Source organism: Pseudomonas sp. MD330_10 (assembly GCF_042610415.1).
Taxonomy (GTDB): Bacteria; Pseudomonadota; Gammaproteobacteria; order Pseudomonadales; family Pseudomonadaceae; genus Aquipseudomonas; species Aquipseudomonas rhodesiae.
In genome coordinates, this window is sequence record NZ_JBHGZU010000008.1 from 169,802 (window position 1) to 227,188 (window position 57,387).

Genomic DNA, 57,387 nt, shown 5'->3' on the forward strand with positions numbered 1-57,387 from the left:
AATAGGCCAATGCGCCCAGTACCAGGCCCAATACCACCGAACCCAGCAAAAACGGTTGCCACAAGGTGCTCAACTGGCCGCTGATCCATTCCCAGGTGAGGTCGTCGGGGAGGCTGCGCGCAGGGACGTTCATCAGCCAGGCGCCGGTCAGGTACGTGCAAATGAACACCACCGGCATAGTGATCGGGTTGGTCAGCCATACCAGGCTTATGGCGATCGGCATGTTGCCGCGCACCGTGATCGCGAGGATCGCCGCCAGCAGCATCTGCAACGGAATCGGAATGAACGCCGCAAACAGACCCACCGCCATCGCTCGAGCCACCGAGTGCCGATTCAGGTGCCAGAGGTTCGGGTCATGCAACAACGTACCGAGAAACTGTAATGACTTGTGTTCCCTGATACTGGTGGGGTCGGGCATGTACCGTTTGAATAAGCGCCGAGGCATAAGGGGTCCAGGTCGATTCGAGGGGCAAGTATGCCCGCATTCTATAAACAGGAAATTCAGACTTTGTGACAAAACATCATAGGCCGCGCCGAATGCACGGCTAAGACTGAATGGATCTCTCAAAAGGATGATCCATGAAGACAGGGATGTTCGCGCTTGCATCAGGGCTGCTTGCTCTGGTTTTTCTACCGGCACTGCCCGCAACGGGCTGGCTGATCGCCATGCTGCTGCTGGCGTTGATGGCGTTGCCATTTCGCACGTACCCGCTGGCGTTTTTTCTGATGGGGTTGAGTTGGGCGTGTTTCAGCGCGCAGTGGGCCTTGAATGATCGGCTGTCGCTGAAGCTGGATGGGCAGACGCGTTGGGTCGAGGGCTGGGTGGCCGGGTTACCGCAACAGACCGATGATGGCGTGCGCTTCGACCTGATCGACGGGCGGTCGCGTAAAGCCCGATTACCCCAGCGCATCCGCGTGTCCTGGCGCGGAGGTCCGCCCGTGCGCAGCGGTGAACGCTGGCGCCTGGCAATCAGCCTCAAACGACCGTCCGGATTACTGAATTTTCACGGCTTTGACCGCGAAGCCTGGCTGCTGGCCCAGCGCATCGGTGCAACCGGCTCGGTAAAGGACGGTGAGCGCCTGGTCCCAGCGCGCAATGCGTGGCGCGATGGCCTGCGTCAACGGTTGCTGGCCGTGGATGCCCAAGGCCGCGAGGCGAGCCTGGCCGCCCTGGTGCTGGGGGATGGCTCCGGTCTGTCCGCTACGGATTGGCAGATTCTGCAGGACACCGGCACCGTGCATCTGCTGGTGATTTCCGGGCAGCACATCGGCCTGTTGGCGGGGTTGATCTACTGGCTGATTGCCGGGTTGGCTCGTTACGGAGTTTGGCCGCGAGGTTGGCCATGGCTACCCTGGGCGTGCGGCCTGGCCTTTGCCGCTGCGCTCAGTTACGGCTTGCTGGCCGGGTTCGGTGTGCCGGTGCAGCGCGCGTGCGTGATGGTGGGGTTGGTCCTGCTCTGGCGTTTGCGCTTTCGCCATCTGGGCGTGTGGTGGCCGTTGCTGCTGGCCTTCAATGGGGTGCTGATCCTGGAACCCCTGGCCAGTCTGCAGGCGGGTTTCTGGCTATCATTTGCGGCAGTGGCGGTGCTGATCCTGGCGTTCAGCGGCCGCTTAGGACCGTGGAGCCCTTGGCAGGTGTGGACCCGTCCGCAATGCGTGATCGCCATCGGGCTGTTTCCGGTGTTGTTGGTGCTGGGGTTGCCCATCAGTATGAGTGCGCCGCTGGCCAATCTGGTGGCGGTGCCGTGGATCAGCCTGGTGGTGCTGCCACTGGCGCTGCTGGGCACTGCGCTGTTGGCGGTGCCCTTCGTGGGGGAGGGTTTGTTGTGGCTGGCGGGTGGCGCGCTGCAGGGGTTATTCGTCGGCTTGGGTTGGCTCGCCGAATACGCGCCCGCTTGGGTACCGGCGCAGGTGCCCTGGGCGGCCTGGCTGATCAGCCTGCTCGGCGCGGTGTTGCTGTTATTGCCCAAAGGCGTGCCGCTGCGCCTGCTGGGTTGGCCGATGCTGTTGCTGGCCGTGTTCCCTCCTCGAGAACCGGTGCCCTATGGGCAGGTCGAGGTGCTGCAGTTGGATGTCGGTCAAGGGCAATCGCTGATTCTGCGCACACGCAATCACACCCTGGTTTACGATGCTGGCCCACGTTCGGGAGCGCTCGACCTCGGCGCGCGCGTGGTGCTGCCGTCGTTGAAAAAACTCGGCGTGGGCAGCTTGGACCTGCTATTGCTCAGCCATGCCGATGCCGATCACGCGGGGGGCGCGGCCGCATTGGCCCGAGGCATGCCGATCAGGCGCGTGGTAGGCGGCGAAACCGAGGGCTTGCCGGCGTTTTTGGGCACCCAGCCTTGTGTCAGTGGCGAGCAGTGGCAATGGGACGGGGTCATGTTTGAAATGTGGCAGTGGCCTGATGCTATTGGCGGTAACGCGAAATCCTGCGTCTTGCAGGTGCAAGCCAACGGTGAGCGTCTGCTGCTGACCGGCGATATCGATCGCGACGCTGAACGGGCGCTGCTCAACTCGCCGCTGGCGGTGCCCACCGACTGGCTGCAAGCGCCGCATCATGGCAGTCGAAGTTCGTCCTCCAGGCCTTTCTTGCAACGGCTGGCACCCCGGTCTGTGCTTATTTCACGCGGGCGCGGCAACGCCTTCGGTCATCCCCATCCGCAGGTCATGGAGCGCTATCGGGCACTGGGCAGTCGGGTCTATGACAGCGCCGAACAAGGCGCTGTACGCGTGCAATTAGGGGCGTTTGCCGAACCGGTCGTTGCCCGTGGTCAACGGCGTTTCTGGCGCGAACGGTTACCCTGACGGTGTAAGCGCGAAGGTCGTCGGCGGTGCCACGCTCGACGAACCCCGCTGCGGAACCTATATGGTAAAGTGGCGCACTTTTTTGAGGGGACATTCACTGTGTGGGAATTGGTCAAATCCGGCGGCTGGATGATGTTGCCGATCATCTTGAGTTCCATCGCCGCGCTCGGCATCGTTGCCGAACGTCTGTGGACCCTGCGTGCCAGTCGTGTCACCCCTGAGCATCTGCTGGGGCAGGTCTGGTCCTGGATCAAGAACAAACAACTGGACAAGGAAAAGCTCAAGGCCCTGCGCGCCGATTCGCCGCTGGGTGAGATTCTGGCCGCGGGCCTGGCCAACTCCAAGCACGGTCGTGAGATCATGAAGGAGTGCATCGAAGAGGCCGCCGCGCGGGTGATCCACGAACTGGAGCGCTATATCAACGCCCTCGGCACCATCGCCGCCATGGCGCCGCTGCTCGGTTTGCTGGGTACGGTGCTGGGCATGATCGATATTTTCAGTTCGTTCATGGGCACCGGCATGAGCGCTAACGCGGCCGTGCTGGCCGGCGGTATTTCCAAGGCGCTGATTACCACGGCGGCGGGCTTGATGGTGGGGATTCCATCGGTGTTCTTCCACCGGTTCCTGCAACGGCGCGTCGATGAGCTGGTGGTAGGCATGGAGCAGGAAGCCATCAAGCTGGTCGAGGTGGTGCAGGGGGATCGCGACGTGGATCTGGTTGGGGACAAAGCGTGAAATTTCGCCGCAAGCAACGGGAAAATGTCGATATCAACCTCGCGTCACTGATCGACGTGGTGTTTATCCTGCTGCTGTTTTTTGTCGTCACCACCACCTTCACCCGGCAGACCGAGCTGCGTGTCGACTTGCCGGAAGCGGTGAGCGGTTCGCCGGCCGAAGATCAGGAGGTCAAGCAACTGGATATCGCCATCAGCGCCGAGGGCGTGTTTTCGGTGAATAACCAGGTGCTGGAGAAAAACGATCTCAACAGTCTGATGGACGCTTTGCAGAAGGAGTCCGGTGGCGATACCAAGATGCCGCTATCCATCAGCGCCGATGGAAAGACCCAGCACCAGGCCGTCATCACCGCAATGGACGCCGCCGGCAAACTTGGCTTCAGCCATTTGCGCATGAGCACCGTCGAGGCGGCGAGCCAACCCTGATGGCCATGTCCGATCGATTGCTTAAAGGCTGGTACGAAGGTCATCCGGCGCTGCTGCTGTTGCGGCCGCTGGAGGCGATGTATCGCCGCGTGGTTGAGCGCAAGCGCGCGCGATTCCTGGCGGGAGAGGGCCAGATTTACCGAGCGCCGGTGCCGGTGGTGGTGGTCGGCAATATCACCGTGGGTGGCACCGGCAAGACGCCATTGATCCTGTGGCTGATCGAGCACTGCCGACGTAGCGGCCTGCGCGTGGGCGTGGTCAGCCGAGGCTATGGCGCCAAGCCGCCGCACTTGCCGTGGCGGGTCGAGCCCGGCCATAGCGCCGAGACGGCGGGGGACGAACCCTTGCTGATCGTGCAGCGCTGCGGTGTGCCCTTGATGATCGATCCGGACCGCAGTCGTGCGGTCGAGGCATTACTGGCCAGCGAACCGTTGGACCTGATCCTCTCCGACGATGGCTTGCAGCACTACCGTCTGGCCCGTGACCTGGAGCTGGTGCTGATCGATGCCGCCCGTGGCTTGGGCAACCGCCGTTGCCTGCCCGCCGGGCCTTTGCGCGAACCGGTGGAGCGACTGCAGAGTGTCGATGCGTTGCTGTACAACGGCGCCCCCCGTGACCGCGACGACGGGTTTGCCTTCAGTCTGCAACCCACCGCTCTGGTTAATCTACAGACCGGTGAGCGCCGGCCGGTGGATCATTTTGCCAAGGGCCAAGCGGTGCATGCGGTCGCCGGCATCGGTAACCCGCAACGTTTCTTCAATACCCTTGAAACGCTACACTGGCGGCCGATACCCCATGCTTTTGCCGACCATGCACCTTACAGCGCCGAGGTCTTGAATTTTACCCCGTCATTGCCGCTGGTCATGACCGAGAAAGACGCGGTGAAGTGCCGCGCCTTTGCCCAGCCCGACTGGTGGTACCTTGCGGTGGATGCGCTGCCGTCGCCGGCGTTCGTCGCCTGGTTCGATGCGCAACTCTTACGCCTGTTGCCCACCCGTCACTTGCCTTAAACGCTGCCTACCAGGACATATTCATGGACACCAAACTGCTCGATATCCTCGCTTGCCCGATCTGCAAAGGCCCGCTCAAGCTCAGTGCCGACAAAACCGAGCTGATCAGCAAAGGCGCCGGTCTGGCGTATCCGATTCGTGATGGCATCCCGGTGATGCTGGAGAGCGAAGCCCGCACCCTGACCACCGAAGAGCGTCTGGATAAATGACCACCGCCTTTACCGTTGTCATCCCCTCGCGTTATGCATCGACCCGACTGCCCGGCAAACCGCTGCAGTTGATCGGCAGCAAGCCGATGATCCAGCTGGTATGGGAACAGGCTTGTAAAAGCAGCGCCGAGCGGGTGGTGGTCGCCACCGACGACCCGCGCATCATCGACGTTTGCAAAGGCTTTGGCGCCGAAGCAGTGCTGACGCGTGAAGATCACAATTCCGGTACGGATCGTCTGGCCGAAGTGGCCACGCAACTGGGTCTGGCGCCAGACGCTATCGTGGTCAATGTGCAAGGCGACGAGCCGCTGATCCCGCCCAGTGTGATCGATCAGGTCGCCGCCAACCTGGCTGCCCATGGTGAAGCGCGCATGGCGACCCTGGCCGAGCCGATTGAAGATATCGAAACTCTGTTCAACCCTAACGTGGTCAAGGTGGTCAGCGATATCAATGGCCTTGCCCTGACTTTCAGCCGTTCCACCTTGCCGTGGGCGCGCGATGCGGTTGCCAAGCGCCCAGACGCGTTGCCCGAAGGTGTGCCCTATCGCCGCCATATCGGTATCTATGCCTACCGCGCCGGCTTCCTGCATGACTTTGTCAGCTGGGGACCGTGCTGGTTGGAAAATACCGAATCCCTAGAGCAACTGCGGGCTTTGTGGCATGGCGTGCGCATTCATGTGGGCGACGCCTTGGAAGCACCGCCGGCCGGTGTCGATACTCAGGAAGACCTTGAGCGCGTCCGTCGTTTGCTGGGGGCTTGATGGAAGTTTTGTTCGTGTGCCTGGGCAATATCTGTCGTTCGCCGACTGCCGAAGGGGTTCTGCGCCATAAATTGCGTGAGGCGGGCCTGGCGGGTCAAATCGAGGTCGCATCGGCCGGTACCGGCGACTGGCATGTCGGCAACCCGCCCGACCAGCGCAGCCAGCGGGCGGCGCTGGTGCGCGGTTATGACTTGTCGGCCCAGCGCGCCCAGCAGGTCTCGCGCGCCGATTTTGCTCGTTACGACCTGATCCTGGCCATGGACCATAGCAACTTGCGCAACCTCAAGGCGCTCCAATCCACTCAGGGCAAGGCGGAACTCGACCTGTTTTTGCGCCGTTACGAAGGGGAAGTGGATGAAGTGCCAGACCCGTACTATGAGGGCGAACAAGGCTTCGAACGGGTCCTGGACCTGATCGAGCGGGCCTGTGATTTATTGGTGATTGAATTGAAGGGGCGGTTATGACTCTGCATGTGCGCCCGCAAACATCGCTCAAGCCATTCAACAGCTTTGGCATCGATGTGCGTGCTCAACTGTTTGCCGAGGCTCACAGCGATGAAGATGTGCGAGAAGCGCTGGCCTATGCTGCGACGCGGTCGTTGCCACTGTTGGTGATTGGCGGCGGTAGCAACTTGCTGCTGACCCAGGATATTCCAGCGCTGGTGCTGCGCATGGCTACCCAAGGCATCCGGATATTGCAGGATGACGGCATGCAGGTAGTGGTCGAAGCCGAGGCAGGGGAGGCTTGGCATCCCTTTGTGCTGTGGACCCTCGCGCAGGGCTTATGTGGGTTGGAAAACCTCAGCCTGATCCCAGGCACCGTCGGCGCGGCCCCCATGCAGAACATCGGCGCCTATGGCGTAGAGATCAAGGACGTGTTTGCAGGCTTGACCGCTCTGGATCGCCACACTGGGGAATTGCGCGACTTCAGCCTGGAAGACTGCGGCTTCGCCTATCGCGACAGTGTGTTTAAGCATGAGACCGGTCGTTGGCTGATCCTGCGTGTGCGCTTTGCCCTCAGCCGTGCCAATCACCTCAAGCTTGATTACGGCCCGGTACAGCAACGATTGGCCGGGCAGGGCATTACCGAGGCCACGCCGAGTGATGTGAGCCGGGCAATTTGCAGTATCCGCCAGGAAAAGCTGCCGGACCCGGCCGTGCTGGGCAACGCCGGCAGCTTCTTCAAAAATCCGCTGGTGTCCAAGGCGTTGGCCGAGGAGCTCAAGGCGCTGTATCCGGATCTGGTGGCCTATCCCCAGGCCGACGGGCAGATGAAACTCGCCGCCGGCTGGCTGATCGACAAGGCCGGCTGGAAGGGCTTCCGGGAGGGCGACGCAGGCGTGCACGCGCTGCAAGCGTTGGTTCTGGTCAATTATGGCGGCGCCTCAGGACACGACATCGCCCATCTGGCCCAGCGCATCCAGCGCGATATTGCCGAGCGCTTCAAGGTTGAGCTGGAAATGGAACCCAACCAGTATTGATCCCGCGAAAATAAAAATGCCCCGCATCTTTCGATGCGGGGCATTTTTTATACCGCAGTGAATCAGTCGTCACGGCTCATGATGCCGAAGATCTGCAACAGGCTGATGAACAGGTTGTAGATCGATACATACAGGCTCACGGTCGCCATGATGTAGTTGCGCTCACCGCCGTGGATGATGGCGCTGGTCTGGAACAGGATGCACACCGAGGAAAACAGCACGAAGCCGGCGCTGATCGCCAGTTGCAGGCCACTGATCTGGAAGAACATGCCCGCAACCACGGCCGCCAGCAACACGAAGAAACCTGCGGTGATGAAGCCGCCCAGGAAGCTCATGTCTTTACGGGTGACCAGCACATAAGCCGACAGACCACCGAACACCAGCGCGGTCATGGCAAAAGCCGAACTGACCACTTCCGCGCCGCCAGCCATTCCAAGGTAACGGTTAAGGATCGGGCCGAGGATAAAACCCATGAAACCGGTCAAGGCAAACGCCGACACCAGGCCCCAGGCCGAGTCGCGAAGTTTGTTGGTGAGGAAGAACAGGCCGTAGAAACCGATCAGCACCACGAAGATATTCGGGTAGCCGACACGCATCTGCTGCGCCACGAACGCCATCACGCCACTGAAGGCGAGAGTCAGGGCGAGCAGGCCATAGGTGTTGCGCAACACGCGGCTGACTTCGAGCTGCTCAGCCTGCACGTTGCCATTCACTGCGTAATTCTGTTCGCGCATGGCGACACTCCTTGGGTTTTGAAACGTTCAGTCGCAAAGATCATAACAGACGCTCTGTAACAAGCGATGGCGAGAGTTTGACAGTGTGTTTCATTCGGGTATTATGGCGCCCGCTGAGACGGGATGGGCTATTATCCTCCTGTATCACACAAGGGAAATTGGCAGAGTGGTTGAATGCACCGGTCTTGAAAACCGGCGGACGTTAATAGCGTCTCCAGGGTTCGAATCCCTGGTTTCCCGCCAAATAGCTTCACAAATCCCGCGAGCTACAAGCTCTGCGGGATTTTTTTTGCCTTGGATTTGCCTATGTATCCCATTTGTGGCGAAATCTCTGGAGCTGGCCTTGGGCTGCGCAACGCTACTAGAGAGTGAAAACGGGGGCGAGGCCAATCACTCCACACTACAAATCCACCGATGGTTGCGCCGATAAGGCGCGCGGATGAAGTGCACGTCTGAAACCAGATTAAGGCCATGTTTCTGTAGTGCTTTGGTCAATTGTACGAGTGTCTCTGCCTGGATAGTCATTGCTGTTACCTCATCAGATGAACTGCGCTCATAGTTCTTGACCTGATGGACAACCTGCTAATTCAAATTTTCTACAGCGGTGATTTAAGGCAGCGTTTGCAAAAGTTCGACAAGAGTGGCATTCCCTGACGCCTGTCGATTAACTCAACCAATAAACGCGTTGCCATATTGATTTTCTGGCGAGGTTTTTTGCGCTCAACAGCGCGCCGCCGAATATCCTGGCAGTGGTTTGCAGCCCTTTTCCGATCAACAGAAAAGTTGAGCCACCGACATCAGGCAAATTATTTGCACAACCATTTGAGCGCGAATTGGGTGTCTCATTGTGCTGACCCTCACTAAACGTGCCGGTTAAACGAGTCGCCGATGTCATTAGTATAGATCGTGCAACAAGTTGTTCACGGGTAATACGTGTTCCCCGTCACGACTATCTGCGCAAGTGTGTCGCACTTTTTTTGATTTCTCAGCTCTATCAGTGTCTTAACCTCGCCGAATTTCAGTGTGAAGGGAACGATCAGACCGGATGCCGATGGATCGCAGCTTACTTATTTCGATGATTCGTCGGACGCGATGGCCATTGCTGTTGGCGGCTGTTTTTGTGTTCCTGACCGCCGGCTGCACGCAGCAGCAAGGCCGCGATATCGCCAAGCAGTTCAGCAATGGCAAGCCCGATGAATTCTTTCAGACCAGCGTCGACCGTATGGCCACCCTGGGCATGCGTGACAACCTGCGAAGCTTGTATTTGCTGATGAGCAAGCTGTATCTGCGCAACCCCAACCAGTGGCGGCAGTCGGGACATCCGGATGCGGTAAGCGCGCAGCGGGAGATTCGCCAAGCCATTGAGCAGCGCCGGCCGCTGGCGGCTCTGGGTGAACGTCGGGACCTGGCGGCGTTGAGTTATTCGTTGAGCCCAGAGTTCAAGGGCGACCGCGTCGGTGCGTTTATCTACGCAATCGGCAGTATGATCGTGACCGCTCATGGCGGGCGTACCGAGTTCTACTTGACCGATTCGATCAACCCGCAGTTCGTCAGCAACGCGGCGCGCAATATCGAGAAAGCCACCTGGCTGCTCAGCCAGCGCCAGGATGCGAACGGTGTGCTACTGCTGTTTTCCAACGAAATATCGGAGGAGGGCAGCAACCTCAGTTTTGCGGTCGAGTTCGGCAAAATAGTGGCGCGCTTGGACCTGCTCACGCAAATGCTCGATGAGCGCTATCGGCGCATCGGCCTGAATTATGCGCAAAGTCTGCTGCTGATGAATTTTCTACCGGTGCAGTGATCGCCGTTTTCGTCCCGGCGGGTGCGTTGCTTCCCTTTCCTCCGTAGGAAACAGCCTATCTTGCATGGCGGTGCTTGAAACACTCCTGCCTCGGCAATAGCCTCGGACTTTTCTGAAAAAACGAGGCCCTACCTTGGGTAAGCGAAAAACGGTCTGGCCTACTGATCGCGAAATACGCCTGCGCTTTATGCTCTTCGCTGTGATCAATGCCGCAACGGTCCAGGATGTCGGCGCTGAAGTGCTGTTGCCGGCGCATAAGTTACTGAGTGAGTCGCCTAACGAAACGCAATTGCTGGCAGCCCTTGGGGAAATACTGGCGACCGAGGAAATGGAGGGCTTCAGGTTTACTCCAGGTTCCGAGGCCGATGAATTGATGCAGACGCTGCAAATACCCATCCCCTGAAACGCTCATACCACAGGCCGCAAGACGGCCTGGCGCGTCTTCAACCGAGAGCTATCATGACAGTTCGTCGACCGGTGTTTAAGCATTGGACGACTTAGCCGATGCAGTGATGACAACCCTCAGTGGACGCCAACATGTTTAATCGACGCTTGAAGAAGGACCTTCTGGACCAGGACGACGAACTCTTCCTGCTCCGTCAACTCGTCGCTCAGTGTGATCGAGGCATGATCTCCATTCGCTTGGATGCCGACTTTCGCATCACAGCCGTCAATGAGGGTTTCGCGCGGGCCTTGGGCTATTCCCGTGAGCAAATAGAGGGGCGCTTGCTAGAGGAAATCGTCCCTCCTTACGTCAAGGACCTGCCGTGCTTTCGAAATTTCAGTGCGTCGGTCGCGCGCGTTGAGCCGGTCAGGGATGATTACCGATTTCTGCGCAACGATGGCAACCTGGCCTGGTTCAATTTGACCTGGCTCCCGATCAATGGCCGTGATGGTCGGCTGTTACAGGTTCAGGGTTACGGCGCAGAAGTCACTCGCGCCATCGAAACCGGCAAGGAAAACGAAGCGTTTATCAACGCGTTGTTGCGCTCGACGGCGGTCATCCAGTTCAAGCTGGATGGCACCGTAGTCACCGCCAATAAACAATTTCTCGATGCCATGGGTTATACGCTCGACCAGATCGTGGGCAAGAAACACAGCATGTTCTGCACCGCGCAGGAAGCGGCGTCGCCGGCGTACAGCCATTTCTGGCAGACGCTCAACCGCGGGGAATACGTGGCCAGCCGTTTCAAACGCTTGGACAGTCGTGGCCATGAAGTGTGGCTCGAAGCGACCTACAACCCTGTGCACGATGCCGAAGGTAACCTGTGCAAAGTGGTCAAGTTTGCCAGTGTGGTAACCGACCAGGTCTTGAGAGAGTCGGAGGTCAAGGAAGCTGCCGGCGTAGCCTATGAAGTGTCACAGCAAACCGATGTGACCGCCGAGCGCGGCGCGGCGGTGGTGCAAAATACCGTGCAGACCATGCAGAACATCGCCACGCAAATGCAGTCGGCCACCGGCAGCATCGAGGCGCTGGGCAAGCAATCGTTGTTGATCAGTGCGATTGTGCAGACCATCGGTGGTATCGCCGCGCAAACCAACCTGTTGGCGCTCAATGCGGCCATTGAGGCCGCGCGGGCGGGTGAACAGGGCAGAGGATTCGCAGTGGTCGCCGATGAGGTCCGGCAGCTGGCCAGTCGTACCAGTGCCGCGACGGAGGAGATTGTCAGCGTGGTTCAACAGAACCAGAGGCTGGCCGATGAAGCCATCGCCGAAATGTTCAGCAGCCGCGAACAGGCCGAGCAAGGCCTGACATTGGCCAACCAGGCCGGTGCGGTCATCACCGAAATCCAAGGCGGCGCCAAGCAAGTGGTCAGTGCAGTAGGGCGCTTTGCCAACGAGCTGCAATAGCGCCTGACGCGCTCGATCAGGCGACTAACGGGCTAAGTGCGTTCAGTCATCCAGGCTGAACGTCAGCCAGTGGGCGTTATCTGTTTGCCGATTGATCTCCACGATCACCCCCTTTATTTCCCGCCCCTGGGGCAATGTCACCGTGACATGGTTGGCGTGCCCCGGCCATTGCAGCGGACCATCCGCCTCCAGGCGCACGATGGTCGGCGTGCCATTTTCCGACAGACGAATATTGACCGATGGGTTCGGGCATTCCTCCGGCTCGGCGCCGAGGTGGCGTGAGGCCAGGAGTACATGGGCGGTACCTTCGTGGGTCAGCGACATAGTGGTTTCCTTTTGAATGCGCGCGGTGAGTTGAGCAGTGGACCTCACGCAGGTCCTGGAGGTTTCGTCGGGTTGCGACGCGCTGTTCTGCCTTTATCCGGTTCTGATGCTGCCGTGGAAAGTTCGATGTGCTAATCGGGCGTGACTTGTCGCCCATCGTTGCCTTCCCAACACTGCCCGCGTGCTGGGCCAAGCCTTGCACGCCTCCGAATTTCAAGGATTTGCCCTCATGCTGTTGCGTCAACCTCCGTTTCTGTTTGTTGCCTTGACCCTGACCTCCCTGGCGCATGCCGACGAACTGCAATTGGCGCCGGTGGAAGTCACCAGCAGCGAGGCCAGCGCTGGCGAAGTGGCCCAGGCGCAATTGCGCAGCGTGCCTGGCGCCACTAACTACATCGACATGAACAGCGTGCAGCAGGGGCGGGTCAGTTCCAATGAGGACGTGTTCAAGTACCAGGCTGGGGTATACGCCAAGGCGGCTAATAACGAAGGGGTGAAACTCTCCATTCGCGGCTCGGGCCTCAATCGCGGACCAGGCGCCCACGCCTCCGGCTTGTACGAAATGTTCGACGGCCTGCCTTTGACTGGCCCCGGCGGCACCCCCTACGAACTCAAGGACCCGCTATGGCAAAGCCGGGTCGAGGTGTTGCGTGGAGCCAACGGTTTTGACCAAGGCGCGCTGGCGCTGGGCGGGGCGGTCAATTACGTGACCCGCACCGGCTACGACGCGCCCAAGCTGCAACTGCGCTATGAGATGGGTAGCCGTGGCTACGGGCAGCGTGAGATCAGTTCGGGCCAGGTGCTGGGGGATGCCGATTACTACATCAGCCTTACCGATTCCGAGTCCGACGGCTATCAGCACCAAAGCGCCGCCACCGGCAAAGGGGTTGCCGCCAACTTCGGCTATCGCTTCAACCCGAATCTGGAGACGCGTTTTTACCTGCGCTACCGCGAAACCACCAACGACACCCCCGGCAAACTCACCCGTGACCAGATCAGCCATGATCCACGCGCGGCCAATCGCCTCAATGCCGCCCGCGATTCCAAGCGCCTGCAACCCGGTTCCACCTGGCTGGCCAACAAGACCACTTTGCAGTTGGATGACAACAGTCGGGTCGAGGTAGGCCTGGCCTACCACGATTACCCCATGGACCTGCGCGAAGATACCAATCGCCTGAAAGTCGCCTACACCGATATCAGCGGCACCCTCAATTACATCCGCCAGGACACACTGTTCGGCCACGACAGCAAGACCACCGTGGGGCTGCGCACCACTCAGGCAATGCCCAACAATGGCACGTCGGAATATGTACGCACTCCCGCGAATAATACTGCGTCCTACGCTCCCGGCACTAAAACCCGCGACTACAGCTACCTGGGTTCCGACACCGTGCTGCATGTGGGCAACGACCTGGAACTGGTTCCTGACCTGTGGCTGACCACCGGCCTTGCGGCGATCTACACCCGCCGCGAAACCGAAGTGACCTACCCGGCCACGGGCACGCCGGTCAGCCAACACGATTGGGACTACGCACCGCGCATCGGCCTGCGCTATGACTTCAACGCGCAATTGCAGGTATACGGCAACCTGAGCCGTTCGGTGGAGCCGCCGCACGCCTGGTCGATGATCTGGGGTTCCAACCGCTATTTCCCTAAAGACAGCGGCCCGGCCACTGGCTTGCAGCGTGAAGGCGTGAAGCTGAAAAACCAGACCGCCACTACCCTGGAAATCGGCGGGCGGGGCGAGCAGTGGTTTGGTCAGTGGGACTTGGCGCTGTACCGCTCCGAGGTGCGCCACGAATTGCTCAGCGTCGAGACCCAGGCGCAAACAGCCACCTCCAATGCCGTGATCGCCGAGTCCAACGCCAGCCCCACCGTGCATCAGGGTGTGGAACTGAGCCTGCTCAGTCCGCTGTGGGAGGGCGGCCGCAACGGTCAGCTCGCCCTGCGCCAGGCCTACACTTTCAGTGACTTCCATTACCGCGACGACGAGCGCTTTGGCGACAATACCTTGCCGGGCATCCCCAAGCATTATTACCAGGCGCAACTGCGCTACAGCCACCCGACGGGGTTCTACACCAGCCTCAACACTGAGCATTCGTCGCGAGTGGCGGTGGATTACGCCAATTCCTACTACGCCGCGTCCTACACCACACTGGGCGCCACCCTCGGCTACGACGCCCCCAAACAAGACTGGCAAGCCTGGGTCGCAATCTGACCAACCGGCGTTACGCCAACACCGTGACCCCCGGTTACGACGACAAAGGCTTGGATGCCGCGCGTTCCACCCCGGCGGACGGTCGTGGCATTTACACTGGTGTGTCGTGGAGCTGGCGTTAAGCCGCGTGTCAGCCCTTGCTCCCATAGCGTTTTACTGGCATTGTTCGCGCAATTGGTAATATTTCCCATTTGAGAAGTTTTTGCGCATGCATGACATTCCGGCCGCGCTGGGCGATCCAGTGCGTCAGCAGACCCTTACGGCGATGTACCGCGAACACCATGGCTGGTTGCACGGTTGGCTGCGCAAAAAACTCGGGTGCTCGCAACAGGCTGCGGACCTGGCCCATGATGCGTTTATTCGCGTCTTGATGCTGTCCGAGCCGCAGCACATCCAAGAGCCGCGAGCCTTTTTGGCGACCACGGCGGGGCGCCTGCTGATCGATGGCGCGCGTCGGCGGCGCATTGAAAAAGCCTACCTGCAAGCGCTGGCAATCCAGAGTGAAGATGCCGGCATGCCCGATCCGGCAGCCATTCATGTGGCACTGCAAGCCTTGGAGCGTATCGCCGAGATGCTCACCGGTTTGCCGGCCAAGGCCCGCGAAGCGTTTCTGCTGAGCCGCCTCGACGGGCTGACCTACAGCGAAATCGCCCTGCGCTTGAACGTGTCCCCCAGCTCGGTCAAAAACTACATTTCCAGTGCCCTGGTGCACTGCTACCACAGCCTGCACGCGGCAGACCCGCTGTCGTGAGTTCCGAACAGATCATTCAGCAAGCGGCGAATTGGCTGACGCGTCTGCACGACGAAGATGTCAGCGACGCCGAGCGACGGGCATTCGAGGCCTGGTGCCAGGCCGACCCGCGCCACGGGGTGGCCATCGAGCGTATGCGCGGCCTGTGGGGGAGTTTCGACACCGTGCCCGCGCAACCGGCGCGCATTGCCCTTAAGCGCGCTTTTCCCACGCCACGCGCGCGCGGAGCCCAGGTGGTAGGCCTGCTCGGCGTATTGCTGTGCGGTTGGCTGAGCCTGGAACATATGCCGGTGTGGATGGCCGACCAGCGCACCGGCGTCGGCGAGCGGCGCCAAATCGCCCTGGCAGACGGCAGCCAGTTGCAGCTCAACAGTAACTCGGCGGTGGACGTGAAATTCGACGGCCATCAGCGAGTGATCGAGTTGTTGCAGGGGGAGCTGTGGGTCGATGTGGCCAAGGACGCGCAACGGCCCTTCGTGGTGCGTACCGACCAAGGCACGGCGACGGCGTTGGGGACGCGCTACCTGGTCAAGCGCGCGGCGGACGGCTCGACGGTGGTGACGGTGATCGAGTCCACCGTGGCGGTCAAAGGGCAGGAAAGCGACAGCGTCAAGGTCACGGCCGGGCAACGCTCGGTGGTGGATCACGGCCGTGCCCAGCCGGCCCAGTCTATCGGTAATGCCGACGCGGACGCCTGGACCCGTGGCCTGCTCAAGGTCAACGACCAACCCTTGGCCGAGGTGCTGCAAACCCTGGCCAGCTACCGCCACGGCCTGTTGCGGTTCGACGCCGCTGCTTTGGGCGATATGCGCGTGTCCGGGGTGTTCAAGCTGGATGACACCTCGGCGGCGCTGTCGGCGTTGGCCGATAACCTGCCGATTCAGGTCGAGTACTTCACCGATCTGCTGGTGGTGGTCAAGCCGCGCTAGTGCTGGCGCAGGCGTTTATACAAGGTGTTTCGGCTCACTCCCAATTCCCTGGCAAGGTGGGAAATATTACCGCCGGCGGCTTTCAGGCGCCGGGTCAGGTCGTCGCTGTCGTCCAGCCCATCGTTGGCCGGGGCCGGCGCTGCCCGGTCCAGGTCGACGAAGAAGTCGTCCGGCAGATGCTCAACGCGGATCGGCTGCTCTTCGGCCATCGCCAGCGCCACCTGCAGCACGCTGCTGACCTGGCGCAGATTGCCCGGCCAAGGATGCTGCTCGAACAGCGCCAGCACCTCGGCGCTCAAGCCGGCCCTTTGCGTCGGCTCGCGATGCTGTTGCCACAGTTGTTGGAACAGTGCCTGTTTGTCGCGGCGTTCGCGCAATGGGGGCAGTTCCAGGGTCAGGCCGCCGATGCGGTAGAACAAATCCTCGCGGAAACGCCCGGCCTGCACCCACTCGCGCAAGGCTCGATTGGTGGCGGAGATAATGCGCAGATCCACCGGGAACAGGTCGCTGCTGCCCACCGGTTGCACGCAGCGTTCTTGCAAAACCCGCAACAGCCGCGCCTGGGTCGGCAGCGGCATGTCACCGATTTCATCGAGAAACAGTGTGCCTTTGTCCGCTTTGCGGATCAGGCCGATGCTGCCTTTCTGATTGGCACCGGTGAACGCGCCTTTTTCGTAGCCAAACAACTCCGATTCCACCAATTCGGCGGGAATCGCCGCACAGTTCACTGCGATAAAGGCCTGGCGGCTGCGGGAACTGGCCTGGTGCAAGGCTTTGACGAACACTTCCTTGCCCACCCCGGTTTCACCGTGGATCAGCAGCGGAATGTCTTTTTCCAGCAGGCGCTCGGCCTGGCGCACGGCTTTTTCCACGCGCGGGTCGCCAAAGTGCAGGGTCTTAAGACCGATGGCCGTGGGGGCAGGCGAAGGGCGCGGTTCGCGAGCCTTAGGATCGGTAAATACGCGGGCCTGCACCGGCTGCTGGAGGGGGCGCTTGAGCAGGCACTGGAAGCGGTTGCTCCCGGCCGCCTGCAATGAGAATGGCAAGCCTTCGGGCTGGTTGAGCAATTCCAGCAAGGACACTTTGAACAGGCTGTCGATCATCACGCGCGACAAACTGATGCCCAGCAGGTTGTCGGCGCGACGGTTGGCCGAGAGCACTTGGCCGCTTTCATCGAAAATCAGCAACCCCGCCCACTGGCTATCGAGATTGCTCAAACCGGTGTTGAAGGTCAGCTGGAAGTACTCGCCGCGAAACAGGTTGAGGATCAACCGGTTCTCCACGGTCTGGCTCATCATCTTGACCATGCCGAGGGTATGGGAGGGTGGCAGGTAGCTGTCGCTGGAAACGTCCAACACCGCGATGATTTCGCGCTGGGCATCGAAGATCGGCGCCGCGGAACCGGTCATAAAGCGGTTGGCCTTGAGAAAGTGTTCGTCGTGCGCGATGTGCACCGCCTGGGCACAGGCCAAGGCGGTGCCGATGGCATTGGTGCCGCTGGCGCGCTCCAGCCAGCTGGCGCCGGCGCTGAAACCACGGGCCAGCTTGGGTTCGATAAAACGCTGGGTGCCCCACGACGTCAGCACTTGGCCCTGGTTGTCGGCCAGCATGATCAGGCAGTTGGAGTTGCTGAGGATATTTTCGTAGTAGGGCAGGACTTCCTGGTGAGTGGTCTGCACCAGGGAATGCTGGCTCTCCAGCAATTGGCTGATGCCCTCGGCGGGCAACTGGTCAAAGCTGGGGGGGCTTTGGTGGTCCAGGCCAAAGGCGCGGCAACGGCGCCAGGAGTCCTGAATGATGGTGTCGTGAGCCAAGGGTTCGGCCATGGGGCGACCTTCTTTTTATTGTTTTGGGGTCTTGGGCAATCTACTGACGCCACCGCTACAAAATGCGTTGAGCATTCAATCGGCTTCAAAGAGTGTTGTTCAGAACTGTTCACTGTCAAGCCCAAACTGTTCACTTGCTCAACCAAATTGTTCACTCCTGAACATCACTTAAGCCCCATTTCCTTGTGAATCAAGTACCTGCATTTTTGGCACGAAACTCGCTCTGACGACTGGCCAGATTCATTCCAATAATAAAAAGGTCGTGTCATGTCATTGACCCTGGAACATGTCTCCCGCGTTGTCGAAGGCCAGACTTGGATCGACGACGCCAACCTGCGTTTCGAACCCGGTTCCTTCAACGTTCTGCTTGGTCGGACGCTCTCCGGCAAGACCAGCCTGATGCGTCTGATGGCTGGGCTGGACAAGCCCGACAGCGGCCGCATCCTGATGAACGGCGTGGACGTCACCCACAAGCCGGTGCGCCTGCGTAATGTGTCGATGGTCTATCAGCAGTTCATTAACTACCCGACCATGACCGTGTTCGAGAACATCGCCTCGCCGTTGCGCCAGGCCGGCATGGCCCATGAGCTGATCCAGAGCAAGGTGCTGGAAACCGCCAGGATGCTGCGCATCGAAAAATTCCTGCAACGCCACCCGCTGGAACTGTCCGGTGGCCAGCAGCAACGTACCGCCATGGCCCGGGCCTTGGTGAAGGATGCCGAACTGATCCTGTTCGACGAGCCGCTGGTGAACCTGGACTACAAACTGCGCGAAGAGCTGCGTCAGGAAATGCGCGAGCTGTTCGCCGCGCGGCACACCATCGCCCTCTATGCCACCACCGAGCCCAACGAAGCCCTGGCCCTGGGGGGCACCACCACCATCCTCCACGAAGGCCGGGTGATTCAGAGTGGCAAGGCCGCCGAGGTTTATCACCAGCCCCAGACAGTACTGGCTGCTGAGCTGTTTTCCGAACCACCGATCAACCTGATGCCCGGGCGGATCAGCGGCAACGAAGTCAGCTTCGCCAATTTCGTGCATTTCCCCCTCAATGTGGACCTGCGTCCGATCGGGGAGGGCGAGTTCCGTTTCGGGGTACGCCCCAGCCATATCAGCCTGGTGCCAAGCAACGACGATGACCTGGAGCTGGCGGTGACCGTGGAGGTGGCTGAGATCAGCGGCTCCGAAACTTTTTTGCATGTGCGCAGCGAACATTTCCTACTGGTGCTGCACCTGCCGGGGGTGCATGAGTACGACGTCGATGCGCCGATCCGCGTGTATATCCCCACCCATAAACTGTTTGTGTTCGATGGTCAGGGCCGCTTGGTCCAGGCCCCCGGGCGCCGTGTCGCGAGGGTTGCCTGATGGCCGAGATCCATTTGCAGAACCTGGCGCACAGTTACAGTCCTACGCCGAGCGGGCCTGAAGACTACGCGATCCGGGCAATGAACCATGTGTGGGAGCAGGGCGGTGCCTACGCCTTGCTCGGCCCGTCGGGCTGCGGCAAGTCGACCTTGCTTAATATCATCTCCGGGTTGCTCAGCCCGTCCGAAGGCCAGGTGCTGTTCGATACCCAAGTGGTCAACGACCTTACGCCGGAAAAACGCAACATCGCCCAGGTGTTCCAGTTCCCGGTGGTCTACGACACCATGACGGTGTTCGACAACCTGGCCTTTCCATTGCGCAACCAGGGCATGGCCGAGGCGAAAATTCACAGCAAAGTGCAGGAAATCGCTGAAGTCCTCGACCTGCAAAACCTGCTGAACAAGAAAGCCCGCAACCTCACTGCCGACGAAAAGCAAAAAGTCTCCATGGGCCGCGGCCTGGTGCGTGACGACGTGTCGGCGATCCTGTTCGACGAGCCGTTGACGGTGATCGATCCGCACCTGAAGTGGAAGCTGCGGCGCAAGCTCAAGCAGATCCATGAGCAGTTCAATATCACCATGGTCTACGTCACCCACGACCAGTTGGAAGCCTCGACCTTCGCCGACAAAATCGCGGTGATGTACGGCGGGCAGATTGTGCAATTCGGCACGCCGCGAGAACTGTTCGAACGGCCCAGCCATACCTTTGTCGGCTATTTCATCGGCAGCCCTGGGATGAATCTGATCGAGGTGCAGGCCGAGGCGGGTGGGGTCCGCTTTGCCGGCACCCACCTGCCGCTATCCACTGCAATGCAACAGCGCCTTGCCGAGACCAGCTACCAGAGGTTGCAGGTCGGCATCCGCCCGGAATTTATCCACGTTTGGGACGAGCACAACCCTGACGCCCTGCAAGCCGATGTTACGCATCTGGAAGACCTCGGCACCTACAAGATCATGACCCTCGACCTCGACGGTGCGACGCTCAAAGTGCGCCTGGCCGAAGACAAACCGGTGCCCGAACTCAAGGCTTCCATCAGTTTCCCCGCGCAATGGCTGATGCTCTACGCCGACGACTACCTGCTGGAGGTGTTGCCATGAACAAGGTGCAGAACAACAAAGCCTGGTGGCTGGTACTGCCGGTGTTCCTGCTGGTGGCGTTCAGTGCGGTGATCCCGATGATGACCGTGGTCAACTACTCGGTGCAGGACATTTTCGACCAGTCCAGCCGCTACTTTGTCGGGGCCGACTGGTACAAGCAGGTGCTGCTCGACCCGCGTCTGCACGACTCGTTGCTGCGCCAGTTCGTCTATTCGGCCTGCGTGCTGTTGATCGAAATCCCGCTGGGTATCGCCATTGCCCTGACCATGCCGACCAAAGGTCGCTGGTCGTCGCTGGTGCTGATCATCCTGGCTATCCCGCTGCTGATTCCGTGGAACGTGGTGGGCACCATCTGGCAGATCTTCGGCCGCGCCGATATCGGCCTACTGGGCTCGACCCTCAACGCCCTGGGGATCAACTACAACTACGCGGCCAACACTATGGACGCCTGGGTCACGGTGCTGGTGATGGACGTATGGCACTGGACCTCACTGGTGGCCCTGCTGTGTTATTCCGGCCTGCGGGCGATTCCGGACGTGTACTACCAGGCTGCGCGTATCGATCGCGCGTCGGCCTGGGCAGTTTTCCGACATATCCAGTTGCCCAAAATGAAGAGCGTGCTGTTGATCGCGGTGATGCTGCGCTTTATGGACAGCTTCATGATTTATACCGAACCCTTCGTCCTGACCGGCGGCGGACCGGGTAACGCCACTACGTTTCTGAGTCAGACATTGACCCAGATGGCGGTAGGTCAATTCGACCTGGGCCCGGCGGCGGCGTTTTCCCTGGTGTATTTCCTGATCATCCTGTTGGTGTCCTGGCTGTTCTACACCGCCATGACCCACTCCGACGCCAACCGCTGAGGCCGCCAACATGAGCAAACGCAAGCTGATTCCATTGTTGCTGTACATCCTGTTCCTGCTGGTGCCGATCTACTGGCTGCTGAACATGTCCTTCAAGAGCAACACTGAAATCCTCGGCGGCCTGACGCTGTTTCCGCAGGATTTCACCCTGGCCAACTACAAGGTGATCTTCACCGATCCGAGCTGGTACACCGGTTACCTCAATTCGTTGTACTACGTGAGCCTGAACACGGTGATCTCCCTGAGCGTGGCGCTGCCGGCGGCCTATGCGTTTTCGCGCTACCGCTTTCTGGGGGACAAGCACCTGTTCTTCTGGCTGCTGACCAACCGCATGGCGCCGCCGGCGGTGTTTTTGCTGCCGTTTTTCCAGCTCTACTCTTCCATCGGCCTGTTCGACACCCACATCGCTGTGGCGCTGGCCCATTGCCTGTTCAACGTGCCGTTGGCGGTGTGGATTCTGGAAGGTTTTATGTCCGGCGTGCCCAAGGAAATCGACGAAACCGCCTACATTGACGGTTACTCGTTTCCTAAGTTCTTCGTGAAGATTTTTGTTCCGTTGATCGGCTCCGGCATCGGGGTGACGGCATTTTTCTGCTTTATGTTTTCCTGGGTCGAGCTGCTGCTGGCGCGCACGCTCACGTCGGTCAACGCCAAGCCCATCGCGGCGGTGATGACCCGCACGGTGTCGGCCTCCGGTATTGACTGGGGCGTGCTGGCAGCGGCGGGGGTATTGACCATCCTGCCGGGCATGCTGGTGATCTGGTTTGTTCGTAACCACGTGGCCAAGGGCTTTGCCCTGGGCCGGGTCTAGAGGATTCGATGATGGAATGGATGGCCTGGACCACCCCCACCGCACTGTTCTTTGGCGGCATCGCCCTGATTCTGGCGGGCATGACTACCTGGGAGCTGCGTTCGCCGAGCATCCCGCGGCGCGGGTTTCTGCCGATCAGCACCACCCGTGGCGATCGTTTGTTTATCGGTCTTCTCGGCAGCGCCTACCTGCATTTGCTGGTAATCGGCGTTACCGACTGGAGCATCTGGGTAGCGTCCGCGCTGTCCCTGGTATGGCTGTTGAGTGTGATGCGTTGGGGCTGATGCCCTTATGAAATAAACAACCAGGAGGTCTCTATGTTGAATAAGAACAATAAGCTGCGACATAGCATTTCATTGGCCGCCGTACTGGCCCTGAGCGGTTTGAGCGCTTCGGCCTGGGCCGATGCCTACGAAGATGCCGCGAAAAAATGGATCGGCAGCGAGTTCAAACCGTCCACCCTCACCGAAGCCCAGCAGCTCGAAGAGTTGAAGTGGTTTATCAAAGCTGCGGAGCCGTTCCGTGGGATGAAGATCAACGTGGTGTCGGAAACCCTCACCACCCACGAGTACGAATCCAAGGTGCTGGCCAAGGCCTTTAGCGAGATCACCGGGATCAAGCTGACCCACGATCTGCTGCAGGAAGGCGACGTGGTGGAGAAACTGCAAACCCAGATGCAGTCCGATAAAAACATCTATGACGGCTGGGTTAACGATTCCGACTTGATCGGTACCCATGTTCGCTATGGCAAGACCGAATCGATCACCGACCTGATGGCCAACGAAGGCAAGGACTTCACCTCGCCGACCCTGGACCTCAAGGACTTTATCGGCCTGTCCTTCACCACCGGTCCGGACGGCAAGCTCTACCAACTGCCCGACCAGCAGTTCGCCAACCTCTACTGGTTCCGCGCCGACTGGTTCGAACGCCCCGAGCTGAAAGCCAAGTTCAAAGAAAAGTACGGCTATGAACTCGGTGTGCCGGTGAACTGGTCTGCCTACGAGGACATCGCCAAATTCTTCAGCGAAGACGTCAAGGAAATCGACGGCAAGCGCATCTATGGGCACATGGACTACGGCAAGAAAGACCCGTCCCTGGGCTGGCGTTTCACCGATGCCTGGTTCTCCATGGCCGGCGGCGGCGACAAAGGCCTGCCCAACGGTTTGCCAGTGGACGAGTGGGGCATTCGCGTGGAGGACTGCCACCCGGTGGGTTCCAGCGTCACCCGTGGCGGCGACACCAATGGCCCGGCGGCGGTGTTCGCCACCCAGAAATACGTGGACTGGATGAAAGCCTATGCGCCACCTGAAGCGGCGGGCATGACCTTCTCCGAATCCGGCCCGGTGCCGTCCCAGGGCAATATCGCCCAGCAGATTTTCTGGTACACCGCGTTTACCGCCGACATGACCAAACCGGGCCTGCCGGTGGTGAATGCCGACGGCACACCGAAATGGCGAATGGCGCCATCGCCGGTAGGGCCTTACTGGGAAAAGGGCATGAAAAAGGGCTATCAGGACGTAGGTTCCTGGACGTTCCTCAAGTCCACCCCCGAGAAGCAGAAACTGGCGGCATGGCTCTATGCGCAGTTCGTGACCTCGAAAACCGTGTCGCTGAAGAAAACCATCGTCGGTCTGACGCCGATTCGTGAGTCCGACATCAACTCCCAGGCCATGACCGACATGGCGCCGAAACTCGGCGGGCTGGTGGAGTTCTACCGCAGCCCGGCCCGCGTGGAGTGGACGCCTACCGGCACCAACGTGCCGGACTACCCACGCCTGGCGCAACTGTGGTGGAGCAATATCGCCGCCGCCGCCAGCGGCGAGAAAACCCCGCAACAGGCGTTGGACAACCTGGCCAAGGAGCAGGACGCGATCATGACGCGCCTGGAGCGCTCCAAGGTGCAGCCGGTGTGCGGCCCGAAAATGAACCCCGAGCGTGACGCGCAATACTGGTTCGACCAACCGGGCGCACCCAAGCCGAAACTGGCCAACGAGAAGCCCAAAGGCGAGACCGTCGGCTACAACGACCTGCTTAAACAATGGGAGGCGGCGCGCAAGTAAGCGCCTATTTGTAGTGAGCGGGCTTGTCGAATCGTCGCACCGCCCGGGCTGGGCTGCGTAGCAGCCCCTTCTTAAGGTGCCGCGGTGTGTCAGATGGGACACATCGCCTGAGATAGGGGCTGCTTCGCAGCCCGGCGCGGGGCAAGCCCGCTCACCACAGCAAGCCCCCTCCCACAGTTAAACTCCTCTGGGCCACCACCCGGCAACTCGGTGCATCTGGCCCAATAGCCATAGATCTCTACACAAGTTTTAAGGCTGAAATAGCTCTGTGGTGAGCCCCTCCCACAGTTAAATTCCTCTGGGCCACCCCCCGGCAACTCGGTGCATCTGGCCCCAATAGCCATAGATCTATACACACGTTTCAAAGGCTGGAATAACTCTGTGGTGAGCGGGCTTGCCCCGCGCTGGGCTGCGAAGCGGCCCCATCCCAGGCGATGTGGTTTAGCTGACACACCGAGGTGCCTGGGTTTGGGGCTGCTTCGCAACCCAGCGCGGGCGGTGCGACGATTCGACAAGCCCGCTCACCACACAAACATGCCGGTTCAACACATAAGTCTCTCCACCCCATAACCTCTGCCAGGCCTTGCCCTGCCAAGGCTTTCAGGCCGATTCTGCGCCACAGCAATCGACCGCTGGTCCACCCCGTCTTAATCCGATTTGAATTTTCCGCACCTCCCGAGGCTCTGCATTCTAGACACGCGCCGTTCAGCGTGCTTACGGGGCCGCCTTGTCGGGAGGCCTGGTTGTTTAGGACTTTGCGGACACTGCCATCATGACGTTCCTCACAGCGCTCTCAGGCCAGCCGGCCTCGATGCACCATTCGGCTCACGGTCGTTATCACGCCCTGTACCAACAGCTGTACAGCGAAGCCGAGGGCGCCGGAGAAGCCGCACGGGATTTTGTGCAAGCGCAATTGGCCCAGGTGCGTAAGTTACCCGGCGACCTGCCCGAAGTGCCTGAACATCTGACCGCCTGGGTGGAGCAGCGCTGCGCCGAAGTGGCCCAGGCCTACGCTGAGTACCTGGAGCAACGCCAACAAGGCCGGCCCCGTCGATTTTTTCACAACAAGGCCCATGCCTTGTATTGCCTGCAGCGCGTGGCGCCGACCAAACAGGTCGACGGCGCCTGGCTGTACGGCCTGCTGCCCCATTGGCACGACCCGCGCTTTGACGGCCTGCTCACCACCTACCTGGAAGAGTTGGGCGACGGCCACGCCGCGCAGAATCATGTGGTGATTTACCGCAAGCTGCTCAGCGACCACGATGCCGCCAGCGAAGCCGGCCTGGACGACGATCACTACCTGCAAGGCGCTCTGCAACTGGCGCTGGGTCTGTGCGGCGAGGACTTCTTGCCGGAAATCATCGGCTACAACCTGGGCTATGAGCAGTTGCCCCTGCACCTGTTGATCACTTCGTACGAACTGAGCGAACTGGGCGTCGACCCCTATTACTTCACGCTCCACGTAACCATCGACAACGCCAGCACCGGACACGCCTGCAAAGCGGCGCAATCGGTCATCGACCTGTTGCCGTTGGGCGAGGGCAGGGCGGACTTCTATCGACGTGTGGCCGAGGGCTACCGCCTCAATGACTTGGGCCCGGGCACTACAGCCGTGATCAATAGCTTCAACCTGCACGACGAACTGGTGGCCATGCTCGAACGCAAGCGCACCTTCGGCCAGCACATGCATTCGGACTATTGCCGCTTCGAAGGCAAGACCGTCAACCAATGGCTCGCCAAGCCCGGGCAGATCGGCGCGTTTCTCCAGGCACTGGAAGACAAGGGCTGGATCAAACGCAACCAGGACCCGGCCGAGAGCCGCTTCTGGCAACTGATCGAAGGCGCCGGTGCGGCGATGTTCGGGGTGTTCAGTGGCTATGAAAAACAGGTGCTGCATGACTGGATCGCCGGTGATTGGATCAGCGCCGAACGCGTGCCTGCGGTGCGCCCCGGTCGTGGCAAACCGCTGCCCCGCGACACGCATCGGCCGACGGACCCGGACACCCAGGCGCTGGTCGAATCGCTGTGCAACCTCACCGATCAACAGCAACTCACTGCGCTGCTGCCGTGGTTGTCGGCCCGTCGCCATTGCACCCCCGCGGGGCTATACGCCACGCGCCGCTTTATCCAACTGCGCGCGCGCCTGCGCTAAGGAACCTGTTTATGTCCGCACAACAACTGGCCGACCGTGCGCTGCTGAACCTGGGACGCGGTTTGCAACAGAGCGGCTACCGCTTTATCACGCCCACGCCCTTGACCCATGACCGCGTCTACGCACGCCTGGCGACGCCGCTGGCCATGAACCTGCGCGATGTCTTCGGCTGGTCGATGCCGTTTGACCGCGACCTGTTGCCCGACGCCTTGCGCGAAGAGTTGCAACACGCCGATGTCGTCGAAGAGCACGATTCGCTTTGGCGCAGCGCCGTGCGTTGGTCGAGCCTGGATGACCTGTTGATTGCCCACTCGGCGTATCCCACCACCCAGGCGGATGCGGTGTTTTTCGGGCCTGACAGCTACCGCTTCGCGCAACTGATCGACGCCCACTTGCAACAGCGCTTCGAGCCGATCAAGCGTGCCGTGGACATCGGCTGCGGCGCCGGCGTCGGTGCGCTGGTAATCGCCCGCTCGCGACATGACGCCCAAGTGCTTGCGGTGGACATCAACCCGCGCGCCTTGCGTCTCACCGCAGTGAACGCCGAGTTGGCCGGCCTGAGCAATATCAGCGCGTATCACAGCAACGTGTTGGACAGCGTGGAAGGCGAGTTCGACTTGATCGTCGCCAACCCGCCCTATATGAACGATGACCGCCAGCGGGCCTACCGGCATGGCGGCGGCGCCTTGGGCGAGCAGCTGTCGGTGCGGATTGTCAGCGAGTCCCTCGGGCGCCTGGCCGTGGGCGGTACATTAGTGCTGTATACCGGTGCGGCGATTGTCGCCGGGGAGGATCCGTTCCTCGCGGCGGTTAAGCCGTTGCTCGGCGGCGATGCCTACGGCTGGACCTACCGCGAACTAGACCCGGATGTATTCGGCGAAGAGTTGGAAAAGCCCGGTTATGAGCGCGTAGAGCGGATCGCCGTGGTCGCATTGGCAGTGACCCGTTTGCGCTGAGGGCCGGCTTAGCAACTCTCAGCCCGCCCAGCGCCGACGAAGCGTTTAGCCAGAAAACCGTACAGCACGTAACCGAACGCCAGCACCAGCATCGCGCCAAACACCGCCTCTTCGCCGCAGGCGTAGATCGCATACAGCGAATACGCCGCAGCCACCAGCACCACCAGCGTATTGCGTACTTGCAGCGCTTGCGGGGCGCGGGCCTTGTGCATCATCACCATTAGCCCGGTGAGGGCGGTGACGTAGGGCACCAGGTTGGTCACCACCGCCAGGCTGACCAATTTGCTGAACTGCGCTGAGGCGGTGGGCGAAATGGTCGACAAGGCGATCAGGCTTTGCAGCGCGGCGCAGGCCAACAGGCCCAGGAGTGGCGCGTTGGCTTGGGTGATCCGACTGAAAAAACGCGGAAACATGCGCTGATCCGCCGACATCTTGGCCGTCTGGGCCAGGGTGAACTGCCAGCCCAGCAATGAGCCGATACAGGCCACCACCGCCAGCGCCATGATCACGTCGCCAACCCACGGCGCGAACATCTGTGCATATACCACCGCGAAGGGCGCGGACGCGCTCGCCAGTTTGGCGTTCGGCACGATGCCCTGGATCACAGTGGTGGACAGCACGTACACCAGCGCCGCGCCGAGGGTGCCGAGCAGGCAGGCCAGAGGCACGGTGCGCTGTGGGTCTTCCACGGCGTCATGCCCCTGGGCCGCCGACTCCATGCCAAGGAATGCCCAGAGTGTCAGCGGAATACTCGCGCTGATCGCGTCCCATCCTTGAAGCTGGTGCGGGTTCCAGGCCGCCACGAACACCTCGACCTTGAAATAAAACCAGCCGATCACACACAGCCCCACCACCGGGATAATCACGCCCCACACCGTCACCACGCCTATGCGCCCGGTCAGGCGTGGGCCGCCGAAATTGGCGGCGGTGGTCAGCCAGATCAGCGCCAGGCTGCCGATAAACAGCGGTACCGGGCCACTGGCCAGCCATGGAATAAACGCCGAGAGATAGCCCACCGCCGAAATCGCAATCGCCACATTGGCGATGATCAGCGACAGAAAATACAGAAACGAACACAGGAAGAACCCCGACTTGCCGTGGGCTTCTTCGCTATACGCCGACATCCCCCCGGCGCGTCTACAGAACACGCCGCATTGGGCAAAGCCATATGCGATCGCCATCGAGCCCACCGCCGTGATCAGCCACGACAGCAATGAAATCGCGCCCAACTGCGCCATGCTCGCCGGCAACATGATGATGCCCGAGCCCATCATATTGATCGTCACCAACGTGGTGAGGCCCAGCAGGCTCATCTTTTTGCTTGGCGTGGTCATCGAGTACTCCGTTGAGCCTGTGGGCCGGTATGACCGTCAGCAATAGCGCGGATTCAGGCGTTTGTCTCGCTCGGGCGACCAGGGGCCAGCGCCTGGTGCGGCAGCAACGTCATCACATCGCAGAACAATGCACGCTTTTGCCAGTCGTTGCGGTCGCCGATCACGTACAAGCGGCGCTTGGCCCGGGTGGCGGCCACGTTCAGCAGGTTCGGCTCGCTGACCACCCAGTCCCGCGCACCGGCGTTTTCGCTGCTGCCGCCCAACACCATGATCACCACGGGCGCCTCCTTGCCCTGCATGGTGTGAATGGTGCCGTAGAGCATTTTGCGCGGCAGCAGCTCTTTAAGGCGATCGCGCACCGCCTGGAAGGGAGTGACCACGGCAATGTCGGCGATTTTCACACCGTCCTGGCGCAGCATCGCCAACAGGCGCATCAGGGTATCGCCTTCGGCCGCGACCCAGTTGCCGGACGAAGGGCCATGAGCTTGGACCCAGCCGGTGGCCAGGCTGGCCGGTGTTTCTTTGGCCGGGGAGGGCGGCACGGTGCCGAAGACCATGGCGCCGTCGTAGGCGATGCGGTTCGCCAGCGCGTACATCGGACGGTCGCAGCGACGATGCACCACCAGCGGCAAGCCGACCCAGCGCTTGGCCTGCGGCGGGCCCATCATCCGGCCCCAGCGGGTGGCTTCGTCGGCCAGGGTTTGCGCGGACTGGCGCGTCGGCAGCCAGTATTCGTCGACGCCGTAGCGGGTGCGCATATGTTCCAGCACCGCTTCCGACACGGTGACGATGGGCTTGAGTTGCAGCGGATCGCCCACCAGCACGGCACGGCGCGCGCGCCATAGGGCACCGACCGCCGCTTGCGGGGTGGCCTGCCCGGCTTCGTCCACCAGCAGCCAGCCGATTTCACCGACCCCCAGGGAGCCGAACGAGCGCGCGAACGAGGCAAAGGTGCTGCTCAACACCGGCACGAGCATAAATAACGACGCCCAGCTCGAACGGATCGCCGCGCGCGAGACGCCCTGGAAGCGCGCGCCCTGCAACACACGGTTAATGAAATACAGATTGGCGCGAACGCGCTTGGCTTCCAGTTCGAAGAAGCATTGGTGCAGCTTCAGGGCCTGGATAAACACTCGGGCGCGGGCCTGGCGCCAGCCTCTGATCGACCACGGTTCAATCAGCTCAATGGCCTCGCCGCGTCCGATAATGCCGTGGCGCAGCCAGGCCAGCAGGTGCTCTGCCTTGCACGCCTTGGCCAGGGCGGTGATTTGCTCGATCTGCTGGCGCTGACGCTCGCGCAAACCGCCCAGAGCTTGCTGGTGTTCCGTGCTCAGGTGATTGAGCGCCTTGCTTTCGCCGGTCAGACGCGCGGCGCTGCGTTTGACTTGTTCGAAGCTTTCTTCGGCCAGGGCGTGCCGGCTGCGGATAACACCTTGTACTTCATTCCAACGCCGCTGCGTGCCCCACAGGCTCAGGAGGTTGGCAAAGAACCCAGGCTTGCCAGCCAGGTGCCGCTGCACCTCGTTCAGGCTGTGTTGCAGAGCGTCGTGGGCGGGCTTGAACTCGCGCTCGTCGAGTTGTGCGATACGCGCATCGGTCTCTTTGATCGTGTGGGTCAAGCGCTTGAGTGCGTCCTCTTGCTCAGCGATTTGCGCGCGCAACGCGCTGACAGCCTGCAAATGGTCGTTGATGCGCTGGGCGTCGGCGCTCAAGTGTTCGGCGTGAGCCTTGGCCGCCTGATAATCCGCCACTGCCTGCTGCCAGGTGCTCAGGCGTTGCGCGGAGGTGCGGCTGATGTCGGCCTGGGTTCCGAGCCAGCCGAGGAAGCCACGGCGCGCCTGTTCTGGGCTGTCTTCGCCGGGCTCGTCTTCTTCTTCCTGGTCGTCGTCCAGCTCCTCGGCCTCCAAGGCCGACAGCCAGTCGTGCGCCTGTTCTTCGAGGTCGCTGGCCTTGGGTTTGCGGGGTGGCTGGCCGTAGAAGTAGCGGCTGATAAAGGTGCGGCGCCGCGCTTTGCTGCCCAGCGCGGCGGAGATCAGGCCCCAGGCGGGTTTGCCGCTGACCAGTTCACCCAGTTCGCCGAAATAGTCAGCGTCCGGCAGCCAACTGGGGTCGATTTTGTCGCGCTGCGGCAACTCCAAGGTGACGTTTTCGACGGCGCCGTTATTGGACGACGCGATCACCATCTCAAAGCCGAACAATGCCGGGTTGAGCGCATGCACCGTTTGGAAGTCCGTGCCGTCACTCACCCGTTCGGGCGTGCCGTCGACAAAGGCGGCAGACGCGCGGGGCAGAGCGGCCAGGGCATCGGCGCGCTGGGTGACCACGGCGGCCAGCAGATCACGCAACAGGGTGGTTTTGCCGGTGCCGGGCGGGCCGTTGATGCCCAGCACACCTTCGCCATCGCTCAACGTATGCAGCAGGGTATTCACCGCCAATTGCTGGGAATGCACCAGCCCCAGGTGATGCTCGGCCGGCCAGCAGCCCAACGGGTACTGTTTGGGCGCCAGACGCTCGATTAACGCCAGGGAGGCATCGTCATCGTCGATGTGCAAGCGCTGTGCCGGGGCATGTCGCGCCAGGTACTGCGCCAGCGGTGCGCTGGTGATGCCATTGCGCAGGCTGTCCGCCACGTCGGCCAGGTCCGCGAGCAGAAAGCTGTTGAGCGGGTCGTCCTCCTGGGCGGGGTTCTTGATCTTGATGGGCGTGGAGCGCCAGCGGTGGGTGTAGCGCTCGGGGGCGCTGAAGTAGTCGTCCAGGCCGAGGAAGTTTCGAATCTTCTCGGTCAGCTCGACCAACATCGCTGCATCGACTGGGCCGCCCATCAGCGGCTTGATGTCCTCGCGCAGATAGTTTTGTTCCTCGTCGAAGCCGCGGGTCCAATCCCTGTTTGCCAGGGCGCGGCCGAGGAACCAGGCTTCGCTGGAGAGCACCAGGCTGTCTTGCACCATCAGCCCCTGCTCGGTGAACTTCAGCGCGAAAAGCGCGGATTCACGGGTTTTCGGCGGCTCTTTATAGCCTTGGTCGGCACCGTAGAGTTGCTTAAGGCTTTCGGCCACGCGGCGGCTGTCGTACAGGTGGGCGAAGAGGGTGTGGCTCCAGACCCGGTCTTTAGGCTTTGGCTGGCCGTGCGCCGGGCTGCTGGCAGCCCATGGCATCACCGGCCGCGCCGCATTGCAGTCATGCAGGAACGACGCAAACAGACTGTCGCGCTTTTCGATTTTGGGGGCCGATTGCGGTTGCAGCAGCTCCACGGCGTGCCAGTAGCGGGTGATGCTTTCTCGGGTCATCAATCTCAATCCTTTGCGTAAAACGCCGGTTCATCCCGGTTCGGCGCGTATTGCGGGGGCTTTAAGCCAGTTGGGGCAACAGGTTCAAGTGACCGTCGACCTCGTTGACCAGGCCGCTGGCCAAAAACAGTGGCGCCAGGCGCTTGTGCAGTTGCGGCTCGACAAATTCCTTTACGGTATCCAGGGCCAGCAAACCGGTAGTCGGCAGCTCTGCCTTGGTATACGACAACCAGGCCTTTTTCAACGCCTGCAACACATCGCTGCCTGCCGTGGATGCAAAGCGGCGATGGGTGGGTTTGCCGTCGAAGCTGAAGGTGTGCTGGAACGCGTAACCGCTTTCGTCGCCGCCGCTGGCGGTGCAGCGGATGCAGGTGCAAGGGCCGTCGCCGAACGCGCTGCGCAGGTAAGTGTTGAAGTCCACCACCGGTTTGAGTGACAGGCGCTTATCGACCTCGAACAGGTCCCCGGTCATTTTTTCGTCAGTGTTCAACGTCCGTTTCCTCGCAGTGGCATGGCAGCTTTTCAAAGCGCCGCACAATAACAGTCGAGGGCGGGTTTGGGCACTACTTGCGCTTGCGGGTGGATGAGTTGCGATAGAACGACAGAATTGCCAGCAACTGAACGACCGCTATCGCGGCCACCATCGCCCGGCCAGCGTTGCTCGCACCTGGGCGGTGCGTTGGGCGCGCAGTTGCTGACGCATATGCTGCGTGAGCGCTGGCTGATGCGCACGCTCGATACCCGTGCGTTAACGGTCACTCCGAGAGGCCGCAAGCGCCTGGCTGCTGTATTTGATATTTCATCCTGACGCGGGGCTCAGCGAAAAAACTCCCCCGGCGTGGCATCGAACTGCTGGCGAAACGCATTGATGAACGCCGATGTCGACTCATACCCGCTGGCCAGCGCCACGTCCGTGACCCGTTCGCCATGTTCTAGGGCGGGCAGGGCGCTGAGCAGGCGCAGGCGTTGGCGCCAGGCGCGGAAGGTCAGGCCGGTGTCGTGCAGGAACAGGCGGCTGAGGGTTTTTTCGCTGACCCCCAGTTTGTCGCTCCATTGCCCCAAGGTGGTTTGCTGCTCCGGGTGGAGGTTGAGGCTGCGGTAGATTTGGCGCAGGCGCGGGTCCACCGGTAGCGGCAGCATCAGGTCGACCTGCGGCGCGGCGGCGAGTTGGTCGAGGATCACCTGGGCCAGCCGCCCGTCGGGCCCGTCCTCGGCGTATTCCACCGGCAGTTCGCTGAAGCTGCGGATCAGCTCGCGCAGCAGGTTGCTCACCTCCAGAACGTGACAGTGCCCGGCCGCCCATTGGGTGACGCTGCAATCGAGGTACAGGCTGCGCATCTCGGTGTGGGGCGTGCTGTACACCCGGTGCGGCATGCCCGCCGGAATCCACACGGCTCGTTGCGGCGGAGCGACAAAGCGGCCGGCGCTGGTCTGGATCTCCAACACCCCGGAAATTGCGTAGGACAATTGTACCCACGGGTGACTGTGGCGGCGGGTCAGTGCGCGATTGGGCAGCGATTCAGTGCGCCCGTATACCGGCCGTGGCAGGCTGGACAGCCCGGGAATGCTGCGGCGCACAGTATTGGCATGTCCTTTAGGCGGCATTTACTGGCTCGTTGGCGTTAGTCGGTAATAAAGCGTTACGTTAGAGTCGCCATGACGCTCTTGGCAACCCCTGGATGACTTCACTATGACTCGGCCTCGCTTTCTACCCGACAACTTCACCCTCACGTTGATCGCGACGGTGATTCTCGCTTCCTTGCTGCCCGCCAGCGGCCAGACCGCCGTGGCATTCGGTTGGGTCACCAACCTGGCTATCGCGCTGCTGTTTTTCCTGCACGGCGCCAAGCTCTCGCGCCAGGCCATCGTGGCCGGCGCCGGCCATTGGCGCCTGCACCTGCTGGTGTTCAGTCTGACCTTTGTGCTGTTCCCATTGCTGGGCCTGGCACTTAAACCGGTGCTGTCGCCGTTGATCGGCAAAGACCTGTACATGGGCATGCTCTACCTCTGCGCGTTGCCGGCCACGGTGCAGTCGGCGATTGCTTTCACCTCCCTGGCGCGCGGCAATATCCCGGCGGCGATCTGCAGCGCGGCGGCGTCGAGCCTGTTTGGGATCTTCCTCACACCGTTACTGGTGACCTTATTACTCAATGTCCATGGCGACGGCGGCTCCACCGTCGACGCTATCGTGAAAATCAGCGTGCAGTTGCTGCTGCCGTTTATCGCCGGGCAGATCGCGCGGCGCTGGATCGGCGAGTGGGTAGGGCGCAACAAGGCGTGGCTGAAGTTCGTCGACCAGGGCTCGATCCTGCTGGTGGTGTACGGCGCGTTCAGCGAGGCAGTCAACGAAGGCATTTGGCACCAGATCCCATTGTGGGAGCTGGGCGGGCTGGTGGTGGCCTGCTGCGTGCTGCTGGCGCTGGTGTTGGTGGCCTCAACCGTGCTTGGCAAGGCGTTTGGGTTCAATCAGGAGGATCGCATCACCATCCTGTTCTGCGGCTCGAAAAAAAGCCTGGCGACCGGCGTGCCGATGGCCCAGGTGCTGTTTGCCGGGGCGAGCATGGGCGTATTGATTCTACCGTTGATGCTGTTTCACCAGATCCAACTGATGGTGTGTGCGGCGCTGGCACAGCGTTATGCCAAGCGTGCGGAGAGTGTTGCGGAGTTGATGGCGCAGGTGGATCCTTAGTGAACGAACAGATACTAGGCTGTGGGAAATTTCCTACATGATGGTGGGATTATTCCCTTATTGATTCAGAATGCTCCAGGCCACTATGGGTGCCTTCACTTCTGCCAAGTGGTTGATAAAGATGGCCCACCCTCGCGTCCTGGTTCTTGAGAATCAACGGTTTCAACGCAGTGTTCTGATCAAGATGCTTGATCGGCTGGGCCTCCGGGATGTGCTTCAGGCCAGTGACGGCGACCAGGCCATGGCGCAATTAATGGCTTGTGGTGGCGTCGATATTATCCTCTGCGATTTGGCTGATAGAAGTCTGGACTGCCTGGATTTCCTGCACCGAGCCAGGCAGGCGGATCTGGTGCAGGCGGTGGCGTTATGCGGTGAGTTGCTGCCTGAGTTGCTCCGGGCAGTGATGCAGATGCCTTCGCTCTCGGGCCTGCAGATGCTCGGTGTATTGCCCCCTTCGCTGGAACTGCACTCATTGCGCCGCCTGCTGCGCCGCTATTCCCAGGCGCATTCCCCCTTCAAACAACTGCCTGTGCCCAGGGCATTGCCCGATGAACATGAAATTCACCAGGGCTTGGCGCTTGGGGAATTTCGTGCATGGTTCCAACCCAAATTCATCTTGGGCACTGGGCGACTGGCTGGAGTGGAAGCGTTGGTGCGTTGGGAGCACCCAACCCGAGGTCTGCTATTGCCGGCGGAGTTTCTGGCCGCCGTCTTGGCCTACGATTTGATTGATCAGATGTTTAAACAACTGCTGGAACAGGGTTTAAGCCTGTTGAGCGTGCTACGTCGGCAACAGGTGCACCTGGAACTGGCGTTTAATCTGCATGCCTCGCAATTACTCAGCGACGAGGTGACCTTGTATATCCAGCAAGCCTTGCTGCGTTACGACTTTGCCGGTTCCACTTTATCGTTCGAGCTGGCAGAAAACGGTTTGCTGGATCTCTCTCCGCGTATCCAGGAAAACCTACTGCGTTTACGCATGCTTGGCTGTGGCCTGTCCATCGATGATTTCGGCATGGGCTTTTCTTCCCTCAAGCTGCTTTGCCAACTGCCGTTCAATCAACTCAAACTCGACGGCGAATGTGTTCGTCGAATGGACGAACCCCACAGTCAGGCCATGGTCGCCAGCACGCTGGCGCTCGCCCGTTCGCTGGATATGAGCCTAGTGATAGAGGGCATCGGTAACCAACGCATCCATGAGGGCGTGTTGGCTCTGGGTTGCGAGATCGGTCAGGGCTACTATTTGGCGCGGCCAATGGCGGGGTATCGCCTGCTACCTTGGTTGGACGCCTATTTCGCTGGCCAGCGAAACGCGAAAAATTGCTGAGGCTACAGCTCAGATATTTCCTACAATCCAAGCGCGCTCGTGTATTTTGAGCAGCGTGTTTCGGACACAGTTTTCCACCGTTTTACGCTATTGACTTATAGGTCATCGGCAAATGCCGGCGCGTCTTTCAGAGGTAGTCATGTTTAAAGCGTTAGTTGTGGACGATCATCCGTTCATTCGTTCTTCGGTCAAGATGCTTCTCAAACAGGAGTGTTTCGAAGTGGTTGCCGAGGCGGATAACGGGGTCGACGCGGTGCAGCTGGCTCGTGAGCATGAGCCGGATCTTATTGTGCTGGACATCGCCATGCCCAAGCTGGATGGGTTGGAAGTCATTACTCGTCTCTGCTCACTGGGCCTCAAATGCAAGATCCTGGTACTGACGTCGCAGTCACCGCTGTTCTACTCAATGCGCTGCATGAAGGCCGGGGCCGCCGGTTACATCTCCAAGACCAACGATTTAGATGAATTGGTTAAGGCGATCAAGGCTGTCATGGGCGGCTATACCTTCTTCCCTAATCTGGCGGTCAGTTCGGTGCGTCGCAGCGATACCGAGACCACCGATCTGGAGCTGATCCAGAGTCTCTCTGATCGTGAGTTGACGATTCTACAGCGCTTATCCCAAGGGTTGAGCAATAAGGAAATCGGCGACTCGATGCTGCTCAGCAACAAGACCGTCAGCACCTACAAGACACGGCTGATCGAAAAACTCAACGTGAAGTCGGTCGTGTACCTCGCCGACTTCGCCAAACGCAATAATTTGATTTGATGGGCGTTTACTGGCGTACAAGAATCGTTGCTTTGGCTGCAGGGATGGCCTTGAGCAGTTGCGCGCTGGCAGCTCCGCAGGCCGAGCTATTCCAAGTGCTGGGGCGTTCCCATGTGGATGGGTACAGCGCTCCGCTGGCCGAGGCAGACTGGAGTTGGCTGCGTAGCAAGGATGTCTTGGTATTGGGGGATTCCGCCCCTGACTATTCGCCGTTGGGCATGGCCAGTAACAATCGTGACTATGAGGGCATGACGGCTGATTATGCACAATTGGTCAGCCAGCTTCTGCGCGTACGCGTGGAGGTACGGCGTTATGCCTCGCGCGCTGATGTGATCGCCGCGCTCAAGCGTGGAGAGGTAGATTTTCTGGGCGTAGCCAACGGCTATGAAGCTCAGGATACTGGCATCATGCTATCCAGCGCCTATGCCGAAGATATGCCCGCGCTCGTCACCCGGTTGGGTGACAGCATTGGACTGAGCCCGGACCTGGCGGGGCTTAAGATCGCTATGCTTTATCACTACCTTTCGCCCGAGGAGGTGAAGGCTTTCTACCCCAAGGCGACACTTCAGTTGTATCCCTCCACCTTAAGCGCGATCGGCGCAGTTGCTTTCGGGAGTGCCGATGTTTACTTGGGCGATGCGATCAGTGCGAATTTTCTAATCAACAAAAACTATCTGAATAACGTGCAACTGGCGGATTTTTCCCAGATCGAAGCCAGCAACTTTGCCTTCGCCGTGCCCCAGAAATCGACGCGGTTGCTGCGTATCCTAAACACGGCTCTGGCGGCGATTCCTGTCAGCGAGCGCATGAATATTCTGCGGCGCTGGAGCGCTGGTGGCGCCAGCATGCCGGGGCTGACTGCTCTGCATTTCAGCACCAGCGAACAGCGCTGGATGGATGCGCACCCTTCGCTGCGGGTGGCGGTAATCGACAGCTACCTGCCGCTGTCGTTCTTCAACGAGCAGGGCGAGTTTCGCGGCCTCAGCGCAGATGTGCTGGCCAAAGTCGCCCTGCGCACCGGCTTGAAGTTCGAAGTGCGGCGCTTGTACTCGGTCGCCAGTTTGCTGGACAGCATCCGCGACGACGAAGCCGACTTGCTGATCACCCTGACACCGAGCACTGCACGTGAGGGCTTGTTACGTTTTACCCGACCCTACTTGAACACACCCTATGTGTTAGTCAGTGGCATCGACCCTTCCACGCCCAATACCCTGGACGACATGGCGGGCAAGCGCCTGGCGCTTATCCACGGTAATCCGGTTCGAGAACTGATCGTTGAGCAATACCCCAAGATTGAACTGGTGGAGGCGAGCAACGCCCAGGAAGCGATGGACCTGGTGGCCAACGGCAATGCAGATGCGGCGGTCAATTCGCTGATCATTGCCCGCTATATGATCTCGCGCCAATACCGCGATCAGTTGCGCATTACCAGCACCGTCGGTACACAACTGGCACGCACGGCATTCGCCACCCCGCGTGGCTCGCTGGAGCTGTATTCGATCCTCGAAAAAGCCCTTCTCAGCATTCCTCCGGAGGAAATGGACGAAGTCACCAACCGATGGCGAAGCGAGATAGCCGTTGATGACAGTTACTGGTTGCGTAACCGCACTGTGATCATTCAGGGCTTTGCCTTGGCCGCAGTGTTGTTGGTGATGGCTGTTGGTTGGATCGCCTACCTACGAGGGCAGATGCGTAAACGCCGGCAGGCCGAAATTGCCTTGAACGACCAGTTGGAGTTCATGCGTGTTTTGATCGATGGCACGCCCCATCCTATCTACGTGCGTGATCGCCAAGGGCGCCTGATGGTATGCAACAGCGGCTACCTGAGCGTATTCAATGTCGAGCGGGAAGCCGTCATCGGCAAGACCGTGGTGGACGGTGTACTTAGTAACGCCGGTGAAGCGGCGGCTTATCATGAAGATTATCTACAGGCCATGGAGGCGGGCGTGCCTTGCGTTCAGGACCGCGACCTGACCATGACAGATGGCCAAGTGCTGACGATTTATCACTGGATGTTGCCTTACCGAGGTAGCGACGGTCAGGTCAGCGGCATGATCGGTGGCTGGATCGACGTCAGCGAGCGCCAGCACTTGCTCGAAGCCCTGCGCGAAGCCAAGGAGCGCGCCGACGACGCGAGTCGTGCTAAGACGAGCTTCCTGGCGACCATGAGCCATGAAATCCGCACGCCGATGAATGCCATCATTGGCATGCTGGAACTGGCGCAGAAAAAAGCCGATCAAGGCTATATGGACCGTGCTTCCATTGAGGTGGCGTCCACCGCTGCGCATGGGTTACTGGACCTGATCGGCGATATCCTCGACATTGCCCGCATCGAATCCGGTCGCCTGTCCCTGGCACCCGAGCGGGCCAATCTGCTGGAACTGGTGGAGTCGGTGGCTCGTATCTTCGAGGGCCTGGCGCGGCAGAAACAACTGCGCTTGATCCTCGACTTGGATTGCACCCTCAACCGTCAGGTACTGGTCGATCCGCTGCGTTTCAAGCAAATCGTTTCCAACCTACTGAGTAACGCGATCAAATTCACTGTGCAGGGGCATGCGCGTTTGCAGGTCAGCGTCGAGCCAAGCCTTAATGACGAACGCTTGGCACTGCGCCTGCGGGTTGAGGACACCGGCATCGGTATTTCCAGTGAGGACCAGCAGCGTCTGTTCAGCCCTTTCAGCCAGGCCGTCAACCAAAACCAGTCAGCGCGCAGTGGTTCGGGACTGGGGCTAATGATCAGTCGCACGCTGTGCGAAATGATGGGCGGCACCTTGACCCTGAGCAGTGTGCTGACGCAAGGCACCCAGGTTGAGGTGTGTATCAGTTTGCCCACCCTGGTGCTGATGGATGAGCCCGCAGCGGTTGCGGCGGAGTTGCCCCAGCCAGTGCGGACGCTGAATGTCTTGGTGATAGACGATTACCCCGCCAACCGCCTGTTGCTATCCCAGCAGTTGGGATTTCTGGGGCACCGCGTCAGCGATGCCGAAGACGGAGCCCATGGCTTGCGTGCCTGGCGCCAGCAACATTTTGACGTGGTGATCACCGACTGCAGCATGCCGATCATGAGCGGCTATGACCTGGCCCGCGCCATTCGCGATGAGGAGCGCAGCAGAGGGCTTACCCACGGGATAATCCTCGGGTTGACCGCTAATGCCCAGCCTGAAGAGAAGGACCGCTGCCTGAAGGCCGGCATGGATGACTGTCTGTTCAAACCCCTCAGTCTCAATGATCTCAACGAACGATTAGTGAGCTTGATACCCGCACTCAGCGTTTCAGCCGAGCAGGGAATGTCGGGTGCCATTGAGGGGCTTGATCTGACCGGTCTCGAACAACTGAGCCGTGGCGATGCGGCGGCTGTCCGAGCCTTGCTGCATGATTTGGCCACCAGCAACGCACAGGACATGGCGCGCCTGATCAAGTTGTTCACTCAGCATGACCTGACTGGGCTGGGCGACCTGGCGCATCGGGTCAAAGGTGGTGCGCGGATTATCCAGGCGCAGTGGTTGATCGACTGTTGCGAAGCGTTGGAAGTTGCCTGCCAAGGTTTGAATTCGGCGGTGCTGACCGAAGCCGTCGACGCGTTGCAGCAAGCGATGGAACAATTGGGGCAGCGGCTGGAGACCTATCTGGTCTGACAGAGAGAGCCGAAACCGGATTGTGCGGGAATGTTGAAAAGCGTGTGGGAAATTTCCTACACGTTGAGGGGAAGGGTACTACAGGTGTGGGGCGCCCATAGCGGGATGATGGCCCTGTCGCACAAGCCAGATGTCGTGTTCGTTGCGCCACCGCTTTGGCTGGTGGCAGGTCGATCCGGTTTGGCGGCTGTATATGAAAACCTTCCCTTTGGAGCTTTACCATGAACGTTCACGCATTCACCCTCGCTGCCGTGTTTCTCGCCACCGGTGCCCAGTTCGCAAACGCGGCCGACGGTACCATCAACTTCAACGGCGAACTGAATGAACAAACCTGCACCATCGCTGTGGATGGGGTTGTTACTCCAGCCGTCGCTACGGTGACCCTGCCGACGATCTCCACCGGTTTGTTGACCTCTGCCGGCCAAGCGGAGGGTCGTACCGGTTTTACCATCCAATTGACCAACTGCGTCGGCCCCGCCACTACCGCCGCGGCGTTCTTCAACTCCGGCGCCTCGGTGGACCCGTTGACCGGCAACCTCCTCAACATGGCCGGTTCGGCTAAGAACGTGCAGTTGCAACTGATCGATGCTAAGGGCGGCGCTGTTATCCAGGCCGGCAACACGAACCAGCGCACCAAGACCACACGTAACACCATCGATGCCTCTGGCGCCGCCAACATGTCGTACGCCGTGCAATATCTGGCTACCGGCGCCACTGAGGCGGGTACGGTTACCAGCAGCGTGACCTACAACGTCGATTATCAATAAGCCGTCATACGTCAGCGCGCCACGATCCGGCGCGCCGATGTCTTGCGGATGAGGTGTGTTATGTCCTATCTGAACAATCTACGCCGTGGTTTTTGCCTGTTAGCGGCCGCACTGGCGTGTTCGCAGGCAATGGCCGGGGTGGTGATCACTGGCACGCGTCTTGTGTACCCTGCGAACCAGAAAGAAATCACCGTCAAGCTCAACAACAACGGCTTGATGCCTGCCTTGGTACAAGCCTGGGTGGATACTGGAGATATGCAGTCAAGCCCTACCAGTTCTAAGGCGCCGTTTGTGTTGTCGCCGCCGGTATCGCGGATCGACCCAAGCAAAGGCCAGAGCCTGAGGCTGATGTTCACCGGCGCCGCGCTGCCGAGTGACAAGGAGTCGGTGTTCTGGCTCAACGTGCTGGAGATTCCACCCAAGGCCGAGGGTGCGGTGGATCAGAATGTGCTGCAAATGGCGTTTCGTTCACGCATCAAGATCTTCTACCGCCCAGACGGCTTACCCGGCACGGCTGTCGACGCCCCGGCTATGGTGCAGTGGAAGGTGATCAGGCAAGGCCAGGAGTACGCCCTACAGGCGTTCAATCCAACGGCCTATCACGTGTCTCAAGTAGATCTCACGCTGCTGGTCGGTGAACAGCGTTACGAGAGTGAAAATGGCATGGTCGGCCCAGGCCAGACGAAGGTATTTGTTCTGCCTGGTCTGAAGTCCTTGCCGCCAACATCCGCTCAGGTGGCATACAACGCTATCAACGACTACGGCGCGTTGATGCCGATCAAGCAACCGCTCAAGCCCTGACCCCCTTCGCGACGAAACGCCTGCGCACGAGTATTTTTATGATGACCATCCAACGCCTTGGCCCCGGCCAGCAGGCGCGGCCTCGCTTTGTTTTTAATCCTGCGACGCTGCGCATTCTCAAAACTCTGACGCTGCTGCCTGTGGTACTGATTGCCGAGTCAGGCTGGGCCGAGGACGTGCAGTTCAACGATGCGTTCCTGCCCGAAGACTCGCGCTCTCTGGACCTGACGCAATACGAGAAAGGCAACCCGGTATTGCCCGGTGAGTACCGAGCAGACATGGTGATCAACGGCAAGCTGGTCATGCGTCAGGATATTCGGATCAACGCCGGCCCGGACGGCAGCAACCCTGTGGTCTGTGTCAATCGCGGTTTGCTTGAGCGGGTCGGGGTGGACATGCTCAAACTGTCGGCGCATGCCATAGCGAGTCTGGAAAGCGGCGTGACGTGCCTGGACATCGGCCAACTGATCAAAGGGGCCACGGCCAGTTTTTCCCCATCCAGCCAACAGCTGGACATCAGCATCCCTCAAATCGTATTGCGCCGCGATGCTCGTGGGTATGTCAGCCCGGAGCTGTGGGACCGGGGTGTGACCGCCGGTATGGTGAGTTACACCTTCAATGCTAACCACAACAGAACTGATTACGGCAGTGACGATTCGGCATACCTGGGCCTGAACGCGGGCCTGAACCTGGGGGATTGGCGTTTGCGTCATAACGGCTCGATGAGCTGGCAGAAACAGACTGGGCAGAACTACCAGACGCTCAACACCTACGCCCAGCGGGATGTCACCCGCCTGAAAAGCCAACTGACTGTCGGCGAGTCCAACACCAGTGGCGAGATCTTCGACACTCTGGCGTATCGCGGGGTGCAGTTAGGCACTGACGACCGCATGCTGCCCGAGTCCCAACGTGGCTATGCACCGGTTATTCGAGGGATTGCGCGCACCAGTGCACGGGTGGCTGTACGCCAGGCCGGCAACCTGCTTTTTGAGACCACCGTGGCGCCCGGCGCTTTTGTGATTGATGACTTGTATGCCACGGGCTATGGCGGCGATCTGGACGTGACCGTCTATGAAGCCGACGGCAGCGAACAGCGCTTTATCGTGCCCTATGCGGCCGCGGCGCAATTACTGCGCCCAGGCACTTCACGCTACAGCATCACTGCCGGTGAAACGCGCAATAACTTCATCTCGAACCAGGCACGGTTGGCGCAGGGCACTTATCAGTTGGGTCTGAGCAATATCTTTACCGGCTATATCGGCGGCCAGGGCAGCGACGACTATCGTGCGCTGCTGGGCGGTCTGGCATTCAGTACGCCGATCGGTGCGATGTCCATTGACGTGACCCAGGGAAGTACCCAGTTCAAAGGGGGACTGGACAGCGGCCAGAGCGTGCGTATGAGCTACAGCAAGAACATTCTCAGCACCGGCACTAACTTTGCCGTGGCCGCTACGCGATTTTCCACGCAGAAATACCTGGACTTCAACAGCGCCATATTGTTGCTGGACGCCGAACGCAACGGTATCGACACCAGCCTGTATGCCCGTGCTCGCAGTCGACTATCCCTCACTGCCAATCAGAGCTTGGGCTCGTGGGGGCAGGTAGCGTTCAGCGGCTTTTCGCAAGACTACTGGAACCAACCGGGGCGGGATGTGCAGTACCAGTTCAGTTACAACAAGCAGGTCGGTAGTGTTAGTTATGGTGTAAATGCCAACCGCAGCCGCATCGGCCTGGGAGACATGGATAACAGCCTGTTGTTTACCGTGAGCATGCCCCTGGAATTCGGTGCCTCGACCAATCAACCACAGCTGTCGGCACGCTTGTTGCGCGATACCCACGGACAATACAGCGAACAAGCGACGCTCAGTGGCACCGCAGGCCAAGATCGCCAATACAGCTATAGCCTAACCGGAGGCCATGAAGGAGCCACGGGCTCCAACAGCACAGCAATCAGTGGCCAGTACACCGGGCCCAAAGCGATGGTTGGCGCGACTGTCAGCCGTGGAGCGGGCTACGACAGTCTGTCCCTGAATGCCAGCGGCAGCGTGGTTGCCCATCCTAACGGGGTGACGCTTACGCCTTATCGCGGCGAAACCATGGCGGTGATCACTGCCGAAGGCGCCCAGGGTGCCGGGGTGGTCGGATTCCCCGGTCTTAAGCTTGATGGTCGTGGCAACGCAGTGGTGCCTTATCTGCGCCCTTACGAATTGAACGAGGTCGCCATCGATCCGTTAGGCACTTCTCTGGACGTCGAGCTTGATGAAACCAGCCAACAAGTGGCACCGCGCGCTGGTGCGGTGGTGGCGCTCAAGTACGGCACCCGTAACGGCCAAGCATTGCTGCTCAATGTGACCCTCAGCGATGGCAGCAAGCTGCCGTTCGGTGCTGGGGTGATGGATGACCGCGGCGTGTCCGTGGGTGTGGTTGGGCAGGGCGGGCAGTTGTATGCCCGCGTCAAGGACGGCGCGCGCCGGTTGTTGATCAACTGGGGTCGTCAGGCCGATCAGCAATGTGCATTGCCACTGCCGCCTGGCACCAGCGACGACAAGCAATTGCAGCAAGTCGATGTCGTTTGTTCGAGGACTCAACCCGATAATCGCATTGCTTCGTCGAGCACTGCAGGAGCAAAAAAATGAAGATATTGATCCGCGTGGCGGTTGCGGCAAGCGTGTCCCTGATGACGGGTGTAGCGATGGCCGATTGCAACTATTCAACCCCCAATGCCAGCCTGGTGCGCACCCAGCCGTTGCTGGGTGGCAACTTGACGGTTGGCCGGGATGTGCCCTTGGGTGCGGAGATTTATCGGCAGACCTTTTCGTCGGCGGCTAATTACACGATCGTGTGCTCCGCAGGTATCTATAACATTGAAACTCGACGCGACTTGCCGACCACTCCTTTACCATTGTCCAACTGGGCGGGAACGCCTTACGGCGGCCATGTCTATCAGACCGGAGTGCCCGGTATTGGAGTGGCGCTCTGGTATGCGGGCACACCGATGCCGTCTTCCCAAACTCTCCTAAACTGTGGCGGGGCGAGCGCCAACTGCTACTTGAATATCACCGGCACACTGGCTTTTGATTTGTCCTTCATAAAAATCGGTGACGTTTCGCCGGGGACGATCCAGGGTTCGTTGTTACCGACCATGACCCAGGCCCGTATCAGTACTAACTCCCTGCAGGTTCAACGGGTCAACTTCTCCGGCAGCATCAATATCGTCTCGCGCACGTGCTCTACGCCGGATGTCAATGTGCCGATGGGCAGCCATCAGCTCAGTGAGTTCTCCGGCCCCAACTCTTTTACGCCTTGGAAAGACTTTTCCATCGCACTGAACAACTGTCCGGCGTTCAACGGGTACTACCAGGAAAGTGGCCCGCACTGGGCCAGCGATGGCACTGTCAGTAACCTGGACTCACGCAAGAACAATGTGCTGCGAGTACGCCTCGACCCGACCCGCATGCCGTTGAACGCGTCGTTGGGCATCCTCAGCCTAAACCCCAGCGCCCCCGGGGATAACCCGGCCGCTACCGGTGTGGGTGTGCAAGTGGCGGACAGCGCTGGCACGCCGTTGCCATTGGCTACGTTACGCGCCAGCGGCATCACGCCGCGCGCCGAGGAGGGCGCCAGTTACAGCATCCCGTTGAAGGCCAGGTACATACAGACCGGCAACAGCATTACCGCTGGCCCGGCGAACGCAACCACCACGTTCACCCTCAACTATTACTGAGCACTCGGTCGGGCGCGCGGAATACCTTTATCTACGTTCACGCATCGTCGCGCGGATTTCATTGAGCCGCCGCGGGGCTGTTCAACTCAGTTAATGCGAGATAGTCATCATGTCCTTCTTACCGCTTCGGGTACTGGTCCTTGAAGAGCACCTGTTCCAACGTTGCGTTGCCGTCAGCCTGCTCAAGCAACTGGGGTGTGGTTATGTGCTTGAGGCTGGCAACGGCGCAGAGGCTCTGGCCGTGCTGCATGCAATGGGGCCGGTGGACGTGGTGATGTGCGACCTACACATGGAAGGCATGGATGGTCTGGACTTTATTCAGCACGTCAGCTCGACCGGCCAGGCGCTGGCGATCATTGTCAGCAGCAGCCTGCCTTGGGATGTGCGGCGCGCCGTGGGGCGGATGGCGGCATTGCTGGGGGCGAACATGCTTGGCGATGTCGGTAAACCGTTGCAACTGGAAACCTTGCAACCATTGCTTGAACGGGCGGTGACCCAACATCGCATACCGGTGAACGCACGGCCGTACGTGGAAATGGCCAGCGAGCAGCAGGTGCGCCGTGCCATCGCTGAGCAGCAATTGGAAGCTTATTACCAACCTAAATTCGATCTAATCAGCGGGGCTGTACACGGGGTGGAAGTGCTCGCACGTTGGAATCATCCGTCCCAAGGGGTGCTATCACCGGCAGTTTTTTTGCCGGCCATCGAGCGCTGGGGGTTGATGAACGACTTGCTGTTCGTGCTCATGGGCCAAGCCCTGCGCTTGCAGCGCCAGGCCAGGCGGCAACATCTATCGGTGGACCTAGCGTTCAACCTGCACGCGGCGCAGTTGGCCGAGGGGCAATTGACCGCGCGGATCAAGCGCCTGCTTGCCGTCCATCAGACGCCGTGCAGCAGCTTGACCTTCGAACTGACTGAAAGCGGCTTGCTTGAGGTCCCGGCGGTGGCTCTGGAAAACCTGGTGCGCTTGCGCATGATGGGCTGCCAATTATCGATTGATGACTTTGGCGCGGGGTTCTCCTCCTTGCAGCGCCTGTGCCAACTGCCCTTCAACGAGATCAAGCTCGATGCCGAGTTCGTTCGCGGTTTACTGCACGACCCGCGCTGTCGCGCCGTTATCGGCAGCACCCTGGCGCTGGGGCAGACCTTGGGCATGTCGGTGGTGGTCGAAGGCATTGAAACCACAGAGCAGCAGCAGGCGCTGCTGGCACTAGGGTGTACCCGAGGTCAGGGCTATTGGCATGCTCGCCCTATGAACGGCGGTGACTTATTGCGCTGGCTGCGGCGCAGTGTGCAACCGCTTAAACCCATTGAGTTGGTAGGAGCCCACCCATGATCAACAAAGCTCTGCGTATCATGATCGCCGACCCCCAGCATTTTCAGCGCCTGCGCCTGGAACGCGACTTCAACCAGCAGGGGTATTACGCGATTGCACCGGTTTCGAACCTGGAAGAAATGCTCATCTTGCTGGAGTATGGTCATACCGCATTTGACCTGGTTCTGGTGAACGCTAACTTGGCTGCCGATGTTCGTTTGGACCTCTTGGCATTCTGTCTGGACAGCCCTCGCGTTGGTCAGGTGTTCATCTACGATGTGCCGGACGCACATCTGGTGCGACTGACTGCGAAGATCAACGGACGGATCGCTGTCAGCTCTGTGCAATTGCCTGAAGGTTTACCGATCCGTCATTTATTGAGCATAGTGGACCCACTTCCCAGGCCGCTCATGCATTAATTGCTGCCCACGCGGTGACCTTCACCGACGACTAACCTCAAGTTAGTGCCGATGCTGACGACTTACTTCTTAATAACCAGAAAGGAGTACCAGCATGCGTATCAACGGTTTTTCGGCAACGACAGGTCTCCTTTGCCTCTGGGCTAGCACATGCGGCGCGGCGCAGCCGCCGAACCAAGGCACCATCAATTTCATTGGGAGTATCGCCGAGCCAGTGTGTGCGACAAATGCGCACAGTGACGCGCAGTTTGACGTCACGGGGTGCCCCAGCGCCAGCCGCGGTAACCAGTTCACGGTCCGCGGCGTGGCACCCGTGGCAAGCGTCAACGGGGCCAGTCTGCGGTTGGTGGCGGACAGCCGCAGCGGGCGTAATTACGATCAGCAGTACTTGCTGGTGGACCGTCTCGGTCAGCCGGTCAAATCGGGTGCTTATGTGATTACCCTGACGTCGCCTTGAGGCTGCGCTGCGGATGAGCGCCAACAGTCGGCCCAGAAACCTATAGAATGCTCGGCGGCGGCGCTTGTCCTGGGTGGCCGCTCGATCACCGTCAGAGTACCGCGCCCGTCAATGAGCCTTTCAAACGCAACTCCCCAGCCCAACTGGCAACCGGTCATCGCCCTGGCGTTGGCCGCTTTTGTATTCAACACCACTGAATTCGTACCCGTCGGGCTGCTCAGTGCGATTGGCGTCAGCTTCGACATGCCCATCGCCAACGTTGGTCTGATGCTCACGATTTATGCGTGGATCGTCTCGCTGACCTCGCTGCCGGTGATGCTGCTGACCCGCAACATTGAGCGGCGTAAGTTGCTGATCGTGCTGTTTGGGTTGTTTATCGCCAGCCATATCCTGTCCAGTGTCGCCACCAGCTTCGGCCTATTGATGGTCAGTCGTATCGGCATCGCCTTGTCTCATGCGCTGTTCTGGTCGATCACCGCGTCCCTGGCCGTGCGCCTGGCGCCGCAGGGCAAGCAAGTGCAAGCCCTGGGCCTGTTGGCCACCGGCACATCCCTGGCGATGGTGCTGGGCATTCCCCTGGGGCGCCTGCTCGGCGAAGCCATGGGCTGGCGCACCACGTTCCTGGTGATCGCTGCCTTTGCGGCGGGCCTGGTGTTCTGGTTGGCGCGCACCTTGCCGCTGTTGCCGAGCCAGAACTCCGGCTCCCTGCGCAGCCTGCCACTGCTGTTCAAGCGCCCGGCGCTGGTGGCGTTGTACGTGCTTACGGCAATGACCGTCACCGCGCAATTCACCGCCTACAGCTACATCGAACCGTTCGTCGAAGGGGTGGCGGGCCTGGGCGGCGGCGCCGTGACCCTGATCCTGTTGGTGTTCGGCGGCGCCGGCATCATCGGCTCGCTGTTGTTCAGCCTGGTACATCGCTTCAACCCGCACCTGTTCGTGGTCGGGACGGTGTTCCTGCTGGCGGCCTGCCTGGCGCTGTTGCTGCCGTTGAGTGGCGCCGAATCCTACCTGGTGGGCTTGAGCGTGTTCTGGGGCATGGCGATCATGGGCTTCGGCCTGGCCATGCAGTCCAAGGTGCTGGTGCTGGCACCCGACGCCACGGATGTGGCCATGGCGATGTTCTCCGGTATCTACAACATCGGCATCGGCGGCGGCGCCCTGATGGGCAGTTGGGTCGGCAGCCATTTCGGCTTCGCCTGGATCGGCGCTGCGGGCGGATTGCTGGCGGCGCTGGCGTTGGTGGGCTATTGCCTGGCGATTCGGCGGTTTGGGACGGGGGTGGTGCCGCGGGAGTAGCCAACCAATTGGCTACTCCGGGTTTTGTCAGCGAGGGACGTGGTTGCGTCCATACATCATCAGGAATCGGTCCAGTTCAGAAAAGCTGCGCTGAGGCATGGCTAGCAGGACCTGCGACATAAAGTCTTTGAGCACTTGAATGTCATTCCAGCTGGATGGCCGTTTCTTGCGTTTCTGGGACGGGCGCACTGTCTCGAACAGGGCGTTCATCGCGCGAAAGTTGTGCTGGTCGATAATGGGCAGGGGCGCGCTGTGATGTACAAGGTGCGTAATGTAGGCCGACGTGATGTAGGTCGTTTGTCGTTTGAACTGCGCCTGCCACCACTGGAAGGTTTGGTCTGGCGCTTGAGCGCAACCGGAACCGATGAACCGTGGCCAGAGCCCCTCTACCTCTGCAATCAGGTTGCGATGGCGTTGTGGGTAGTTCGGTTTGCCCCAATGGCCCCACTTCCACAGCAGCGAATCTGCAATCTGTGGGTTCTGGGCCGTTCGCGCTGAGTAAGAGGTCTTGAATGCTTGGTAATGGGCTGCCGGATACTTGAGGAAGTCGTACTCGTTCAGCACCGCGTCAAACACGGGAGCAATCCGAGCAGCGATCAGTGTGGCTTCTGAAGGTGTGGTTTTCGAAAACAATGGGGTCATGTCTTAAGTGCTTGCCTGGTCAATGATGTGTGCGGAATGTGCAATCAGCTGTGATTGCACGCCGGGTACCTTCCCCATGTGCATACATATTCCCAGAGCAGCTTGCGCTCCAAATGCTTGATGTAGGCGGTGGTGTAAGGCATGCCCATACTCACCGGGCAAGTAGACACCCAGATATGTTCGGCGGGCGTTGTTTCAAGCAGCGTCAGCCTGAAGGTGTTCCCTCCCGAGTGTCCGGCCCGTTCGCTGAAAGCCGATACATTGAATTGACGCAGCCGATCAGCCAGGCTCTGACCGGTGGTCTCACCGATATAGATAGTCGCATCGCAATTTCGGTGAGTATCTGGTTTGTGTTTGCTGCGCGCGATGAAATACACCCCGGGCAAGTGTTTACCAGGCAGTTCGCCACGGTCGGACCACGGGTGCCACTCTGAAAAACCTACTTCGCCTGACATATGTGTTCATCGTCCTTGTTGAGGTCAAGGGCGCTGATCCTATCTCAAAACATGGCTATGAGCCATCATTGTTGGCTGCGGTCGTTCTGCTGGCGATAGCCTTGGAACGCACCTATGTGGAAGGTTGCGCGAGGGTCAACCTGGCGCCTATCTAAGTTCATGGGACGGTGCAGCACCTGGGCATTTGAACTACTTTGATTGACGACCGACCCCTGCCCGGTGATGACTGATGCGTACGTTCTGGAAGCGATATGTGGCCCTGCTGGAAAACGACTTGAGTGCGCAGATTTTCGATAACGTGAAAAATCTGCTGGTGTGCGCGCTGCTGTTCGCCGCTGGCACCAATACGTTGCTCGGGCAGCAGCCGCTGTTTATCGGAGTGTTCGCCGCTAACGTAGCGGGGTGGGGGCTGATTGTGTTGTCGAGCATGCTGATGCTATTGAACGTCAGCGATGGCATCCGCCGCCTCGCTAAGTTGCGCTATCACCTGGCGCTGCAACTGCTGTTGATCCTGGTGTATCTGGTCGTGGCCGAGCGAGTGGTAGAGATTGTGTGGGGCTTTCGCGCCCACTGAAGTATCCTGCGCGCCCCGTTTACCACTGATTCAATCCACGATGACAGGACAAGACATGCAGGCGCTGCTGGAGTCGATTCTCGACGAAGTGCGCCCTTTGATCGGCCTCGGCAAAGTCGCCGGCTATATCCCCGCGCTGGCCGATGTGCCGGCCGACCAACTCGGTATCGCGGTGTACGGCAACGACGGCTCGGCTTACTGCGCCGGCGACGCCGATACGCTGTTCTCGGTGCAGAGTATTTCCAAGGTGTTCAGCCTGGTGCAGGCCATCGAACACGGCGGCGAGAGCATCTGGGAACGCCTCGGTCACGAGCCGTCGGGGCAGCCGTTCAACTCCCTGGTGCAGCTGGAATTCGAACGCGGCCGCCCGCGCAACCCATTCATCAATGCCGGCGCGTTGGTGATCTGCGACATCAACCAATCTCGCTTCGCCGTGCCAATCCTATCGATGCGCGATTTCGTGCGGCGCCTGTCCGGCAACCCGCAGATCCTGGTCAATAGCGTGGTCGCCGACTCCGAAGCCCAGCATGGCGCGCGCAACGCAGCCATGGCGTATCTGATGAAATCCTTCGGCAACTTCCACAACGACGTGGACGCGGTGCTCCACAGCTATTTCAACTATTGCGCGCTGCAAATGAGCTGCCTGGACCTGGCCAAGGCGTTCAGCTTCCTGGCCAACGAAGGCGTCAGCGCCCACAGCGGCGAACAGGTCCTTAGCGCGCGCCAGACCAAGCAAGTCAACTCGATCATGGCCACCAGCGGGCTGTATGACGAAGCGGGCAACTTTGCCTATCGCGTGGGCTTGCCGGGCAAGAGCGGTGTGGGCGGCGGAATCGTCGCGGTGGTGCCGGGTCAATTCACGGTGTGCGTGTGGTCGCCGGAGTTGAACGCGGCGGGGAATTCGCTGGCGGGGATCAAGGCGTTGGAGTTGTTGAGTGAGCGGATTGGGTGGTCGGTGTTTTGAGATGTTCCCACGCGCGTGGGAACGACCAGCCCGCTCGCCACAGAGGTTTATTCAGCGTCTTTTTTGCGTGATTTCGCCCACGGCAAAATCATGCCCACCTCCTGCTGGTACCGCCGATAACGCTCACCAAACAACGCCACCAGATCCTTTTCTTCAAAGCTGGCGCCAATGAAGATGTAAACCGTCATCCCCATCGCAAACAACAGGTGCCCAGCCGTCATATGCGGTGTTGCCCAAAAAGCGATCAGGAAACCCGTGTACAGCGGGTGACGCACGATTTTGTAAAACAGTGGCGTCCTGAATACTGGCGCCTTTGGTGTGGCTTTGCGCCAACGGTCAATAGCCTGCTTGAGTCCGAACAGCTCGAAGTGGTCGATTAAAAAGGTTGTCAGTAAAGCGATGCTCCAACCCAACCAGAACAGGCCAATTAACAGGGTCTTGGCCCACGTCGTTTCCACCTCCCAAACGGTGAGCGTCATCGGTTGCCACAGCCAGACCATCAGTACAAGCACCAGGCTGCTGAGCAATACATACGTGGAGCGTTCAAAGGACGTCGGAAAGACTGCCGCCAGCCACCGCTTGAAGCCTTTGCGTGCCATGACCGTATGCTGGACGCCGAACAGCAGAATCAGTGCGCAGTTGATCAGCATGGCGAGTGGCCAAGCGAGGAGGGGGCCATCGTTGATGTTTTTGGGCACCGCGACACTGCCGACGAAGCCGATCAAATATAAGCATGTGACTAGGAACGCCATGTAACAGCAGGTGCTGTACACCAGTGCGACGGCACGGGCGGTGCGGTTGTTGTCGAGATTCATGAGCGTGCCCTACACACAGGATGAATGGGCAGCACACCTGCAGGTCAGCCACTCCATGGTTAAGCCTAGCGGGTTTTGCGTGCGCGGTAAGCTGGGAGAATTGACAGCTCTCAGCGTTACGGGCAGCAGGATTCAGCTGATTGTGGAGTGATTCGAAAAGTCACGGGGCCGAATAACGGGCAGATATCTCTGGCGGTTCCTACAAGAAAGAAGTACCAGGTCGTCAGCCATTATTTAATGATGACCTCGCACCTTCACATTCTTCAGCAATTGCCAGACAATGCGCCCGCTGTTCCGGAGTAGTTCAGCGGTAGAACACTCGGCTCAGGACCGGGTGGGCGCTGGTTCGAATCCAGCCTCCGGACCCATCACATTGCAAGGCAATCTGGACGCATGCCCAGAGCACACAGGGTAACTGGTATGGGCGCAGGTTATGCGGTTTTCCAACTGTCCAAAGCGCTGATTGCGCACGATAAAAATTGCGGTCCCCTTGCTCGTTTTAATGCCGGCAGACGTATTTCACAGTGGCAGCAGGTAATTACGCACATGCTGCAAGGCACCGCTGAGTACGGCTCGCGCGCTCCGATTGCCGGACTTCCCGCCTGGGTTACGCTGGAAGTCGTTACGGGGGGCTTTGCCACCGGCAATCTTTTGGCCGGTGGTGAATTGACTGACTATGAGCGGGAATTGGCCGCCTCTATTCCAGGTATTCGCCCGGGGTTCGAGCGGTTGGACATCAATGCCTGGCACCTGACGGATGATGGCCTTGACGCTCTACACCAGCGTCTGAGCACTTGTGACTATAGAGTTGATGTGCCGGAAGAGGCTGCGTTACTGACAGTGGCCTGGCTGTCAGGCCAACAGCGCAACGATGAAGCCAGGGCACTGATAGACCTGATTGTTCCCTTCTTCGATCGATTGCGTTTCTTTCCGTCAATCTCCGGGCAGCTCCCGGTTTCAGCCACACAGGTTCACATAGTTGATGCCGGTGAGGTCAAGGAATTGCTTTCGAACCTGCCGCCTCGCGCTCAGATCGTTGCTCAGAAACTGAGTATTGAAGCCCGTCTGCCCCTATATGATTCAGCCGTTGCGCATTTCCTCCTGACTTATCAGGCTGGCTGGCCGTGCCGCAGTTATCCGGCTCAGTGGCGCGAGCAGGCAGCCGAATTAGTTACGCGTTATAAAAGCCTTGGACTCAACAAATGCCCCCCCGATCGTGTGGAGGAGTTGTTTCTTCTGCTCGAGCAATGCGCCCGCGACGCTGAATCGCTCACAGGACGTCAGGTAGGTCGCATTAGGCGAATTGTCGATGACTTCGTGCGCAAGCATGGCGCGCCGGATTCGGCCTCTCACCTTGCGTTCCGTGCAAATCAGCTTCGCCAGGTTGCAGGGCCAGAGCATCACCTAATTGCGCGTGCCGTGGCAAAGCGTCTCTGCACGTATCCGGCGCAAAGTGGTATTTCGGATTTTGTCGATTTGGTCGCTCCGCTCACGGCTGACGAGGCCTTCGAGTGCGCGCCGGGCGGATGTGTAGCGATACCCGCGGCGATCCAGCGGCGAGTTAAACGCTGTCGCAGTGGGACAATCAACGAGTTGATCGAGCATGGACTCATCACTTCGGGTGACGCAGTCGCACGGGTGCTGCCCGCTATGACAGCTCAGCTCAGCAGCTCGGGGTTACGCGACGAAGCACTAAGGATGCTCTACGCCTCGACCTATCAGGCTTTCCGCCGACGGCGTTCGTTATTGCTATTGAACCTTCAGCGCCAGATCGGTTTCGGTGAGTTGCCATGGATTGCTGCAATTGAGGGTGATCGACAGTCAGGCGTTGGTGTCGCGAGTGCCGCCAGGCAAGCTCTCGTTGAATCATCGGCATTGACGATTCATTCCTTCCCTTATGCCATCCTTCCTAACAAGCTTCTCCAGGAGTTTGGAACACTGGCGAAAACTGCGGGACTCGATCTTCCCTTCGTGGAAGAGGTCGCTGCAGATATCTTCATGGGGCAGTTCTCACGTAAGTTCGCTGACAACGCCCGGCGAGCGGGAGGGGGAATAGCAGGTACCCTATACGCACGTTACTACGCGATTGATACCGATGAACTGGCCCGTCTGGTCACCACAGGGCGACGACATGCGCGAGTTTCAAACGATGCCTTCGCCGCCCTATGTGCGAAGCGCGCGGGGGCTAAATTGGGCACTTGGCACCCTGCAACCAATGGCACCATCCTTGAGCAGCAGCAGATTTTAACCACTCAAAACCTCGCACTGCTTTTTGATGAGCTTGGATTGAAAGTTTTACTGAAGCCTAGACTAGAAAGCATGGTCCAGACGTGTTTTGAGTGGATCTGCAAACGGCACCAAATGCAGACTGAGCTCTATCATGCTCGGTTGATAATGCTCAAGAATACGGCCTACGCCTGGCGTCAGATGGTGTTTTACCTTGCGATGCTTGACGAATATGAATGCCAAGATGCGTTGAGGTCTGTCGAGGCTTATTTCGCCACACAGCCTGTGGCTTTCCGAGAAAAATTTCTACCGTTGATGAGTGGTTTGCGTAAGGCCGTCGCAGGCGAAGTATTGCCTCAGCAGGGACCAACAGCCGATGGTGCGAGGGTGTTTCTGGGATGGAGCACTACACGTCACTGGCTACTGCCTTCGCAGCACGCTGACTCAAACTGGGCCGTTGAGCAGTAGGTAATCATTTGGTTGATGCTCACGTGTTTGAACTGCTCGCAAGCGTCTCATTTGGCCCGGAACCTGAAATAACAAACGCCGCCCCTCCCACAGTTGGAGAGAGGTATCCGCCCAAACAAAAAAATGCGCCCCTTCGGGCGCATTTTTTTGTTCGGTCCGCTATCGCCTATCAGGCCATTGCATCCCAGGCCCGATCACCGTTCTCGTCTTTGATCCGAGTCGGCAAGCCCATCACATCCAGCGCCTTCAGGAACGGTTCGGCCGGCAGTTCCTCGACGTTGGCCATGCGTTGCACGTCCCATTCGCCACGGGCTACCAGCAGCGCGGCGGCTACCGGTGGTACCCCGGCGGTGTAGGAGATGCCCTGGCTGTCGGTTTCGGCGAAGGCTTCTTCGTGGTCGGCGACGTTGTAGATGAAGACCTCACGCGGCTGGCCGTCCTTGGTGCCTTTGACCAGGTCGCCGATGCAGGTCTTGCCGGTGTAGCCAGGGGCGAGCGAAGACGGGTCGGGCAGCACGGCCTTGACCACCTTCAACGGCACTACTTCCAGGCCTTCGGCGGTGGTGACCGGTTTTTCGGAGAGCAGGCCGAGGTTGTTCAGCACGGTGAACACGTTGATGTAGTGCTCGCCGAAGCTCATCCAGAAACGCACGTTGGGCACGTCGAGGTTTTTCGACAGCGAGTGCACTTCATCGTGGCCGGTCAGGTACAGATTCTGCGAACCGACCACAGGCAGGTCGTCGGTGCGTTTGACTTCGAACATGGTGTTGCTGGTCCACTGGCTGTTCTGCCAGCTCCACACCTGTCCGGTGAATTCGCGGAAGTTGATTTCCGGGTCGAAATTGGTGGCGAAGTATTTGCCATGGGAGCCGGCATTGACGTCGAGGATGTCGATCGAATCAATGCGGTCGAAATGCTGTTGCTGCGCCAGCGCGGCATACGCGTTGACGACACCCGGGTCGAAGCCCACGCCGAGAATGGCGGTGATGTTCTTCTGTTGGCACTCTTGCAGGTGGTTCCATTCGTAGTTGCCGTACCACGGCGGGGTCTCGCAGACCTTGCCCGGCTCTTCGTGGATGGCGGTGTCGAGGTACGCTACGCCCGTGTCGATGCAGGCACGCAGGACCGACATGTTGAGGAACGCGGAACCGACGTTGATGACGATCTGCGATTCGGTCTCGCGGATCAGGGCCTTGGTCGCTTCCACGTCCAGGGCGTTCAGCGCGAAGGCTTGGATATCGGCGGGAACCTTAAGGCTACCCTTGGCCTTGACGCTGTCGATGATGGCCTGGCATTTGGAGATGTTGCGCGACGCGATAGCAATACGACCGAGTTCGTCGTTGTGCTGCGCGCACTTGTGGGCCACCACCTTGGCGACACCTCCTGCACCAATGATAAGAACGTTCTTTTTCAATTGCTTTATCTCTCCTTTATCCGCCAGCTTACGAAAGGCTGGACAGGTAGTCGTCGTAACCAAATTCACGAACCACCTCGACTGTACCGTCGAGTTGTTTCACTACGATGGACGGCATTTTCAGGCCGTTGAACCAGTTTTTCTTGACCATGGTGTAGCCCGCGGTGTCGATGAACGACAGCCGATCGCCGATGGCCAGCGGACGATCGAATTGATATTCGCCGAAGATATCCCCGGCCAGGCAGGATTTGCCGCACACCATGTAGGTGTGTTCGCCTTCGCTTGGCGCCAGCTTGGCGTTGAGGCGGTAGATCAGCAGGTCCAGCAGGTGGGCTTCGATGGAGCTGTCCACGACGGCGAGGTGTTTGCCGTTGTAGAGGGTGTCGAGCACGGTGACTTCCAGGGAGGCGCTGTTGGTGATCGCCGCTTCACCCGGTTCCAGGTAGACCTGCACGCCGTACTTCTCGGAGAACGCCTTCAAGCGTGCGCAGAATGCGTCCAGCGCATAGCCTTCGCCGGTGAAGTGGATGCCGCCGCCGAGGCTGACCCACTTGACCTTGTGCAGCAGCGCGCCGAAGCGTTCTTCGATGGTGCCGAGCATCTTGTCGAACAGGCTGAAATCGCCGTTCTCACAGTTGTTGTGGAACATGAAGCCGCTGATCTGCTCGATCACGCCTTCGATCTTCACCGGGTCCCATTCGCCCAGGCGGCTGAACGGACGCGCCGGGTCGGCCAGCAGGTAGTCGGAGCTGCTCACCTGCGGGTTGACTCGCAGGCCGCGGGTCTTGCCTTCGGAACGTTCGGCAAAACGCTGCAACTGGCTGATGGAGTTGAAGATGATCTTGTCGC

Annotated in this window: 50 protein-coding genes, 2 tRNA genes and 1 pseudogene (2 of these 53 only partly in view); 40 read left to right on the forward strand and 13 right to left on the reverse strand. The window is 59.9% G+C overall.

Annotation, left to right across the window (positions count from 1 at the left end; all coding sequences use genetic code 11):
- Positions 1–445 carry the 5' portion of a DUF2062 domain-containing protein gene (locus ACFZPT_RS15405; RefSeq protein ID WP_034098616.1) on the reverse strand. Its footprint begins 71 nt before the window's first position, so only the first 445 of its 516 coding nucleotides appear in the window; its start codon is at positions 443–445; its stop codon lies beyond the left edge, outside the window.
- A gap of 134 nt (positions 446–579) precedes the next feature.
- On the opposite strand from ACFZPT_RS15405, the gene ACFZPT_RS15410 reads away from it, so the two are divergent.
- The 8 genes from ACFZPT_RS15410 (at position 580) to murB (ending at position 7,425) form a co-directional block, all read left to right on the forward strand.
- A complete protein-coding gene (locus ACFZPT_RS15410) occupies positions 580–2,805 on the forward strand; it encodes a DNA internalization-related competence protein ComEC/Rec2 (RefSeq protein ID WP_080758751.1) in 2,226 nt (741 codons plus the stop codon).
- A gap of 99 nt (positions 2,806–2,904) precedes the next feature.
- Positions 2,905–3,540 (forward strand): MotA/TolQ/ExbB proton channel family protein, encoded by a 636-nt coding sequence (locus ACFZPT_RS15415; protein WP_034098613.1) that lies wholly within the window; start codon positions 2,905–2,907, stop codon positions 3,538–3,540.
- The gene (locus tag ACFZPT_RS15420) at positions 3,537–3,965 is read left to right on the forward strand and encodes a biopolymer transporter ExbD (protein ID WP_034098611.1); all 429 of its coding nucleotides are present in this window, start codon (positions 3,537–3,539) and stop codon (positions 3,963–3,965) included. Before ACFZPT_RS15415 ends, ACFZPT_RS15420 begins: the two co-directional genes overlap by 4 nt.
- The gene (lpxK, locus tag ACFZPT_RS15425; RefSeq protein ID WP_034098609.1) at positions 3,965–4,975 is read left to right on the forward strand and encodes a tetraacyldisaccharide 4'-kinase; all 1,011 of its coding nucleotides are present in this window, start codon (positions 3,965–3,967) and stop codon (positions 4,973–4,975) included. The genes ACFZPT_RS15420 and lpxK overlap by 1 nt, the downstream gene beginning before the upstream one ends.
- Before the next feature lie 23 nt (positions 4,976–4,998).
- A complete protein-coding gene (locus ACFZPT_RS15430; protein ID WP_011060103.1) occupies positions 4,999–5,184 on the forward strand; it encodes a Trm112 family protein in 186 nt (61 codons plus the stop codon).
- Positions 5,181–5,945 (forward strand): 3-deoxy-manno-octulosonate cytidylyltransferase, encoded by a 765-nt coding sequence (gene kdsB / locus ACFZPT_RS15435; RefSeq protein WP_034114151.1) that lies wholly within the window; start codon positions 5,181–5,183, stop codon positions 5,943–5,945. Before ACFZPT_RS15430 ends, kdsB begins: the two co-directional genes overlap by 4 nt.
- The gene (locus tag ACFZPT_RS15440; protein ID WP_034114149.1) at positions 5,945–6,409 is read left to right on the forward strand and encodes a low molecular weight protein-tyrosine-phosphatase; all 465 of its coding nucleotides are present in this window, start codon (positions 5,945–5,947) and stop codon (positions 6,407–6,409) included. Before kdsB ends, ACFZPT_RS15440 begins: the two co-directional genes overlap by 1 nt.
- Positions 6,406–7,425, forward strand: coding sequence for a UDP-N-acetylmuramate dehydrogenase (gene murB / locus ACFZPT_RS15445; protein WP_034114147.1), 1,020 nt, complete (start codon positions 6,406–6,408; stop codon positions 7,423–7,425). Before ACFZPT_RS15440 ends, murB begins: the two co-directional genes overlap by 4 nt.
- 62 nt (positions 7,426–7,487) lie before the next feature.
- Here murB and ACFZPT_RS15450 read toward each other — a convergent pair whose 3' ends face one another.
- Positions 7,488–8,159, reverse strand: a complete 672-nt coding sequence (locus tag ACFZPT_RS15450) for a Bax inhibitor-1/YccA family protein (RefSeq protein WP_034114146.1) — start codon at positions 8,157–8,159, stop codon at positions 7,488–7,490.
- 152 nt (positions 8,160–8,311) lie between these two features.
- Between ACFZPT_RS15450 and ACFZPT_RS15455 the strand changes: the two genes are divergently transcribed.
- The 4 genes from ACFZPT_RS15455 (at position 8,312) to ACFZPT_RS15470 (ending at position 11,811) form a co-directional block, all read left to right on the forward strand.
- Positions 8,312–8,402 (forward strand) — tRNA-Ser (locus tag ACFZPT_RS15455).
- A gap of 832 nt (positions 8,403–9,234) precedes the next feature.
- The gene (locus ACFZPT_RS15460) at positions 9,235–9,960 is read left to right on the forward strand and encodes a hypothetical protein (RefSeq protein WP_371918463.1); all 726 of its coding nucleotides are present in this window, start codon (positions 9,235–9,237) and stop codon (positions 9,958–9,960) included.
- A 133-nt stretch (positions 9,961–10,093) separates the two neighbouring features.
- Positions 10,094–10,363, forward strand: a complete 270-nt coding sequence (locus ACFZPT_RS15465) for a hypothetical protein (RefSeq protein ID WP_034114144.1) — start codon at positions 10,094–10,096, stop codon at positions 10,361–10,363.
- Positions 10,364–10,497: 134 nt separating this feature from the next.
- A complete protein-coding gene (locus ACFZPT_RS15470; protein ID WP_034114142.1) occupies positions 10,498–11,811 on the forward strand; it encodes a methyl-accepting chemotaxis protein in 1,314 nt (437 codons plus the stop codon).
- 42 nt (positions 11,812–11,853) lie between these two features.
- On the opposite strand, the gene ACFZPT_RS15475 is transcribed toward ACFZPT_RS15470, so the two are convergent.
- Positions 11,854–12,135 (reverse strand): hypothetical protein, encoded by a 282-nt coding sequence (locus tag ACFZPT_RS15475; protein WP_034098596.1) that lies wholly within the window; start codon positions 12,133–12,135, stop codon positions 11,854–11,856.
- Between the two features lie 229 nt (positions 12,136–12,364).
- Here ACFZPT_RS15475 and ACFZPT_RS15480 point away from each other — a divergent pair.
- The 3 genes and pseudogenes from ACFZPT_RS15480 (at position 12,365) to ACFZPT_RS15490 (ending at position 16,033) form a co-directional block, all read left to right on the forward strand.
- A pseudogene (locus ACFZPT_RS15480) lies at positions 12,365–14,475 on the forward strand (TonB-dependent receptor family protein).
- A gap of 86 nt (positions 14,476–14,561) precedes the next feature.
- Positions 14,562–15,104 carry a sigma-70 family RNA polymerase sigma factor gene (locus tag ACFZPT_RS15485; protein ID WP_034114140.1) on the forward strand — a complete coding sequence of 181 codons (543 nt, stop codon included), beginning with the start codon at positions 14,562–14,564 and terminating at the stop codon, positions 15,102–15,104.
- On the forward strand, positions 15,101–16,033 hold the full coding sequence (locus ACFZPT_RS15490; RefSeq protein ID WP_034114139.1) for a FecR family protein: 933 nt from the start codon (positions 15,101–15,103) through the stop codon (positions 16,031–16,033). Before ACFZPT_RS15485 ends, ACFZPT_RS15490 begins: the two co-directional genes overlap by 4 nt.
- Here ACFZPT_RS15490 and ACFZPT_RS15495 read toward each other — a convergent pair.
- A complete protein-coding gene (locus tag ACFZPT_RS15495; RefSeq protein WP_034114138.1) occupies positions 16,030–17,859 on the reverse strand; it encodes a sigma-54-dependent Fis family transcriptional regulator in 1,830 nt (609 codons plus the stop codon). The two genes, ACFZPT_RS15490 and ACFZPT_RS15495, sit on opposite strands and share 4 nt — an antisense overlap.
- A 267-nt stretch (positions 17,860–18,126) precedes the next feature.
- Here ACFZPT_RS15495 and ACFZPT_RS15500 point away from each other — a divergent pair, with 267 nt between their 5' ends.
- The 8 genes from ACFZPT_RS15500 to ACFZPT_RS15535 all read left to right on the forward strand — a co-directional run bounded on the left by ACFZPT_RS15500 (position 18,127) and on the right by ACFZPT_RS15535 (position 27,160).
- Positions 18,127–19,221: an ABC transporter ATP-binding protein gene (locus tag ACFZPT_RS15500; protein WP_034098586.1), complete on the forward strand. Its 1,095-nt coding sequence runs from the start codon at positions 18,127–18,129 to the stop codon at positions 19,219–19,221.
- Positions 19,221–20,318, forward strand: coding sequence for an ABC transporter ATP-binding protein (locus tag ACFZPT_RS15505; RefSeq protein ID WP_034098584.1), 1,098 nt, complete (start codon positions 19,221–19,223; stop codon positions 20,316–20,318). The genes ACFZPT_RS15500 and ACFZPT_RS15505 overlap by 1 nt, the downstream gene beginning before the upstream one ends.
- On the forward strand, positions 20,315–21,181 hold the full coding sequence (locus ACFZPT_RS15510; protein WP_034114136.1) for a carbohydrate ABC transporter permease: 867 nt from the start codon (positions 20,315–20,317) through the stop codon (positions 21,179–21,181). Before ACFZPT_RS15505 ends, ACFZPT_RS15510 begins: the two co-directional genes overlap by 4 nt.
- A 10-nt stretch (positions 21,182–21,191) precedes the next feature.
- On the forward strand, positions 21,192–21,992 hold the full coding sequence (locus tag ACFZPT_RS15515; protein ID WP_034098580.1) for a carbohydrate ABC transporter permease: 801 nt from the start codon (positions 21,192–21,194) through the stop codon (positions 21,990–21,992).
- An 11-nt stretch (positions 21,993–22,003) separates the two neighbouring features.
- Positions 22,004–22,276: a DUF2160 domain-containing protein gene (locus ACFZPT_RS15520; RefSeq protein WP_003232363.1), complete on the forward strand. Its 273-nt coding sequence runs from the start codon at positions 22,004–22,006 to the stop codon at positions 22,274–22,276.
- 33 nt (positions 22,277–22,309) lie between these two features.
- Complete coding sequence (locus ACFZPT_RS15525) at positions 22,310–24,052, forward strand: ABC transporter substrate-binding protein (protein WP_034114134.1); 1,743 nt, start codon at positions 22,310–22,312, stop codon at positions 24,050–24,052.
- 772 nt (positions 24,053–24,824) lie between these two features.
- On the forward strand, positions 24,825–26,204 hold the full coding sequence (locus ACFZPT_RS15530; protein WP_034114133.1) for an iron-containing redox enzyme family protein: 1,380 nt from the start codon (positions 24,825–24,827) through the stop codon (positions 26,202–26,204).
- A gap of 11 nt (positions 26,205–26,215) precedes the next feature.
- Positions 26,216–27,160, forward strand: a complete 945-nt coding sequence (locus tag ACFZPT_RS15535) for a class I SAM-dependent methyltransferase (protein WP_034114131.1) — start codon at positions 26,216–26,218, stop codon at positions 27,158–27,160.
- Positions 27,161–27,168: 8 nt separating this feature from the next.
- Here ACFZPT_RS15535 and potE read toward each other — a convergent pair whose 3' ends face one another.
- The 3 genes from potE to ACFZPT_RS15550 form a co-directional block, all read right to left on the reverse strand.
- Positions 27,169–28,494: a putrescine-ornithine antiporter gene (gene potE / locus ACFZPT_RS15540; protein WP_034098572.1), complete on the reverse strand. Its 1,326-nt coding sequence runs from the start codon at positions 28,492–28,494 to the stop codon at positions 27,169–27,171.
- Positions 28,495–28,547: 53 nt separating this feature from the next.
- On the reverse strand, positions 28,548–31,781 hold the full coding sequence (locus tag ACFZPT_RS15545; RefSeq protein WP_034114129.1) for an AAA domain-containing protein: 3,234 nt from the start codon (positions 31,779–31,781) through the stop codon (positions 28,548–28,550).
- 61 nt (positions 31,782–31,842) lie between these two features.
- The gene (locus ACFZPT_RS15550) at positions 31,843–32,271 is read right to left on the reverse strand and encodes a hypothetical protein (protein WP_034098569.1); all 429 of its coding nucleotides are present in this window, start codon (positions 32,269–32,271) and stop codon (positions 31,843–31,845) included.
- 117 nt (positions 32,272–32,388) lie between these two features.
- Between ACFZPT_RS15550 and ACFZPT_RS15555 the strand changes: the two genes are divergently transcribed.
- Positions 32,389–32,589: a hypothetical protein gene (locus tag ACFZPT_RS15555; RefSeq protein ID WP_143506391.1), complete on the forward strand. Its 201-nt coding sequence runs from the start codon at positions 32,389–32,391 to the stop codon at positions 32,587–32,589.
- A gap of 8 nt (positions 32,590–32,597) precedes the next feature.
- On the opposite strand, the gene ACFZPT_RS15560 is transcribed toward ACFZPT_RS15555, so the two are convergent.
- Positions 32,598–33,386, reverse strand: a complete 789-nt coding sequence (locus tag ACFZPT_RS15560; RefSeq protein ID WP_034114127.1) for a helix-turn-helix domain-containing protein — start codon at positions 33,384–33,386, stop codon at positions 32,598–32,600.
- 85 nt (positions 33,387–33,471) lie between these two features.
- Between ACFZPT_RS15560 and ACFZPT_RS15565 the strand changes: the two genes are divergently transcribed.
- The 12 genes from ACFZPT_RS15565 to ACFZPT_RS15620 all read left to right on the forward strand — a co-directional run bounded on the left by ACFZPT_RS15565 (position 33,472) and on the right by ACFZPT_RS15620 (position 48,980).
- The gene (locus ACFZPT_RS15565) at positions 33,472–34,470 is read left to right on the forward strand and encodes a bile acid:sodium symporter family protein (RefSeq protein WP_034114125.1); all 999 of its coding nucleotides are present in this window, start codon (positions 33,472–33,474) and stop codon (positions 34,468–34,470) included.
- A gap of 85 nt (positions 34,471–34,555) precedes the next feature.
- On the forward strand, positions 34,556–35,797 hold the full coding sequence (locus tag ACFZPT_RS15570) for an EAL domain-containing protein (RefSeq protein WP_256589099.1): 1,242 nt from the start codon (positions 34,556–34,558) through the stop codon (positions 35,795–35,797).
- A 139-nt stretch (positions 35,798–35,936) separates the two neighbouring features.
- Positions 35,937–36,563 (forward strand): response regulator transcription factor, encoded by a 627-nt coding sequence (locus tag ACFZPT_RS15575; RefSeq protein WP_034114124.1) that lies wholly within the window; start codon positions 35,937–35,939, stop codon positions 36,561–36,563.
- A gap of 44 nt (positions 36,564–36,607) precedes the next feature.
- Complete coding sequence (locus tag ACFZPT_RS15580; RefSeq protein ID WP_047881849.1) at positions 36,608–40,198, forward strand: transporter substrate-binding domain-containing protein; 3,591 nt, start codon at positions 36,608–36,610, stop codon at positions 40,196–40,198.
- Positions 40,199–40,419: 221 nt separating this feature from the next.
- Positions 40,420–40,965, forward strand: a complete 546-nt coding sequence (locus ACFZPT_RS15585) for a fimbrial protein (RefSeq protein WP_034114120.1) — start codon at positions 40,420–40,422, stop codon at positions 40,963–40,965.
- A 60-nt stretch (positions 40,966–41,025) separates the two neighbouring features.
- On the forward strand, positions 41,026–41,766 hold the full coding sequence (locus tag ACFZPT_RS15590; RefSeq protein ID WP_099311691.1) for a fimbria/pilus periplasmic chaperone: 741 nt from the start codon (positions 41,026–41,028) through the stop codon (positions 41,764–41,766).
- 38 nt (positions 41,767–41,804) lie between these two features.
- Positions 41,805–44,402, forward strand: coding sequence for a fimbria/pilus outer membrane usher protein (locus ACFZPT_RS15595; protein ID WP_052229576.1), 2,598 nt, complete (start codon positions 41,805–41,807; stop codon positions 44,400–44,402).
- Entirely contained in the window at positions 44,399–45,490 is a 1,092-nt protein-coding gene (locus ACFZPT_RS15600) for a fimbrial protein (protein ID WP_034114117.1), read from the forward strand. Before ACFZPT_RS15595 ends, ACFZPT_RS15600 begins: the two co-directional genes overlap by 4 nt.
- A 109-nt stretch (positions 45,491–45,599) precedes the next feature.
- On the forward strand, positions 45,600–46,826 hold the full coding sequence (locus tag ACFZPT_RS15605) for an EAL domain-containing protein (RefSeq protein ID WP_034114115.1): 1,227 nt from the start codon (positions 45,600–45,602) through the stop codon (positions 46,824–46,826).
- Positions 46,823–47,224: a hypothetical protein gene (locus ACFZPT_RS15610; RefSeq protein WP_034114113.1), complete on the forward strand. Its 402-nt coding sequence runs from the start codon at positions 46,823–46,825 to the stop codon at positions 47,222–47,224. The genes ACFZPT_RS15605 and ACFZPT_RS15610 overlap by 4 nt, the downstream gene beginning before the upstream one ends.
- A 94-nt stretch (positions 47,225–47,318) precedes the next feature.
- Positions 47,319–47,681: a hypothetical protein gene (locus tag ACFZPT_RS15615; RefSeq protein WP_034114112.1), complete on the forward strand. Its 363-nt coding sequence runs from the start codon at positions 47,319–47,321 to the stop codon at positions 47,679–47,681.
- 111 nt (positions 47,682–47,792) lie between these two features.
- Entirely contained in the window at positions 47,793–48,980 is a 1,188-nt protein-coding gene (locus ACFZPT_RS15620) for a sugar transporter (protein WP_034114111.1), read from the forward strand.
- A 27-nt stretch (positions 48,981–49,007) separates the two neighbouring features.
- Here ACFZPT_RS15620 and ACFZPT_RS15625 read toward each other — a convergent pair whose 3' ends face one another.
- A complete protein-coding gene (locus ACFZPT_RS15625; protein WP_143506393.1) occupies positions 49,008–49,622 on the reverse strand; it encodes a hypothetical protein in 615 nt (204 codons plus the stop codon).
- 44 nt (positions 49,623–49,666) lie between these two features.
- Positions 49,667–50,077, reverse strand: coding sequence for a hypothetical protein (locus ACFZPT_RS15630; protein WP_080758750.1), 411 nt, complete (start codon positions 50,075–50,077; stop codon positions 49,667–49,669).
- 229 nt (positions 50,078–50,306) lie between these two features.
- Between ACFZPT_RS15630 and ACFZPT_RS15635 the strand changes: the two genes are divergently transcribed.
- Both ACFZPT_RS15635 and glsB read left to right on the forward strand, forming a co-directional pair.
- Positions 50,307–50,651 (forward strand): hypothetical protein, encoded by a 345-nt coding sequence (locus tag ACFZPT_RS15635; RefSeq protein ID WP_034114108.1) that lies wholly within the window; start codon positions 50,307–50,309, stop codon positions 50,649–50,651.
- Between the two features lie 55 nt (positions 50,652–50,706).
- Positions 50,707–51,615 carry a glutaminase B gene (glsB, locus tag ACFZPT_RS15640; protein WP_034114107.1) on the forward strand — a complete coding sequence of 303 codons (909 nt, stop codon included), beginning with the start codon at positions 50,707–50,709 and terminating at the stop codon, positions 51,613–51,615.
- Between the two features lie 47 nt (positions 51,616–51,662).
- Here the strand turns inward: glsB and mddA are convergent, their stop codons facing one another.
- Positions 51,663–52,430 carry a methanethiol S-methyltransferase gene (gene mddA / locus ACFZPT_RS15645; protein ID WP_034114104.1) on the reverse strand — a complete coding sequence of 256 codons (768 nt, stop codon included), beginning with the start codon at positions 52,428–52,430 and terminating at the stop codon, positions 51,663–51,665.
- Between the two features lie 293 nt (positions 52,431–52,723).
- Between mddA and ACFZPT_RS15650 the strand changes: the two genes are divergently transcribed.
- Positions 52,724–52,798: transfer RNA gene (locus ACFZPT_RS15650), tRNA-Leu, on the forward strand.
- Between the two features lie 52 nt (positions 52,799–52,850).
- On the forward strand, positions 52,851–55,124 hold the full coding sequence (locus ACFZPT_RS15655) for a hypothetical protein (protein WP_052229575.1): 2,274 nt from the start codon (positions 52,851–52,853) through the stop codon (positions 55,122–55,124).
- 169 nt (positions 55,125–55,293) lie between these two features.
- Here the strand turns inward: ACFZPT_RS15655 and ACFZPT_RS15660 are convergent, their stop codons facing one another.
- Together ACFZPT_RS15660 and ACFZPT_RS15665 are read right to left on the reverse strand one after the other, a co-directional pair.
- Positions 55,294–56,538, reverse strand: coding sequence for a saccharopine dehydrogenase family protein (locus ACFZPT_RS15660; protein WP_034114103.1), 1,245 nt, complete (start codon positions 56,536–56,538; stop codon positions 55,294–55,296).
- A 28-nt stretch (positions 56,539–56,566) separates the two neighbouring features.
- On the reverse strand, positions 56,567–57,387 hold the 3' portion of the coding sequence (locus tag ACFZPT_RS15665) for a carboxynorspermidine decarboxylase (protein WP_034098549.1). Its footprint extends 277 nt past the window's final position; the window shows 821 of its 1,098 coding nt (coding positions 278–1,098); its start codon lies beyond the right edge, outside the window — the gene reads right to left on this strand; it ends in the stop codon at positions 56,567–56,569.

Bases quoted from the DNA above. Each gene is read 5' to 3' on its own strand.
- ACFZPT_RS15410 (WP_080758751.1), top strand. From the start codon at position 580: ATGAAGACAGGGATGTTCGCGCTTGCATCAGGGCTGCTTGCTCTGGTT.
- lpxK (WP_034098609.1), top strand. From the start codon at position 3,965: ATGGCCATGTCCGATCGATTGCTTAAAGGCTGGTACGAAGGTCATCCG.
- ACFZPT_RS15430 (WP_011060103.1), top strand. From the start codon at position 4,999: ATGGACACCAAACTGCTCGATATCCTCGCTTGCCCGATCTGCAAAGGC.
- kdsB (WP_034114151.1), top strand. From the start codon at position 5,181: ATGACCACCGCCTTTACCGTTGTCATCCCCTCGCGTTATGCATCGACC.
- ACFZPT_RS15440 (WP_034114149.1), top strand. From the start codon at position 5,945: ATGGAAGTTTTGTTCGTGTGCCTGGGCAATATCTGTCGTTCGCCGACT.
- murB (WP_034114147.1), top strand. From the start codon at position 6,406: ATGACTCTGCATGTGCGCCCGCAAACATCGCTCAAGCCATTCAACAGC.
- ACFZPT_RS15450 (WP_034114146.1), bottom strand. From the start codon at position 8,159: ATGCGCGAACAGAATTACGCAGTGAATGGCAACGTGCAGGCTGAGCAG.
- ACFZPT_RS15460 (WP_371918463.1), top strand. From the start codon at position 9,235: ATGATTCGTCGGACGCGATGGCCATTGCTGTTGGCGGCTGTTTTTGTG.
- ACFZPT_RS15470 (WP_034114142.1), top strand. From the start codon at position 10,498: ATGTTTAATCGACGCTTGAAGAAGGACCTTCTGGACCAGGACGACGAA.
- ACFZPT_RS15475 (WP_034098596.1), bottom strand. From the start codon at position 12,135: ATGTCGCTGACCCACGAAGGTACCGCCCATGTACTCCTGGCCTCACGC.
- ACFZPT_RS15485 (WP_034114140.1), top strand. From the start codon at position 14,562: ATGCATGACATTCCGGCCGCGCTGGGCGATCCAGTGCGTCAGCAGACC.
- ACFZPT_RS15495 (WP_034114138.1), bottom strand. From the start codon at position 17,859: ATGGCCGAACCCTTGGCTCACGACACCATCATTCAGGACTCCTGGCGC.
- ACFZPT_RS15500 (WP_034098586.1), top strand. From the start codon at position 18,127: ATGTCATTGACCCTGGAACATGTCTCCCGCGTTGTCGAAGGCCAGACT.
- ACFZPT_RS15505 (WP_034098584.1), top strand. From the start codon at position 19,221: ATGGCCGAGATCCATTTGCAGAACCTGGCGCACAGTTACAGTCCTACG.
- ACFZPT_RS15510 (WP_034114136.1), top strand. From the start codon at position 20,315: ATGAACAAGGTGCAGAACAACAAAGCCTGGTGGCTGGTACTGCCGGTG.
- ACFZPT_RS15515 (WP_034098580.1), top strand. From the start codon at position 21,192: ATGAGCAAACGCAAGCTGATTCCATTGTTGCTGTACATCCTGTTCCTG.
- ACFZPT_RS15520 (WP_003232363.1), top strand. From the start codon at position 22,004: ATGGAATGGATGGCCTGGACCACCCCCACCGCACTGTTCTTTGGCGGC.
- ACFZPT_RS15525 (WP_034114134.1), top strand. From the start codon at position 22,310: ATGTTGAATAAGAACAATAAGCTGCGACATAGCATTTCATTGGCCGCC.
- ACFZPT_RS15530 (WP_034114133.1), top strand. From the start codon at position 24,825: ATGACGTTCCTCACAGCGCTCTCAGGCCAGCCGGCCTCGATGCACCAT.
- ACFZPT_RS15535 (WP_034114131.1), top strand. From the start codon at position 26,216: ATGTCCGCACAACAACTGGCCGACCGTGCGCTGCTGAACCTGGGACGC.
- potE (WP_034098572.1), bottom strand. From the start codon at position 28,494: ATGACCACGCCAAGCAAAAAGATGAGCCTGCTGGGCCTCACCACGTTG.
- ACFZPT_RS15545 (WP_034114129.1), bottom strand. From the start codon at position 31,781: ATGACCCGAGAAAGCATCACCCGCTACTGGCACGCCGTGGAGCTGCTG.
- ACFZPT_RS15560 (WP_034114127.1), bottom strand. From the start codon at position 33,386: ATGCCGCCTAAAGGACATGCCAATACTGTGCGCCGCAGCATTCCCGGG.
- ACFZPT_RS15565 (WP_034114125.1), top strand. From the start codon at position 33,472: ATGACTCGGCCTCGCTTTCTACCCGACAACTTCACCCTCACGTTGATC.
- ACFZPT_RS15570 (WP_256589099.1), top strand. From the start codon at position 34,556: ATGGGTGCCTTCACTTCTGCCAAGTGGTTGATAAAGATGGCCCACCCT.
- ACFZPT_RS15575 (WP_034114124.1), top strand. From the start codon at position 35,937: ATGTTTAAAGCGTTAGTTGTGGACGATCATCCGTTCATTCGTTCTTCG.
- ACFZPT_RS15580 (WP_047881849.1), top strand. From the start codon at position 36,608: ATGGCCTTGAGCAGTTGCGCGCTGGCAGCTCCGCAGGCCGAGCTATTC.
- ACFZPT_RS15585 (WP_034114120.1), top strand. From the start codon at position 40,420: ATGAACGTTCACGCATTCACCCTCGCTGCCGTGTTTCTCGCCACCGGT.
- ACFZPT_RS15590 (WP_099311691.1), top strand. From the start codon at position 41,026: ATGTCCTATCTGAACAATCTACGCCGTGGTTTTTGCCTGTTAGCGGCC.
- ACFZPT_RS15595 (WP_052229576.1), top strand. From the start codon at position 41,805: ATGATGACCATCCAACGCCTTGGCCCCGGCCAGCAGGCGCGGCCTCGC.
- ACFZPT_RS15600 (WP_034114117.1), top strand. From the start codon at position 44,399: ATGAAGATATTGATCCGCGTGGCGGTTGCGGCAAGCGTGTCCCTGATG.
- ACFZPT_RS15605 (WP_034114115.1), top strand. From the start codon at position 45,600: ATGTCCTTCTTACCGCTTCGGGTACTGGTCCTTGAAGAGCACCTGTTC.
- ACFZPT_RS15610 (WP_034114113.1), top strand. From the start codon at position 46,823: ATGATCAACAAAGCTCTGCGTATCATGATCGCCGACCCCCAGCATTTT.
- ACFZPT_RS15615 (WP_034114112.1), top strand. From the start codon at position 47,319: ATGCGTATCAACGGTTTTTCGGCAACGACAGGTCTCCTTTGCCTCTGG.
- ACFZPT_RS15620 (WP_034114111.1), top strand. From the start codon at position 47,793: ATGAGCCTTTCAAACGCAACTCCCCAGCCCAACTGGCAACCGGTCATC.
- ACFZPT_RS15625 (WP_143506393.1), bottom strand. From the start codon at position 49,622: ATGACCCCATTGTTTTCGAAAACCACACCTTCAGAAGCCACACTGATC.
- ACFZPT_RS15630 (WP_080758750.1), bottom strand. From the start codon at position 50,077: ATGTCAGGCGAAGTAGGTTTTTCAGAGTGGCACCCGTGGTCCGACCGT.
- ACFZPT_RS15635 (WP_034114108.1), top strand. From the start codon at position 50,307: ATGCGTACGTTCTGGAAGCGATATGTGGCCCTGCTGGAAAACGACTTG.
- glsB (WP_034114107.1), top strand. From the start codon at position 50,707: ATGCAGGCGCTGCTGGAGTCGATTCTCGACGAAGTGCGCCCTTTGATC.
- mddA (WP_034114104.1), bottom strand. From the start codon at position 52,430: ATGAATCTCGACAACAACCGCACCGCCCGTGCCGTCGCACTGGTGTAC.
- ACFZPT_RS15655 (WP_052229575.1), top strand. From the start codon at position 52,851: ATGGGCGCAGGTTATGCGGTTTTCCAACTGTCCAAAGCGCTGATTGCG.